This window comes from Methylomonas rosea (genome assembly GCF_024505055.1).
GTDB classification, from domain to species: domain Bacteria; phylum Pseudomonadota; class Gammaproteobacteria; order Methylococcales; family Methylomonadaceae; genus Methylomonas; species Methylomonas rosea.
Genome location: NZ_JANIBL010000005.1, coordinates 57,672 through 104,527, shown reverse-complemented (window position 1 = coordinate 104,527; position 46,856 = coordinate 57,672). Strand labels below are relative to the sequence as shown.

Genomic DNA, 46,856 nt, shown 5'->3' with positions numbered 1-46,856 from the left:
TCCCTGGCCCTCCGAAAACGAGCGGCATCCCTGCCGCTCCCCTATCGGGCTAATCTCGCCAAAAGCTGCGATGCTCGGGGCGGAATAACGGGAGAAAAACCTACCCGACCTCAAAGGAAAAATCCAAAAAAAAGGGTGGGCATAGGCTGTTCGTAATTCACCTGAATGGCTATCCCCTATAATTCATCATTGGTTAGCCCCAAACTAATTCCAGTAAGATGTCCAACATGAAAAAAAGGGATGTCAACGCCCATTTCAGAAGTGTGTGAGTCTTTTACAATAACAATATTTATATTACTACTCGAAGCAGTATTTTTTAATATGTCCGCATATTCAGCTCGATCCCCACAAAAAACAATGTTTTTAAAGTCAAACATGTTTTGATTTTTGTCTTGGCAAATATAATTAATAATATTGTCAATTCCCTTAATCATTTCCGATAAATTCGGCATTTTCATAACGTGAAATTGAAGAGTCAGGTTGCCGCTAAGTAAATTCTGTTTATCGAAGCATTTAACGTCTTGCCCGAAATGATTAGTGCCGTCAAGTTCGTAATAGAATACATAAAATAAAAAAATCCTATTATATTCTATTGTTCTTGTATTGGTTAATATGTGATAACAAATCAGTTCTGGCTTTATTTTTTGAAAACTCTTATCTGGATAGATTTCTCTGTAAATCTGTGAATATTTACCTATATGTTCACTTAGCCAGTGACTATCTACCACAACTATAGATTTGGCACATGCTTCCTCCTCACTTGGTTGTTCGTTTTTCTCAGCACGCCTCTTTTTTTGCACTCTGAATTTATCTATCTCTATCCATGGATTATTGTAATAATCTATTAGATCGTTAATGCAGCGACGAAGATAACTCTGTAGTTTGTCGATCAAATATTCTCGTTCCAGTGGATTCGGAACTAAATCAAATTCTTCCAATGCCTTTCCATTGTGAATTATTTCAGTTCTTAGCCTGCTATATTCTACAAATTCCTCTCGAATTCTTAGAATATCTGTCTTGTTTTTTGCAATATGAGACAGTATTTGCTCTTTAACTTTTTCAAAGCGTTTATATTCTGAAGGGAACGCAATAAATTCAAAAATTCTCATTATTTGAATAAACTTATTGGTATCCGAGTTTTCCTCTAAAGCAGCCGAATAAAGTTTTAAGGCGTGTTTTGCAATGTGTCCAACTTCTGCAATATCCGCCTTAGAAAAGTTGAATCCTTCAAGAATTGTATTTTCTTGTATTTTTAGGCCATTTCCGACAGTTAAAACATTGCAAGACACTGTTTTATTGATGATTCTAGTATATGGCATGTGAATCATCAAAAGTAGTGTTTCACCTGTTGAAATTTGGCCTACTCTACCAGGAAGTTTTTTAGGGTTTGAAAAATCGCAATATTTGAACTTTAGAAAGTCAATTACGCACTCTACTTTCTGAAATGATCTTCTTATTATCTGCTCATCACTTGCGACACTTCCAGGGTAATCATGGAATGCAGAATCAGAAAACGCTATAAGCGTGCTATCTTTAAAGTATTTTAATTGGCCATTAATCTTTTCATTTTCTTCAGAATCGAGATACACTATATTATTTAATAATTCATCAACATCCAAGTATCCAGCGGGATATATAGTCATGTTTTCAATGCTATGCTTGGTTGTTATTTTTATTCTCTCAATTGGAAATATATACAAATAGAATTTTTTATCATAATCATCAAATATTGAATTCATTTCTATAAATATCCAAAAAATATTTTATACGCTGGTAGGATGTGCTGAAAGGAGTGAAGAGCATCGGTCGCGAACGATGCGCCTCCTTTCGTCGGCAGCATCCTACAACACCATTACAAACCAGACTTTCAAAATCATCTAATAACCTTTCATCTCGCCACGGGGTTTTTCCCGTTATTTCGCCCCGAGCATCGCAGCTTTTGGCGAGAGCAGCCCGCAGGGGAGCGGCAGGGATGCCGCTCGTTTTCGGAGGGGCAGGGAAGCCCCTTCCGAAAACCCTCGCCAAAAGCGAGACGCGCAGGAAAATGGCGGAATGTCGGGTGGCCTTTTCTTTGGATACTTTCTTTTGGCCACGCAAAAGAAAGTATCTCGGCTGTCGGGCCGAGACCCGACTTCAAAACACACGTCGCGACAGCGACACATTTAATCAACAAAACTCGAAGCTAGAGCTTCCAAGGCAACGGTTCCCAACCTGGAGGTTGGGAACCGGAAAGTCCATCAAACATCAAATTTAATCTTCCCATTCGCATATTGATGTATCAACGAACTAATCAACACCTGATATGGCAGGCCCTGCCTAACCGACTGCGCCTTCAACCGTTCAAGATCGCTTTCCAACAACCGAATGCTGACCGTTTTCTTTTTGCCTATTTGGTCGCGAGCGATTTGGCTATAGCGACTTTTTTCGCCATCCAAGTTATCGACACTGACAGCCGCGCCGCCTTCGACATAATCGACAACCTCTTGTTCTTCAACCGATAGTTCAGTCGCCATGATGAGCCTCTTTAAAATATTGCTTGTGATACTTACGGCTTGGAATGATATTTTTCAGAAATATCGTTTCGTTGTCTTCCACGAAGGGCACGTAATAGATGTAGTCTCTGATACGAACGATAAAAATCGTCTGATGCGGATATTTGTCAACATTATGATGCGGCAATACATCAAGCAATCTTTCTTCACCAATCGCCACTAAGACATCCTCGAAACAGACGCCACGAGTATTTTTGAGCAGTTGGTTCTTATACTCGTCCCAGTCAAAACGCATATTTAGCTCATCGAGTTATTTACATAAATACGAGCAACGTTAAAAAGATCGCCATTCGTCCAGAGGCAAGCCTTCTTGTTCAATCGTTTTGTTGTAGGCAGAGGTAAAGTCAGCCAGTCGACGCGCCGACTCCTCTCCCCACAACCGCTCGAACTCCGATTCGGACATTTCCTCGAGGCTCAATAGCAGGCGTTGCGCCAAAGCCGCCCGGTCTTGAAGCGGTAAGGCCAAAATTTCGACATCCAATTGTGTGAGATTCATATCAGCGCCCCCCATTAAACAGAAAACTCATTCACACCATTACAGGCACGACGGCAATAGTATACGTCCAACCTCATTTCTGCCGCGATAGCGACACCAAATTGTTAAAGAGCCAGTGAGGTTTAGATTCCCCTCACCCTAGCCCTCTCCCGCAGGGAGAGGGAATTAGACCGACAAATTCTTTAAAGCCTGCGAACGCCGACAGCAAGCACCGTCCAAAACAAACTAAGCATGCCCAACACCACAAACCTTACCCAGATCAAACCCCGGTGGCTGCCCCGGCTCGGCGGCCAAAATCCTGGCAAACTCCTGACCGTATTCCGCCCAATCCTTAATCCCGGTAATCACGCCCAGATACTCACCGCCGCGCAAAAACACCAGGGACGGCCAACTGGTAAATCTAAATCGGGCTTGCAATTCACGTTCGATGGACTTGTCGATCAGTGCGCCGTGTAAACGACCAGCAAAAGCTTTTAACAACTCCGGCAAAATCACCGCCACGTCATGGCTTTCCGGAAACATCACTGGATCGTTGGCAAAGAACAGCACAACGGTGTCATGGCCGTGTACGAATAGATCGTAACTGTCGGCATCCAGCAGCGGCAGGCCGTGGCGGGTTTGCAATTGTTGCAGTAACGCTGTACTCATGTTCTTAAAAACTCCGGCAATTCGGGTTCGCGGTCGACCAGATCTGCGAATAAATGATCGAAGTTGGTTTCGCCTTGCATCGCCAGGCGCATGGCTTCGAGGGCATCGGCGATTTGTGCGGCTCTTTCGGCAGAGATCACTTCCCGCGCCGCATCCAAAAACACCAGCAACCAGGTGCCGGCCACTTGTTCGCCGACCAGCATCATGTCGATCAGGGTGGTCTGGCCGCGATATTCGCACAGCGCCAGATCACCCCGCGGCTCGATGACTTGCATGGGGATGCCGATGCACATCAGTACTTACCCCGATAATCGACATCGACTTGCAGGCTGGGCATATCGGAAGCGGAAGGCGGTTTTACTTCGAATGCAGCGGATAACACGATGCGCTCGTCACCCAAGCGACAGGCTTGTTCCGGCGAGGGGCGTTCTTGTTCGTAACGCTGGATGTTCAAGATCGGATCGGCTAACTCGCCGGGCAGGTCAACACACTCGGCACTCACGCCGAAATCTTGTAGATACGCTAAAGCCATATCGATAACCGGTTGAATCTGCGCTTTAACGGCTGGCCGCAGACTGCCGCCGTAATCTTCCAGTTCTTCCGGCTGCACACCGATCAGCAACAGATGCTGCGGATATTGCCCCAGCATTTGCGCCAGCGCCAACACTTCCTGAAAGCCGGTTTGATGCAGACTCATTTTCTTGGCACCCAGAAAATTGGGTACCTCGTCGTTTTCTACCCGCTTGATAGAGGCCGGCGGCAGGCCGTAATCGACCGCATCGAACACCACCAAAACATCCGCCGCCTGCACATGCTCGATCAGATACACGCCCTGCGTCCCGCCGTCCACCACTTGCACGTTATCCGGGAAACGGTAGTGTTTTTGCAGATGTTCGACCACGCGCACACCAAAGCCTTCGTCGGCCCACAGCAGGTTACCGATGCCGAGTAGCAGGATTTTTGGTAGCTCAATCATGCATTAAAACCAAAGCGGTCATACCCGCCGGGATGCGGGTATCCAGTGCCACGGATGGCGAGCTTCGGAACATCCTTGTAGGCTGGATTTCGGCAATCCCTGCCGAAATGACGGTTTTTGTGAGGCTTAGTCATATTCAATGCGCATCATCGACCGGCTTGTCGTCTTTAAAAGTGCGCCACCCGTTCACTATGGTGGACAGCATGCTTTGCCCGGACAATTTATCCTCGCGCACCGCGACGTAGATATGAATCAGCACGAAGCAGACGATGAACCACATTACCAGATGATGCCAGGTGTGCACGGTTTGGCTATCCCCAAACAAAGGCAATAGCCAACTGCTGAACAGCGTGTATTGCCAACTGCCCTGCCCCTCGCCTTCGCCGTACAAGGCAAAGCCGGTGAAGATCATGAACAAAGTGCCCCACACCAACACAAAATGCATCGCCAAAATTGCCAACGGGTTATGGCCGATGTAGTGGCGCGGTGACTTGGTCAAAAACGCATACCACAGCACTTCTTGTAACACGCCGTCCCAAAAATGCGCTTGCAGCAAGGGCGGCAGAAAAATTTGCCGCGCATGTTCGTTACCGGCAAATGCCCAATACAAACGCCCCAGCAAACCAATCGCCAATACATAGCCCGCGGCAAAATGCGCGAAGCGGATATAGCCCATCAGAAAATGCTCGCTGGCCTCGCCGACCGGCGAGGGTAGCGGCGACGCGATCAAATAGCCGCTGATCGCCAGTACTGTGATTGCCAACGCGTTGATGCCATGCCAAAGTCTGACCGGCAGTTCGTAAACATAAACCGGAGCCAGCGGCGCGCTCATAAGGGTCTCCGCCACCGGCTAGCCCACCATACCGCAGCCACCGCCAACACCAGCAGCAACAAACTGGCGCCCAGCGCGTAGGGCATGGATAGGCCTTGGATCAAAAACAGATGTTCCAAGGCATGCGTCAGGCTGTCGACACCGGGGTGACTGTGCGCTTGGGCGTTGCCGGCCAGCGCCAGCAGGAACAGAATCGAACACAATTTTTTCATGGCTATTCCTTATCTGACTTGGACGCGGGTTAATTCGGTACCGTCGGGGCTGATGACGTGAGTCGAGCAAGCCAGACACGGGTCGAAACTATGCAGCGTGCGCAAAATTTCCACTGGCTCGTCTGGCACCTCGACTTTGGTATTCATCAACGAGGCTTCGAAAGCACCGATATTGCCCTGCTCGTCGCGCGGCGAGCCGTTCCAGGTGGTTGGCACTACGCATTGGTAATTGGCGATTTTGGTATCTTCGATTTTTAGCCAATGGCCCAGCGCACCGCGCGGCGCCTCGGTAAAACCCACGCCTTTGACGCTGCTGGGCCAGGTTTCCGGGTCCCAGCGCTCGACGTTGGCTGTGCTTAGATCACCGGCTTTTAGATTTGTCATCAGCTTGTCCATGAAATAACGCATCTTACCGGCGGCCCATTGCGCTTCCAGACCACGCGCGGCAGTTCTGCCCAAGGTGGAGAATAAGGCGCTGACCGGCACGTCCAGGGTTTTCAGCACAAAATTGATCTGCTCGGTAATTTCTTTATTGCCTTGCGCATAACCGATCACATAGCGCGCCAGAGGCCCGACTTCCATCGCATGGCCACGCCAGCGCGGCGCTTTGATCCAGGAGTATTTGGCGCTTTCATCCAGCTCTTGAATATTGGTGCGGTCGCCCTTGGTTTTGGAGCCGATTTTGTAGTTCGGTTCGGTGATACCGTCCCAAGGATGCAATCCCAGCGCTTCGTCAGGATATTTGTACCAGGAGTGCGGCACGAATTCCTTGATCTGCTCGGGGTCGGTCAAATCCACTTCGTGGACTTTGGTCAGATCGCCGTTGATGATCGCGCCGCGCGGCATCAGCAGATTCGCGGCAGAATAATCGTTGGCCTGGTCGGGAATATCGCCGTAAGACAGCATGCTAGCACCGGACAAGCCGCCGCCGTACAACCAGCCTTTATAGAATTGGGCGATGGCCAGCAGATCAGGAATGTAAACCTGGTCGATAAAGGTGATGGTGCGGTCGATGATCGAAGAAATCAGATTCAACCGCTCCATGTTCACCGCGCCAACCGCGCCGACGCCGTCCAGGTTGATCGCGCACGGCACGCCGCCGACCAGCCAGTTCGGATGCGGATCTTTGCCGCCAAAGATGGTGCGAATTTTCATGATGTCTTTTTGAAAATCCAGCGCTTCCAGATAATGCGTGACCGCCAGCAAATCAGCTTCCGGCGGGAGCAAATAGGCCGGATTGGTCCAATAGCCGTTTTTGAATGGGCCAAGTTGGCCGGATTCGACGAATTTTTTCAGGCGGTTTTGCGTATCGCGGAAATAGCCCGGCGAGGACTTGGGATTGCTCGGCGAAATCTGTTGCTGCAAGGCTGAGGTCGCCACCGGATCGGCCTTCAAGGCATTGACCGGATTCACCCAATCCAAAGCATGCAGATGATAGAAATGCACCAAGTGATCGTGAGCCTGCAAACTAAGCTGCATGATGTTGCGGATCGAGTTGGCGTTTTCCGGGATCTTGATTTTCAAGGCATCTTCGACCGCCCGCACCGAGGTCAGCGCGTGGGTACCGGTGCAGACGCCGCAGATGCGCTGCACGAAGGCCCAGGCGTCGCGCGGGTCGCGGCCTTTTAATATCACTTCCAGCCCGCGCCACATGGTGCCGCTGGAGATGGCGTTGCGGATGATGTTATCGTCGTCGATATTGACTTCGCAGCGCATGTGACCTTCGATGCGGGTCACCGGATCGACCACCACGCGGCGGCCGGCGTCGTTTAAATTAAAACCGTTGGGGGTGTTTCGGACTGTCATTATTGCTGCGCTCCTGGTTGTTTATCCCCGGCTTGTTTGGCGCGACTCAAGGCCGTTAATCCAGCGTGCGCGGCAACGCCGGCACCCACAATTGCCGCGGCTGTGCCGCCGACCACGTCGGCGTTGGCTTCGATACCAAATTGGTTGATGCCGGTCAGACGGTCGTAAAAACTGCCTTTATCCCAGAAACCGTCTTCGGAGCAACCGATACAACCGTGGCCGGATTGAATCGGAAATGAGGTCCCTTCGTTCCATTTCACCGTGGAGCAGGCGTTATAGGTAGTCGGCCCTTTGCAACCCATTTTGTACAGGCAATGGCCTTGGCGGGCGGCTTCATCGTCCCATTGTTCGACGAACTGGCCGGCGTCGAAATGCGGCCGTCTGTAGCATTTGTCGTGGATGCGCTGGCTATAGAACATTTGCGGCCGGCCTTGTTTGTCCAGAGTCGGCAATTTGTCGAAGGTCAACAGGTAGGCCACGACAGCGGTCATTACTTCGGCAATCGGCGGACAACCAGGGACTTTGATGATCGGTTTGTCGGCCAAGCCCGGCACTTTGTGTACCGGCGTGGCACGAGTTGGATTGGGTTTGGCGGCTTGTACGCAACCCCAAGAAGCGCAAGAACCCCAGGAGATGATGGCTTTGCAGCTTTCCGCGGCGTATTTCAATTGCTCGACAAACGGTTTGCCGCCAATGATGCAATACATGCCGTCTTCGGCTAATGGCGGATTGCCTTCCACGGCCAGGATGTAATTGCCTTTGTATTTTTCGACGATCTCGGTGACGATGGCTTCGGCGTTATGGCCGGCGGCAGCCATGATGGTGTCGTCGTAATCCAGCGACAGCATGGATAAAATCACGTCTTTGGCCAGCGGATGACCGGAGCGGATGAAGGATTCCGAACAGCAGGTGCACTCCAAACCATGCAACCAAAGTACCGGGATGCGCGGTTTGGTTTCCATAGCATGGGCAATTTTCGGCGCGAAAGCCGGCGATAGGCCCAGCGAGGCGGCGGTCAAGCTGCAAAATTTCAGAAAACTGCGGCGGGTGATGCCTTGCCTACGCATCACATCGTAAAAGGTTTCGATCATGGACACTCCAGTCGTCGTTTGTGGCTGATCAAAGTGACTGGCTTGACGACATGGCGCGATGCTAAGCGCTGCTTGTTGTTATCCAGTATCTTCATCAGCAAGTTTTCAAAGCCGCCCCCGCAGCTATGCCGCCCGCAATTAACGCGAACGGTTGAAAACATTTGATTGTTATTATTTAGGAGACAACACCAAGAACTTTCTGCTACCTGCGTTGCCCCGCCTAGCCTGAGCAACATCCATGCCGGCCATCAGGCAATGCTAAAACCTTTGCAAACGTGGGATTATTAGTGTTTAACGCGGCGGCCTTTCTGTCTGCAAAACAACAAACTCAACAAAACCTCACAAAGTTTGCCGGAAATACGACATAAACCTATAACGGGTAATGGTTGCCGGAAAACCTGCCCATACTTGGTTGACAGGTCTGCGGAGGGACGGCTACATTGACTAATCGGGTCCGTCTCAGCCTATGGAGCGGATTTGACTCAGAATAATTCTTACAGAGATCGGCGAGCATCCGCTAAGCCGACCCACCAACTCATCCCCAGGAGAGCCCTTATGAACCGCATTATCACGATCATGTTCTTGATTGCATTTAACAGCACCGCTTGGGCGGATTGGGATCCGGAAATGGAGGCTCAAGAACAAGCACAGCGCGAGGCCGCACAGCGCGCCGAACAAGCCAGAAACCGCGAGGCGCAAAAAATGGTCGACGAGGCCAACGCCAAAGCCAATCGGGAAATGCTGGACAGCAAGCGCAAAAACCTGGGTGCGGCAGCCAAGGGCAAATCGGATGCGGAAGTGAATCGTCTGTACGACGCCAAGATCAAACAAACTACGGAAGAGGCTAATCGCTTGGCTCAGGAAGCTCGCAGTGCGTTTAGTCAAGGCCAAGGCGCAGTGGCGGTAAAACAAGTAACCGGTAAAAGCCTGCAAGAATTGGAAAATATGTCCGACGAGGAAGCCGAAGCACTATCGCGGGAATTGGAAAAGAAATACGGGCAATGATCAATACTGCCCAATACCCTTACTATACGGAAAAATCAAACAGGCAAACTTGAATTAAGCTGGATATTAAGTCCAATCCAGCTCATGCTCTAGGCCAACGAAGCCCTGGCACTTGCTTATTCGCTGTCTATCTCTTGTTCCAGCAAAGTCCGCAGGCCGGCCGGCATTTCCAGGGTTTCCGGATCCCAGCCCTCCAGCTCCAGCACATCTTTCAGGCATTCTTCCATGATCAAATGGGCTTTCTGGGTAGCATCGGCAATACGCTGGTGTACCCTGGTTTGCACCTCGCTGCCGCTGCGCTCTGAACAATTGGCTTGGTAATCGAACAACTTACGCAAACTATCGATTTGTCCGCCAACCTGCGACGGGCAGGAACACATATACAAAATACCCTGAACGTTGATACGTTTGAGTTGCTGAATGCTAAATTGGGTTTCCAGTTTCATGATGCGAGCTCTCGATTTTCTCGTTTATTATAATTATCGGGTTGGCGCCAACCCTGGCTCTAATTCTTTTCGGCCAAATATTTCACTAAGCTTCGGCCGGCGGCATAGGCTATCAAGGCCACGGCCAGTTATCAACCTTCGGCAAGTTCGTTGCACTCGAAGAGGCGAATTTCGGCAATCAATTCAACCTCAAGCCGGCGCAAACCCGCCGCTGATCAATTGCCGGGTACGGGCATAGGTTTCCTGAATGATTAAGGCATCGGTACTGGCGCGGTGGCGCATCAAGGCCAAATCTTGAATAACTTGCCGCTTGGTTTGGCTCCAGATATCCATTTGCGCCTCTTTCAATATCATTTCCAGCGCACTGAGATAAAAACCCGGCTCTACACCACACCGAAAAAACAAGCGAGATAACCACGGTTTATCCACCACCCAGCCGTCGCTATACACAGTTTTGCCCGCTAAAAAATCATTCAATTCACTGACTACCAGAGCGATAGGCTTTCCATAACTGACTAAGGTTTCTCGACTGAGGCCATGCACCCGCTCAGCCTGCGCGTCCCAATACGTCCAGTCACTGGCAGGCTTGATCAGCGCGCAATATTTTTGCCCGTTACCCAACACCACGCCCACTTCAATGGGATAACTGTCGAAGCCAAAACCGGAGGCTTCGAAATCTATTACATTTGGTCTGATTGTTTGCAACTGAGCATCCCTTTGCAAAGCGTAAAAGCTATAAGCCTAGCTTAAACCGCCGAATATGAACGACTTAAACGCGCGGCTTTGACCCTATAAAACCAGCGCAAAGCCAGTAGCAAAACCAGTATCCCGGCAAACAGCAAAGGCCGGCTTAAATCTTTTTTTACCAGCCAGGCAAAATGCACCACGCCGGCACCGGCGATCAGGTAGACCAAACGGTGCAAGCGCTTCCAATTTTTGCCGCCTAGTCGGCGCTGCATCGCATTGGTGGAGGTTACGGCCAGCGGGATCAACAACACAAACGCCGCAAAACCCACGGTGATATAGGGACGCTTCAGAATGTCTTTGGCTATTGCCGACCAATCGAAAAACTGATCCAAAACCAGATAAGTCAGAAAGTGCAGACAGGCGTAGAAAAAGGCGAACAATCCCAACATACGTCTAAGCCGGACCAACCAGCTTGCGCCGCTCAGTTGCCGCAACGGCGTGACGCCGAGACTGATCAGCAAAAACGTCAGTGTCCAGTAGCCGGTGTTATGGGTGATTTTTTCGATGGGGTTGGCACCCAAATTGTCTTGCCAGGCCGCCGTCAGCAATAGCGCCAAGGGTAGCAAAGCCGCCAAAAACGCCAGCACTTTTAGACGGCGAAGGTTTTGATCGTCGAGAGTTTTCCAGTTCACTGTTCAAAAGTTTTTAGTCAAATCCATCCCGGCGTACAAGCCGGCGACTTGCTCAGCGTAGCCGTTGAACGGCAAGGTCGGACGTTTTAGAAACTCTCCCAGGCGGCGCTCCTTGGCCTGGCTCCAACGGGGATGATCGACCTCCGGATTGACGTTGGCATAAAAACCGTATTCGCTGGGGCCTGCCTGCATCCAACTGGTCATCGGCTGCTGCTTGAGCAAGCGAATCTTCACAATCGATTTAGCACTTTTGAAACCGTATTTCCAGGGCACCACTATTCGGATTGGCGCGCCGTTTTGATTGGGTAATACTTCGCCGTATAAGCCAAAGGTCAGCAGAGCCAGGGGATGCATGGCTTCGTCGATGCGCAGGCCTTCGCGATATGGCCATTCCAATACCGCCCGCCGCTGGCCAGGCAGTTGTTCGGGGTCGTGCAGGCTGACGAATTCGACAAAACGGGCATCACTGGTTGGCTCCACTTGTTTCAGTAGTTCCGCTAACGGATAACCCAGCCAGGGGATCACCATCGACCAAGCTTCCACGCACCGCAGGCGATAAATGCGTTCCTGCATCGGCGCCAGCTTCAGTAAATCCTCTATGGCGAATTGCTTGGGTTTCCGGACTTCGCCTTCCACACTGACCGTCCACGGCCGAGTTTTCAGACGGCCGGCCATTTTGGCCGGCCCTTCCTTGCTGGTATCGAATTCGTAGAAATTATTGTATTGACTGACATCTTCCAGAGGCGTCAATTTATCGGTGAGGCCGTAAGCCTCGGAGAGACTGCTTGCCAGTTTTTCCCCGCCAACCGCAGCTCCCGCCAACAACGCAGCAGAGCCGCCCAATGCCAGTTGCATAAAATGCCGGCGCTGGTAAAACAGCTCGCGTGGCGTGATTTCGGAAGCGGGAATTGCGGGGATGCCGGGAAGTTTCATGGGGACGCCTCTTGAAAAGTTTAGACCTACTCGACCATAAACCGGGCCGGCAGTTCCGCTTGCGCCTAAGCCAGAGGTCGCGGGCATGGCCCGCTCCTACAAAGTACGTTTAACCTAAGCCCCTATTTACGCGGTTTTTTCTTGCTGTCCGGCTTTTTGGCAGCAGTCTTTTTTGCGGACTTACTGGGCTTGGCTGCTTTTTTATGCACGGATTTCTGAGGTTTTTCCTCCGCAGCAACTTTCGCAGCATCAGTTTGCGCGGATTGTTCGGCCAGATCCGCGCTATCCGGCGGCAAATCAGGCATCGGCAATAAGGCGGTTTCGTTGCCGTCATCAACGGCAGACCGGTCGCAATCGGGCAAGTCTTGATCGTCAGGCGAGCAAATGACTCGATAGATGATTTTCCGGTCGTCGTTTTTGCTGGCTTTGGGTTCGAGCGACTTGGTAACCGGCGCGGTTTCATCGGAGATTGTTCCCAATAATTCGGCCGTAGCGCTTGCGCTATATACCCAAATGCTGAAAAGCACACTCAAACAGCACGCTTTGTAACTCAAGGGGTTGAAGCCACCCTTGCGCGAATCAGCCATTTGTCTGCAATTGCTTTAAGTGACGTTTGGCTTCGTTCCATAAGCCATCCAGTTCCGCCAATTCGCAATCGCGCAACTCGCGTCCGGACGCTTCCACTTGCTTTTCGATGTAATTAAACCGGCGGGTGAATTTTCTAGTGGCCTCGCGCAAGGCGATTTCCGGATTGACTTTCAGGTGCCGGGCCAGATTGACGACTACCAGCAGCAAATCGCCGATTTCTTCCTGGATGTGCGGCTGATCCCCGGATTGCCAGGCTTCGTGGACTTCCTGCAATTCTTCGCGCACTTTGTCGAATACCGGCTCGGCCTCCGGCCAATCGAAACCATGGCTGGCGGCGCGATTTTGAATTTTTTCGCACTGCACCAAAGCCGGCAGACTTTGTGCGACGCCGGCCAACACACTTTCAGTTTGTTGCGCCGGCTGTTTCAGGCGGCGTTCTTGCGCTTTGGCTGCGTCCCAGGCTTGCTGGCGCTGTTCGTCAGTGTCGAACTTCACGTCGGCAAACACGTGCGGATGCCGGCTAACCAGCTTTTCGCTAATTGCCGCCGCCACCTGCTCGAAGTCGAACAAGCCGCGCTCTTCGGCAATCCGCGAGTGGAACACCACTTGTAGCAACAGGTCGCCCAATTCGCCGCGCAAATCGTCGAAATCATTCCGTTCGATGGCGTCAGCCACCTCGTAAGCTTCTTCGATGGTATAGGGAATCAGGCTATGGAAATCCTGCTTGACGTCCCAGGCGCAACCCGCTTCCGGGTCGCGCAAGCGGGCCATCAAAGCCAGCAATTCCTGGGTTTTAGTCAAACTCAAAATGTCGAACCGAAGGTATCCTGATAACGCTTTTTGAATTCCGCCATCGTAAAGGTGTGGTTCTGCGTACCGTTATGCTCGATTTTGATCGCGCCTAGCAGCGAAGCAATCCGACCGATCACGTCCCAATCGTAATCGTTGATCAAACCGTACAGCAGACCGGCACGATAAGCGTCGCCGCAGCCGGTGGGGTCCAGCAATTGTTTGGGCTTGGCTGGCGGAATGTCGATGCATTCGCCGCGCGTATACACTTTGGAACCGTTGCCGCCCAAGGTGATGATCAGCGCATCGACTTTTTCCGCGATTTGCTCCAGCGTCAAGCCGGTGCGTTGCTGCATCAGTTCCGACTCGTAGTCGTTAAAGGTAGCGTAATTGGCCAGTTCCAGAAACGCCAGCAACTCATCGCCATCGAACATCGGCATGCCTTGGCCGGGATCGAAAATAAACGGAATGCCTTGCTCGACAAATTGCTGAGCGTGTTCCTGCATGCCTTGTTTACCGTCCGGCGAGACTATACCAATGGTTATGCCGGAGTCAGTGGGTACGGTGTTTAAATGCGAGAAGCTCATCGCTCCCGGATGGAAGGCGGTGATTTGGTTATCGTCCACGTCTGTGGTGATATAGGCTTGGCCGGTGTAATGATCGTCCAGCACCTTGATATAACGGCTGGAAATACCGCATTGGCTCAACCACTGCGCGTAAGGTTCGAAATCGTGACCGACCGTCGCCATAATTGATGGCTCTTCCTGCAACAATTTCAAGTTATAAGCAATGTTACCGGCACAGCCACCGTATTCTCGGCGCAGAGCCGGCACCAGGAAAGACACGTTAAGCATATGTACTTTCTCTGGGAGGATGTGATGTTTAAATTTGTCGTGAAACACCATGATGGTGTCGTAGGCCATGGAGCCACAGATCAATGCACTCATTATTATCCTTGTTTAACGATTTCAGCGGCCCTAAGGTAACGGATGTTGGAAATAGGCACAAGACGAAAGCGATAAAATCAACCGCTCTTCTTCGTCTTTCCCGCCTATAACAGTATCAACGCCCAAGTCACGCCGGCCCAAATCAAGGACAGCATGACCGCCGCCGAGCCTATATCCTTGGCGCGTCCGGATAGTTCGTGATGCTCGAAACCTACCCTATCCACTACCGCTTCCACCGCGGAATTCAACAACTCCACCAGCAACACCAATACCACGCTGCCGATTAACAGGACTTTTTCGATGGCGGATTGGCCCAACCAGATTGCCAGCGGCGTCGTCACCACGAACAGCGCTACTTCCTGGCGAAACGCTTCCTCATGTTGCCAGGTGGCCTTGAAACCGGCGACCGAAAAAAAACAGGCGTTGATCAGCCGCTTAAATCCCTTTGCATTTTGATTTGCCATTGGCTAATCCTACTCCTCGATCAGGGTCCGATAAGCATCGGCATCCATTAATTGTTCCAGCTCCGCTGGGTTATCGGCTTTGATACAAAACAGCCAGATTTGATAAGCGCCGTCGTTAACCAACTCCGGTTCGTCAGTCACTGCTTCGTTGACCTCAGCCACAATGCCGCTGACCGGACTGAACAGATCGGAAGCGGTTTTCACTGATTCCACCACTGCCAGTTGTTCGCCGGCTTTCACGACCCGGCCCACATCGGGCAAGCCGATAAACACTATGTCGCCCAATTCGGATTGCGCGAAGTCGGTGATACCGACGCGCACGACATTGCCGTCTTCCAGCTTGGCCCATTCATGGGTCTCGGCATATTTCAAATTTTCAGGTGTTTCACTCATTTGCATTTCCCTCAAGCCGTAACAGTAATCCAAAAGGATAACCGGCTATTTTTTTAACACAACAAAAAATTACAGCCCTCGCCAGCCCAAACTTTATAATCTTAGGCCATGCGGAGAGTACCTAACTTAAGTCCGGCCATTAAGGCGTCAAACTTCATTCAATAAAATTCATGCGAACAGCACTTTTCCTCGCCGGCTGGCTGGGCGTTCTTAATCTGATTCCGGCCGCCGCGTTGGCGGACGATGACGACGCCCCTCCCTCAAGCACCGCCCAAACCAAACAGACCAGCCCGAATGCCGACCCCAATGCATTACATTTGGACCGGGCGGCTCAAAAGTTGGCCGGCATTCAAACCCAAACACTCGTAGCGGTTAGGCAAACGCCCGAATTTGCTGCTTACGGTACGGTGCTCAATCCGGAACCGCTACTGGGCATCCGCCAGCAATTCCTGGCCGCCAGCGCCCAGCAAGACAGCGCACAAGCCCGCTACAGCGAGGCGGCGCAAAACTTGAATCGCACCCGCGACCTGCATCAACAAGACATCGTTTCCACCCGCCGCCTGCAGGAACAGCAAGCGATCTGGCAGGCGGACAAAGCTAATCTGGCCGCCAATAGCTACCAGCAACAACTGATCGCCGCCAATAGCCGCCTAGTCTGGGGCGACACCTTGAGCAGCTGGTTTACCAAAGCTCAGGATAAAAACGCCGCGCAATTGCTGGAACATCGCGCCCAGTTACTGCAAATTACCCTGCCCGCCAATAGCCGGCTCGATCCGGGCGTCAATATTATTCATATTCATGAGCGTGGCCAGCGTCAGGCCGCTTTGCCCGCCGAGTTAATTTCCGCAGCACCACAGGTCGATCCGGTGTCGCAAGGCCCGCGTTATTTCTTCAAATGCGCAGACTGCCGCCTGCCGTTCGGCACCCATATCACCGTCTGGATTCCGCAGGGCGGCCAAGCCAATACTGGCGTCACCGTCCCGCAGCCGGCCTTGGTCTGGCATTTGGGCCAGGCGTTTGTGTTTATCAAAACCGATACGGAGCATTTCAATCGCCGGGCGCTCAGGCAATACAGCAACACTAGCCAAGGCTATTTCGTGGCCAGCGGTTTGCAGCCTGGCGAGGAAATCGTGACTACCGGCGCGCAAACGCTGTTATCGCAACAATTGAAAGGGCTGATACCCGACGAAGATAAGGATTAAGCCTGCTTAGTATTTTATCGGCAACACCTGGACCGACTCCCAAACCCGCTCGGTGAATTCCGCGTCCATCTCCGGCATGCCATCCTTGAGCCATTGCACGATAACTTTAGCGATATTGGGATAGGTAACATGCACCGCATGCGGATTGTGCAGCCAGTCCTCGATCACCGCGTCATCCAGATCGAACATCGTGTGACCGTAGCCCAATTGCTTTAAAGCCTCGGCGTTGGAAATCTGCTCCATTTGCGCGTGCAGAGGCTTGACGAGTATCTTCTTGCCCAATTGCAAGGACTCGCTGGCCAATTCGAACCCGGCATTGCTGATGATGCCTGCGCAATCATATAAGTCGCGCTGAAAGCCTGCTCTGGACAGTTGCTTACAGACGATATGCGGATATTTCGACACCGCCGGTTCCGGCGAATAAACATGAAATTCGAAGTTTTCGAACGGACACAACAGTTTAACCACCGCTTGCGGGTCTTCGAAGGGCAAATACACCACAATCTTATTGGCTTGGCTATTTTGCGGAAACGCCGGCGTTTCGATGATTGGCGGCAAGATCGGCTGACCGAAATGATGCCAGTGCAAACCGATGCCGATGTCGGCCGGCGCAAAATACTTCATCACCTGCTCGGCAATCGGATCGCCGCCGGCGCGGGGAATTTTGTGTCTAAATGCATACTGATGACCAATACCCAGCACTTTTTTCTTTTGCCGTTTCGCGGCCCAGGCGGTGACCGGCTCGAAATCGCTGATCACCAAATCGTAAGCGCTTAAATCCAGGCTGTTGATGTCTCTGACAAAACGGATGGGGCTGGCATCCAACGCGGTTTTCACATAACTGACTTGGCCGTTGTGGGTATTAAAGGTCAAACCGGTTTTGACTTGATAGCCGTTAAACACTTCCATATCGAAGTATTTGTCAGCCGGCCGGCCGGTAAATTGGAAGGTGACATCAAAACCGGCCGCATACAGTTCTTTCGCCATCACTCTTGCGCGGGTAATGTGACCATTGCCCGTGCCTTGCACACCGTAAAAAATTTTCATCATAAAATGTAATCGAGACTAAAAATTGCTGTACTAACACCCAAGACCACGCCCATCAGCGTATCGGTGGGAAAATGCACGCCCAAAACCACTCTGGAAAAGCCGACCAGCGCCGCCCAAACATAAAGCGCCGGCATCAACGACGGCGCGAAATAGCCCAGCAAGGTGGCTACCATGAATGCCGCTGAGGTATGTCCGGAGGGAAAACTGAATTGGTCCGATGGGGTAATTACGCTCTTAAAATCCGCCAACGCTTGCTGCGGGCGGTTGCGCTTAAAGCCTTTTTTCAGCAGCGTATAAACCGGTCTTTCGATCAAAAACGCCAAGATCATGGCCCGCAACAACGCATCGTTGATCCCTTGATCCCAATAGAGCCAGGCCGCGAGAATGACGTACAAAAAACCGTCGGCGGTTCGGGAAATCATGCGGCAAAAGCGCACTAGATAGGCATGAATGGCAACGCCGTTTAGCCAGGTAAACATCGTCACGTCGTACTTATGAATAGAGTAAATCAGCTTCATGGTCTGCTCCTCGTTGTTTGCCGCACGCGTCGACCGCGACCTTCATGCAGCAGTTGGAAATCGTCGATTTTCCGTTTCACGTTTATCCCTGATAACGAGGCCAGCTTAGAGCTGCTTTGTGACAACAATATGAAGCTTTGTTTAAGCTTATGTGACAGGCCCATTTCGGCGATTGTTTGTTACAATTGCCGGCTGCGACGCGCTCGGCTGTTTAGCGCGTTCGAGACCGGCGATCTATAACAACACGGCAAAACCTTTTCGGTTTTAATCAGGGCACTATGCAACGTTTTTGCACTTTAGGGTTTGTACTCGGCCTGATCTTAATGGTCTTCGGCGTCACCTATGCGTTACCGATAGCCACTTCGCTGTATTTTGAGGATGGCATGGTCGATCACTTCTTAAACGGCATGTCCTTGAATATTGGGGTCGGCAGCCTGCTATCCGGCTTAACCATGCGCTTTCGCGGCGATGTAAAAACGCGGGACGGCTATTTGTTGGTCGCCTCGTTCTGGATCTTGATGTCTTCAGCGGCCACACTGCCGTTGATGTGGGGTATACCCGGCCTGAGTTTCACGGACGCTTTTTTCGAATGCGTCTCCGGATTTACCACCACCGGCGCCACTGTATTGGTCGGTCTGGACAATTTGGCGCCGTCACTCAACCTCTGGCGACACGAGCTGAACTGGATAGGCGGACTGGGGATCATCGTCCTGGCAGTGGCGATTCTGCCTTTGCTGGGCGTCGGGGGGATGCAGTTGTACAAAGCTGAAATCGCCGGCCCGGTTAAGGACAGCAAGATCACCCCGCGCATCGCCGAAACCGCCCGCTTGCTCTGGCTGGTCTACGCCGGCGCCACGTTAGCCTGTATCCTGGCATTAAATTTGGCCGGCATGGGTTGGTTCGATGCCATTTGCCACTCCTTTGCCACGCTGGGCTTGGGTGGATTTTCGACGCACGACGCCAGCATCAGCTTTTATGATTCGCCAGCCATTGAATTGGTACTGACTATTTTCATGTTGATCGCGGCGATGAATTTCGCCACGCACTACACGGTACTGCATCATCGCAGCCTGAAACCCTATCTATCGGACCCGGAAGCAATACCGATGCTGGGTGTCGTAGCCGGCAGCATTTTGCTTTGCAGCGGCTATCTATGGCATTTCGATACCTACCCGGACTTCTTTACCAGCTTGCGCCATGTGACTTTCAACCTGGTATCGATAGCCACCGACTGCGGCTTCATGAGCGCGGATTTCGACAAATGGCCGCCGTTTGTGCCGTGGTGGATGCTATATCTGAGCTGCATTACCGTCTGCACCGGCTCCACCGGCGGCGGCATCAAAATGTTCCGTACTTTATTGCTATGGAAACAAGCAGGCCGGGAAATGTTCAGCCTGCTGCATCCGCGCGCGGTCAACCCAATTCGGATCGGCAACACCCCCATCGCCAACAAAATCATTTTCGCGGTCCTGGCGTTTATTTTCCTGTACTTCATTTCCATCGTGGTGCTGACCTTTTCCTTGATTTTCTCTGGCTTGGATCCAATCTCCGCCTTAAGCGCAGTGATTGCATGCATCAATAATGCCGGCCCCGGATTGAATCAAGTCGGACCTGCCGGCAATTACCAAAGCCTCAGCGATTTTCAAACCTGGATTTGTTCTGTCGCCATGCTATTGGGACGGTTGGAAGTATTCACGCTGATCGTGCTTTTTACACCCACTTTCTGGAGAAAATAGTACAATTCCCCGCCTTATCGTCCGCAAGCTTTCTATTTGACACCTTGGATTCAGCGCGACCGGAACGCAACACTTACCATTTATCAGGAACATTGGCATGACTTCCGCTACACATATTGATTTTCTTAGCAAAAGAAAACTGGCCTTTTATTTTTCCGGCACCCTGCTATTAATTTCCATTGTTTCGTTTTTCGTCAAGGGTCTGGATCTGGGCATAGACTTTACCGGCGGCAGCCTCTACGAATTGCATTACAACCAAGCGGCGGATCTGGACAAGATGCGTAGTACGCTGGAACAACAGGGCTTTGCCGATGCCAATCTGCAACATTTCGGCAGCGCGGCCGACGTGTTAATTCGTTTGAAGCCGGTAGAAAACATCAGCCAAAAAGAACTTAGCGAAAAAGTGCTAAGCGTCGCCAACAGCAGCCAAAGCCAACCGGGCGAGCTACGCCGCGTCGAATTCGTCGGCCCGCAAGTGGGTGATGACTTGGTCAACGATGGCGGTCTGGCACTGTTCTTCGCCTTTGTTGGCATCATGGTTTACGTCAGCATTCGCTTTGAGTGGAAATTATCGTTGAGCGCCATCGCCGCTTTATTCCACGACAGCATCATCACGATGGGGTTTTTCTCGGTATTTGGCTGGGAATTCGACATGACCGTGTTATCGGCGATTTTGGCCTTGATCGGTTATTCCATCAACGACACCATCGTGGTCTACGACCGGATTCGCGAAACAGTCCGCACCAGCCGTATCAAGGAATCTATTAACGAAATCGTCAACACCGCGTTGAACGACACCCTGAGCCGGACGATCCTGACCTCATTGACCGTATTTTTAACGCTGTTGGCCCTGGCCTTCCTCGGTGGTAAAACCATCCACGGCTTTGCCATTGCGATGCTGATCGGCGTCGTTAAAGGCACCTACTCGTCAATTTACATCGCCAGCTCACTCGCGCTGAGCCTGGGCTTGAGCCGCGACGACCTGATGCCGCCCGCCAAGGACAGCGTCGTCGACGACATGCCTTAAACCGAATTTTCATTTATCACTTCAAGCGAACGCTCACGGAATAACTTGATGACACAAAAGCTTAATACTCGCGACCTTACCCAACTCACCCTCGGCATCCCCGGCTTTGAATATAAAGACTTATACGATGCCAAACGTCTGTCTGATTTGTTGACAGTATTCGATCAGTCGGTACAGCAACACGATGCAGCCTTGTTTGCGGAAATTACCGCTTACCGCGCCTGTGGCGGCGAAGGCATGAAGCCGGAGGACATTTCCGAGTTATTGGTAAAGATGGCACCGCTGGTCGGGACCTTCGTCGCGCGTTTGTTCAATGTCAGCGATGTCCGCGACCAACAAATCGGCACTATTCGCGGCGAATTCGACGCGATATTTGTTTATCGCACCGAAATCGTCGGCAATTTAAGCAAGCTGTTCAAAGGCCAAACCATAGAAGGCTGGGATATTGGCGCACTGCGCAGCCAATTGGCCGGTCTGCTAACAGCCACCGACAGACAAGATTTATTCCAGGCCGACCCGGAATTGGCCGTGAGCCAGCTGGGCGCCGACTTATGGCGGGCATCGCAACAGGAAAATGCCAGCGCGGCAGACATTGCGGCCTACGACACCGTCTGCCGCTGGAGTTTTGCCGCCAAGCAAGATCCTGAATTGCAAGCCTATGTCGCCAAATGGGTGAGCTTCAAAATTCCGGAAAAAACCAATCTGGACAATCTGGTCGAACACGACACCGTGTCGCCAAACGGCTTTGATGTTTGGGCGTGCAACGATCACCATCAGCGCCGCCGCGACGGCTTTGCCTTGACCGACAAACGCTTCAAACAACGCCAGGTGTTGTACGAAGTCGATCATTGCATTTACTGCCACGACCGCGATAACGACTCCTGCTCCAAAGGCATCAAGAACAAAAAAGATGGCACGTTCAAAACCAATCATTTGAGCGCGTTGATGACAGGTTGCCCGCTGGAAGAAAAAATTTCCGAAATGCACGTCGTCAAACGTCAGGGCGACAATATCGGCGCATTGGCGATGATCATCATCGACAACCCGATGTGCCCCGGCACCGGCCACCGGATATGCAACGACTGCATGCGCGGTTGTATTTACCAAAAAACTGAGTCGGTAAATATTCCGCAAATCGAAACCAACGTGTTGACTGATGTGCTGTTCATGCCGTGGGGTTTTGAAATTTACAGCCTGTTGACTCGCTGGAACCCACTGAACATCAAGCGCGCCACCGCGTTGCCTTACAATGGCAAAAATGTGCTGGTGGCGGGCATGGGTCCAGCCGGTTACACCTTGTCGCATTATTTGCTAAATGAAGGCTTTGGTGTGGTGGGTATCGATGCCTTGAAAATCGAGCCGCTACCCCTGCATCTGACCGGCGACCGCGATAATCTGCCGATGCCGATTATGGACTTCCAAAGCCTGTACGAAGACCTGGATAAGCGCGTGCTACTGGGCTTTGGCGGCGTGGCCGAATACGGCATTACCGTGCGATGGGATAAGAACTTTTTGAAAGTCATTTACTTAACCTTGCTACGTCGCAGTGCGTTTAAGTGTTATGGCGGCGTACGCTTCGGCGGCACCATCACGATCGATGAAGCCTGGGAGATGGGTTTCGATCATATCGCCATCGCCAGCGGCGCCGGCAAACCAACCGTGATCGATCTGAAAAATAACTTGATCCGCGGCATCCGCAAGGCATCCGACTTTCTGATGGGTCTGCAATTGACCGGTGCGGCCAAAGAATCCTCGCTGGCTAATTTGCAAGTGCGCTTGCCAGCCGGCGTCATCGGCGGCGGCTTGACCGCTATCGACACCACCACCGAGCTGCTGGCCTACTACCCCGTGCAAGTCAGCAAGATTTTGCATCGCTACGACAAATTAGTCGCCAAGTACGGTGAAGCAGCAGTGCGCAGCCGGTACGACGGCGAAGAACTGGAAATTCTGGAAGAGTTCCTGGCGCATGGCCGCGTGATCGAGCAGGAGCGGGAACGCGCCGCTGCCGTTGGCGAAATGCCTAACTTTTTACCATTCTTGAAACAATGGGGCGGCGTGACGCTGTTCTATCGTAAAGGCATCAAGGATTCACCGGCTTATCGGCAGAATCACGAAGAGATCCGCGAAGCACTGTCGGAAGGTATTTACCTGGCCGAGGGCATGAGCCCTCTGGAAGCCATAGAAGATCAATACGGCCATTTGCAAGCCGTACGCTTTGAGAAACTGGCCGAAGAGGACGGCAAATGGCGCAAAACCGATGAAGTTGAAGTGAAACTGCGCGGCCTGTTCATCGCCGCCGGCACCGCACCGAATACCATCTATCAATCCGAACATCCCGGCACCTTTGTGATGGATCGGAAATTCTACAAACGCCACGAGCCGGAATGGTTGCAAGGCCAAGCAGAGTTGGTTGCAAGCACTGACGAAACGCAAGTCAAAGTCGGCAAACCGGCGCCATTTACCTCTTACCACAGCAACGGTCGTTACATTACATTTTACGGCGACAACCACCCGGTTTACGCCGGCAACGTGGTGAAAGCGATGGCCAGCGCGAAAGACGGTTATCCGTACATTGTTAAGTTATTCGCCAACGAACTGGCTGGCTTGGACGCTGCGCAACAGCCGCAACGCGATGCACAGTTGCGCGATTTGCAAAACAAACTGGATGCGACTTTCCTGGCGCATGTCGTTGAAGTGAATCGTCTGACGCCAACCATCATCGAAGTGGTCATCAAAGCACCGGCTGCCGCGAAACATTTCGAACCAGGCCAGTTTTACCGCGTGCAAAACTACGAGTCACTGGCTCCCGTAGTGGAAGGTACTACATTGGCCGCCGAGGGCCTGGCGCTGACCGGCGCCTGGGTAGACAAAGAAAAAGGCCTGGTGTCCTTGATTGCTCTGGAAATGGGTAGCTCCAGCCGTTTGTGCGCGACCTGGAAAGTGGGCGATCCGCTGGTATTAATGGGGGTTACCGGTGCGCCGACCGAAATTCCAACCGGCAAAACCGTTTTGCTGTTGGGCGGCGGTTTGGGTAACGCGGTATTGTTCTCAATCGGTAAAGCCATGCGCAATGCCGGGAACAAGGTGCTGTACTTCGCCGGTTACCGTAACAGCGAAGACTTGTTCAAGGTGCCGGAAATCGAAGAAGCGTCCGACGTGATCGTTTGGGCTGTCGATGACAGACCCGGTAACGACGCTATTCCTGTCACCCGGCCGCAGGATAAAACCTTCGTCGGCAATATCGTCGAAGCCATGGTGTCCTATGCCACCGGAAAATTGGGCGAAACCAGCTTGCGCCTGCAAGACGTCGATCACCTGATCGTGATCGGTTCCGACCGGATGATGGCAGCCGTAAAAGCAGCACGTTTTGCCGCCTTGAAACCGTACTTGAAGGAAGGCCACGAAGCGGTCGGCTCGATCAACTCGCCGATGCAATGCATGATGAAAGGCGTCTGCGCCCAATGCTTATGCAAACACGTGGATCCGGAAAGCGGCGAAGAGAGCTTTATGTACTCCTGTTACAACCAGGATCAGGCGCTGGACTATGTGGATTTCCCAAATCTGGCTGCCCGTCTGCGGCAAAACACGGTACAGGAAAAACTGTCCTCACTCTGGCTGACGTATTTACTCGAAGCCCAATGATAACAAGATAGGCAGACTTTAAGCCTATCCCCGGTAGACTAGCAAAAAGCATCTAAAACCGGGGCATTCCTAGCCGGACGCCCCGCACTTTAGCAATGCTAAACTACACTCGCTGTAAAGTTACAAACTTTGTAATATCGTGATAGCCAAGCCCGTAGTTAAGCGGGCACGGCAAAAGCAGTCACGGTCGAGGAACTCACTCCCTACCGTGACTGTCCAGCACCCAGTTATTGAAAGGAGTTCACCCGTGTTTTCGCGCATCCTTCTACTCATTTTACTCACCTGCTCACCACTGATAGCTTGGGCAGACGCAGAACAAGCAACACAAGCCCTTAATCTGACTAAGCATTGGGTCGGCTATCTGGCTATCGGCATTTTTGCGGTAGCCTATTTGCTGGCGATGACCGAAGAAGTCACCGAATTAAACAAATCCAAACCCATGGTGTTAGCGGCGAGCTTGATCTGGGCTTTTATCGCCGGCATTTACATGAACAATGGCATGAGCGAGCAGGCCGGACACGCGTTCCGCGCCTGCCTGGAAGGCTATGCGGAATTGTTTTTGTTCATCATGGTGTCGATGGCCTATCTCAATGCGATGGAAGATCGCGGCGTCTTTGATAATTTGCGGGTTTGGTTGCTCAGTAAAGGTTTCAGCTACCGTAAGCTGTTCTGGATTACCGGCATCATGTCGTTCTTTATGTCCTCGGTTTGCAACAACTTGACCACGGCCTTGCTAATGGGGGCAGTAATCGCGGCAATGGGCAAGGAAAACCGCAAGTTCGTTACACTCGCTTGCATCAACGTGGTAGTCGCGACCAATGCCGGCGGTTCGTTCAGTCCGTTCGGCGACATCACCACGCTGCTGGTATGGCAAAGCGGGGTAGTACCCTTTAAAGACTTCTACTCGCTATTCATTCCTGCCGTGGTCAATTTCGCACTGCCGGCGATAATCATGCATTTCTGGATACCCAAACAACAACCGGCGGCTGTGGGTAAAGCCCCAAAAATGAAACGCGGCGCAATGACTATGATCGTGCTGTTCTTGCTGACCATTATTACCGCGGTCTGCTTCGAAAACATGCTGAAACTGCCGCCGGCGGCAGGCATGCTGGCGGGTCTGACCTATCTAAAATTCCTGGGCTTTTATCTGCAAAAAACCGCCGATAAAGACAACGGCAAAATCAGCGATTTCGCCCACGTGTATAAATTATTTAACGTTGCGGTTCCCGACGCGAGACCAAGCCAAAAATTCGACGTATTTAAAAGCGTTGCGACGCTGGAATGGGACACCCTGCTGTTTTTTTACGGCGTCATGATCAGCGTCGGCGGCTTGAGTTTCATCGGTTATTTGACCATGGCCTCGGATGTATTGTACGTGGGCATGGACCCGACCATTGCCAACATTGTAGTCGGCGTCCTGTCGGCGTTCATCGATAACGGTACCATCATGTTTGCGGTACTGACCATGCATCCCGACATCTCGCAAGGCCAATGGTTGTTAGTGACATTAACCGCCGGCGTGGGCGGCAGCTTACTGGCAATCGGCTCCGCGGCAGGCGTGGGCTTGATGGGCCAAATGAAAGGCCTTTACTCCTTTAGCGCACATTTGAAATGGATGCCGGTCATTTTGATCGGCTTTTTCGGTAGCATTGCTACCCATTTTCTGATTAACGGCAGCTATTTTTGACGCGACAAGCTTTATTGGGCAGTCTTTTTTCATGGCCTGCCCAATAGGTCAATTGCAAAATCCAGTATTTTTTTTGCTTTTTTTGCGACGATCACTTTCGCATTTGCAAGCGCCCAAAGCGGATTTAAGCAAAGCAACCATCCACAAAAGCCTACTAAAAAACCACTTCATTTCAATATCTTAGCCAGCCAATAGCCACCCGCAACCTGCGTTAGCCTGACATAAGCATCCAACAATGACCGCTGACACACTATTGTCACAAGCATTTAACACGCAAAATCTAGCTAGTTTTTGTGGATACCCGCCGATTGCGATGTATAATGGAGTTGATTTAGCTCGGTATCGTTGTCGCTTTTCAAGTCTGCAATCGGATCAACAAACATTGTTTTCCACTACCTGCTTTATTCACCAACCCTAGTTACAAACCAGCGAATAGCACTTTATTAGCAAGAGAGATTTATGTCAGTTCAAGTAGAAGGCAAAGTAAAATGGTTCAATGATGAAAAAGGCTTCGGCTTCATTGAGCAAGAAGGCGGCAAAGATGTATTCGTACATTTCAGCGCCATCAACGGCAACGGCCGCAAAACCTTGAAAGAAGGCCAAAAAGTCACTATGGAAGTGACCAACGGCCAAAAAGGCCCACAAGCGGAAAACGTAACACCGCTGTAAATTGAACTGAAAAAGCCGCCTAACCAGCGGCTTTTTCGTTAGATCAGTTTAGCCCACAAGTCGTACTCGTCGGCTTCCTCGATTTCAACCTCGACGAAATCGCCGACTTGTAAATGGCTTGCGCCGTCGATAAATACCTGACCGTCAATTTCAGGTGCGTCACTGCGGCTGCGCGCGACTGCACCCTCTTCGACCACTTCATCGACCAATACTGTCTCGACTCTGCCGACCCGGCGCTGCAAGCGCTCGGCACTGATTGCCGACTGATGCTCCATAAATCTCGCCAAGCGCTCTTGCTTGACTTCTTCCGGTACGGCATCCGGCAAATCGTTGGCTACCGCGCCCTTCACCGGCGAATAGGCAAAACAACCTACCCTATCCATTTGCGCTTCGCTCAGGAATTGCAGCAACTCTGCAAAGTCTTGCTCGGTTTCACCGGGAAAGCCAACAATAAACGTACTGCGTATCGTCAAGTCCGGGCAAATCTTCCGCCAGGCGCGGATGCGCTCCAGATTATTTTCCGCTGCCGCCGGACGTTTCATCAGCTTTAAAATTCGGCTGTTGGCGTGCTGAAACGGAATATCCAGATACGGCAGGATCTTTCCTTCCGCCATCAACGGTACGACGTGATCGACATGCGGATACGGATAGACATAATGCATCCGTGCCCAGATACCCAACCCACCCAATGCTTCGGCCAAATCGTAAAACCGGGTCTGTACTTCCCGGCCGCGCCAGCGCCGGCTTTCGTATTTCAAATCCAAACCGTAAGCGCTGGTATCTTGCGAGACGATCAGCAATTCCTTAACACCCGCATCGGCTAGCCGCTCTGCTTCCAACATCACATCATCAATGGGCCTGCTGACTAAATCCCCACGCATCGACGGGATGATGCAAAACGTACATCTGTGATTGCAGCCTTCGGAGATTTTCAGATAAGCATAATGCTTGGGTGTTAGCTTGATACCTTGCGGCGGCACTATGTCGGTAAATGGATTATGCGCTGGCGGCAAGTATTCGTGCACCGCAGACACCACTTCGTCAGTCGCGTGGGCGCCGGTGATTTTTAAAACCTGCGGATGACGCGCCAAAATCTCATCCTGGCGCGCACCTAGACAACCGGTGACAATCACCTTACCGTTTTCCGCCAACGCTTCACCGATGCTATCTAGTGACTCTTCAACCGCCGCATCGATAAAGCCGCAGGTATTGACGATGACCAAATCCGAATCCTTGTAGTTCGGCGAGACTTGATAGCCTTCGCTGCGCAGCCTGGTCAGAATCTGCTCGCTATCGACCAGCGCTTTCGGGCAACCTAAACTGATAAATCCAACACGGGGGTTACTCATGAAACTCTCTTGAAAACATTTTTATAAACAGGTGGGTGGCTTGGGCAAGCCGGCGATTTTACAGGCGTATTTCAACGGCCCTTGTGGAAACAGCTTTTGCAGATAACGGCTATTGCCCTTGTCTTCACCAAATTGCTTGCGGATAGCCGCCACAAACATTCGGGCATTGGGCAAGTGCTGGAATTGTTGATAGTAATCGCGAATGTACAGCAGGATCTCCCAGTGCGCATCGCTAATTTCGATAGATTCAAGCCGGGCCAACTCATCCGCGACCTGTCGATTCCATTGCCCGGCATCGCGCAGAAAACCATCGTCACTGGTTGGCAACGCAACGCCATCAACCATCAACACCACGAATGAATCACCGGATTCTTCACGGTCAGCTCGACCAAGCCCGCGTAATCGACCGATTCCACACCGGCCAATACGCGCTGCTGATCAATACCGTGAACAAGCAACATCTCTTGCAATGCATAAACCCGACACGACTGACTCAACAATTGCCGCAACAAGGCATTACCACTATGTCCGGCCAGCGCGGCACACACCGCGCCATCCATCAAGACAACATCATCACCGTTACCAATGCGCTCGATAACCGCCGCTTGCAACGGCAATTGCGACAACAAATGCAGCATTATTCCACATGCGTCAGCTTCAAACCGACGATGCCGACGATGATTAACAGAATCGACGCCAAGCGGAACCAGTCCGCCGATTCCTTAAACAGAAAAATCCCGATTATCGCGACGCCGACCGCACCCATGCCGGTCCACACCGCATACGCCGTACCCAAAGGCAGGGTTCTGATGGCCAGCATTAACAGGTAAAAACTGCCCGCCCCAGACACGCCGGTCACTACGCTCGGCCATAGCTTGGAAAACCCGTCGTTGTATTTAAGACTTATCGCAAACACGATTTCCGAGCAACCCGCGGCGAACAATAGCAACCAACCCATCAAAACTCCTTTCCTATGCACTATAATCTGCGGTATTTTACAGCAGTGCTCTCACCTATCCGCAAAATTTAGCAATTTAATGGAAAAAGAATCCGACTATCTCGTTAGAAGCGCCAAACTGATTTTTAGTCACTTAAGCGATCTGATAAAAAAGAAGTGCATCATCTCCGCGCACTTTGGCGAACATAACCAATCGTTTTTGACCACCATTATCGATCTCGATCAAAAAGCCAACCTGATCACGCTGGATGTTGCTCCGACGGAATTGCTGAATAAACAGCTACTCGGCTCCGCAAAAGTGCTGTTCCGTACCGAATACGAAGGCATTAAAGTATCGTTCCGCGGCAAAGCGATCAAAAAATCGCAAAGCGACGGCCATCCAGTGTTTGCGATGCCTATTCCGGACGCAATTTTCTGGATGCAACGCCGCCAGTATTATCGCGTTAAAGTGCCGCTATCGCATAAAAACAGCACCTGCGAACTCAACTTGACACTAGAAAATGAAGCCGGCGAAATGGATACGCAAACCAAAGTGTTCGGCATGGCCGACATCAGCCTTTCCGGATTTTCGTTTTTGAATGCCGACACTAAGATTGCCGACTTTTTAGTGCCCGATACTGTCATAGACGAATGCGCCTTGTATTTACACGATGGCAGCCGGGCTCACGTCGGCTTTGTAATTAAAAGCGTGACCAATGTGCGAGCCAATGCCACCACCTATCAACATCGCATAGGCTGTAAATTCACTCACATGCCACAAGTGTTCGAAAATAACATTCAGCGTTATATGCAGGAAATTGAATTACAGCAAAAAAACTTGAGTATTTAAGACCAAATCCGCTGAGCATAGGCTTTAGGCGGCAAGCTGTAGTCAAAATACCGTCCCAGGCGTGACTCCTGCGCCGCCAACCCGCAAAGCAGTTACGTTTGGCCGATGCTCAGACATAGCGGTTATAATCAAACACTTCAAAAATTCGATTTCAACCTCATGTCCTTACCGCCAATTCCCGCCACAGCATTGCCGCAGCAACCCACCATGGCATTCTGGAGCGGCCTGAGCGGCTGCGGCGACTCGTTGACGTTGGCCCAAGCCATTACCCAGGAAAAACGCCTGCTGGTCATCGTCACGCCGGACACCCAAACCGCGTTGCGACTGGAACACGAGCTGGCATTTTTCTTAGCCAACAGCCTGCCGATTCTGCATTTTCCAGATTGGGAAACCCTGCCCTACGACGTATTCTCGCCCTTGCCGGAGATCATTTCCGAACGCTTGCGCACTTTGGCGTTGCTGCCCGACACCAAACGCGGCGCGTTGATTTTATCGGTAGCCACGCTGATGCACCGGCTGGCGCCGCGCGAGCATATTCTGGCCCACAGTTTTGCCATCGAAGTCGGCGGCACTTTAAGCCTGGAAGTCACCCGCGCCAAACTCGAAGCAGTGGGCTACCAATGCGTGTCGCAAGTGTATCAACACGGCGAATTTGCGGTGCGTGGCTCGATTTTGGATTTGTTTCCGATGGGCTCCAAACAGCCTTATCGCATCGAACTGTTCGACGACGACGTGGAATCGATTCGCAGCTTCGACCCCGATACGCAAATGTCGCAAGACAAAATGCAAAAAATCGAGCTATTCCCCGCCCGCGAATTTCCGTTTACCGACGAAGCCATCAAACGCTTCCGGCAGGCCTTCCGCGAGCAATTCCCGGACGCGTCGCCCAAGAACAATTTGTATATCGACGTTTCCAAGCAAATCGCCCCGGCCGGCATCGAATACTACTTGCCGCTGTTCGTCGAACGCACCGAATCGTTGTTTGCCTATTTGCCAAAAACTGCCTTATTTGTGCTGCCGGCCCACTTTGCCGAAAACGCCCAGCGCTTTTACAGCGAAGCCGACGAACGCTATCAGCAACGCAAATACGACACTGATCGACCCTTATTGCCGCCGACCCGCCTGTTTCTGTCGGCCGAGGAAATCCAGCAACACACTGACAGCTTCAGCCGCGTGGTGCTGGACAATCAGGCGGAAGCCGCCCACACGTTTGACTGCAAACTGCTGCCGGATGTGGCGATAGACAGTCGTTTAAAAGAACCCGCGCAACGGCTGCGCCAGTTCATCGAAGGTTTTGACGGCAAGATCCTGTTCGTCGCCGAAACCGCCGGCCACCGCGAAGGCCTGATCGACAAACTGAAAATCGCCAAACTCGCCGCCAAACAAGTACAGAGCTGGCCGGAGTTTTTACAAACCGATCATTCGCCCTGCATCGTCGTCGCGCCGATGGATCATGGGCTTTGGCTGGCCGATACTAAAGTCGCCATCATCACCGAAAGCCAGCTCAGCGGTGAAAAAGTCCAACAGCGCCGCCGCAGGGCCAAATCGGCTGCGCGGGCACTGGAAAACATCTTCAACAATCTGGACGAGCTGAGCATCGGTTCGCCGGTGGTGCATCAGGAACATGGCGTTGGCCGCTACCTGGGCTTGCAGATCCTCAACGTCGGCGGCATCGACGCCGAGTTTTTAATGTTGGAATACGCCAACCACGACAAAATTTACGTGCCGGTATCGTCCTTGCACATGATCGGTCGTTACAGCGGCGTCAGCGCCGAAAACGCGCCGCTGCATCGTTTGGGCACCGACCAATGGAGCAAAGCCAAGAAAAAGGCCATGGAACGCGCCCGCGACGTGGCCGCCGAATTGCTGGACATCCACGCCAAACGCGCTGCCCGCGAGGGCTTTGCGTTTAACGTCGACAACAGCGATTACGACGCCTTCGCCGCCGCATTTCCGTTCGAGGAAACCCCGGATCAGCTCAGCGCCATCGAAGCTATATTGCAGGACATGGCCGCCACCCAGCCCATGGATCGTGTGGTCTGCGGCGATGTCGGTTTCGGCAAAACCGAAGTCGCGATGCGCGCGGCCTTTGTCGCAGTGCAAAGCGGCAAACAAGTCGCGGTACTGGTGCCCACCACCCTGCTGGCTCAGCAGCATTATCAAAACTTTAGAGACCGTTTCGCCGACTGGCCGGTGCGCATCGAAGTGACCTCGCGCTTCGTGACCCCCAAACAGCAAAAAGCCATCGCCGATGATTTGGCAGACGGCAAAGTGGATATCGTGATTGGGACGCACAAATTATTGTCCAAGGAGATGAAATACAAAGCCTTGGGCTTGGTGGTCATCGACGAAGAACACCGTTTTGGCGTCACCCAAAAAGAGCATTTCAAAAAGCTACGCCACGAGCTGGACTTATTGACATTGACCGCGACACCGATTCCTCGCACCTTGAACATGGCTATGGCCGGCCTACGCGATATTTCCATCATCGCCACCCCGCCGCCGAACCGCCACGCCATCAAAACCTTCGTCACCGAATGGATAGACTCGCAAGTACAGGAGGCCTGCCAGCGGGAAATCAAACGTGGCGGCCAGGTATTTTTCCTGCACAACGACGTGAAGAGCATGGAAAAAATGATGCGCGAACTAAGCGAATTAGTGCCGGAAGCGCGCATCCAGATCGCCCACGGCCAGATGGCCGAGCGCGAGCTGGAGCAAATCATGCTGGATTTTTATCACCAGCGTTTCAATCTGCTGATTGCCAGCACCATCATCGAAAGCGGCATCGACATTCCCAGCGCCAATACCATCGTCATCAATCGCGCCGACAAGCTGGGTCTGGCCCAGTTGCATCAATTACGCGGCCGGGTCGGTCGGTCGCATCACCGCGCCTATGCTTATTGCATCGTGCCGCCGAAAACCTTGATGACCAAGGACGCCGTCAAACGCCTGGAAGCCTTCGAAACTTCCGGCGAACTGGGTGCCGGCTTCATGCTGTCCTCGCACGACATGGAAATCCGCGGTGCCGGCGAATTGCTAGGCGACGAACAAAGCGGGCAGATTCAGGAAATCGGCTTTACCCTGTATACCGAGTTGCTGGAACGCGCGGTCAAAGCCTTGAAATCCGGTAAACAACCGGAACTGGACGCACCGCTGGATACCGGTCCCGAAGTGGACTTGCAAATCGCCGCGTTGATCCCGGAAGACTATCTACCGGACATCCACGCCCGCCTGGTGCTCTACAAACGTATCGCCAGCGCCGAAACCGAAGACGATTTGCGTAAATTAAAAATCGAAATGATCGACCGCTTCGGTCTATTGCCGGATCAGGTTAAGGCGCTGTTCGCGATCACCGAACTGAAACAACAAGCCGCGCATCTGGGCATCAAGAAAATCGAAGCCCACGCCACCGGTGGCCGCATCGTCTTCACCGCCACACCGCAAATCGACACCGGCGAGTTGATCCTGATGATCCAGAGCCAGTCGCAGGTTTATAAATTCGACGGCGCGGATAAATTACGCTTTACCCAGACTTTTAAGGATATGGAGGATAAGGTGGCGTTTTTGGAGAAGTTGTTAGCGAGGCTGGGGGCGAAAGGTAGCTCCGATTAGCGATAGCGTAATCGGAGGTTATGTTGATTAGCCACTTGCGTATGATTACGCAGTCGCTAATCTTACGCGGGCTACGAAAGCTTTACCTTAGATTCAGAAATGCAAATAACGAATAAACAATCAGGTTATATGGATGGGCCAGAATTCGTAAGTCGAACCCTATTTAATCATGCAAAGAAGTTTTATGATTCATACAAAATTCTCGAAAATCATGAAGAAACTAATTTACCTTCGTTAGTTTGCTTGGCTCTTTCAATAGAGATTTTCTTGAAGTCGCTCAGAACAAGAGTAATTTACACGAGAGTTGAAACCTTCACAGAGGATAGTGTGAAAGAAGAATACCGGGATAAATCAATATTAAATGGAGGGCACAATTTATCAATACTTTTCGGCGGTTTAAATGAAAAAATGAAAAGCGAAATTAGCACTCTCTATAAAGAACAATTCGATCGTTCTATTGATAAAGACCTTTCAAATATAAGCCATGGCTTTGTCGATTGGCGATACATGTATGAAGGGAAAACAAATATCATTCATTTAGGGACGGCTCAAGCTGTGGGGGCATTTTTATTTTCATACGTCAATGAAAAGCTTGATGAAGAAAAATCTGCAAAACAGCCATAGGCAAACTTACCAGAGAGTCAACTTAACTCAAGACTGTAAAGCGGAACTAGTTTACCGGGACAGTATTTTCCTGACTGAGCAGCAAAAAATACAAACTGCCGGACAGGAAATGACCGTTAACGATACCTCGCCGATCAAACGACTTTCGCGACACACCGCCAACTCACCCCGAAACACTCCCATCCGGCAACACAAATTTAATATCCAAACTGCGCAAGTAAGTCTGCAAGCCGGCATCCTGTAGCGGAACCAAATGCGCTTCTTGATCCGACTCGTTGAAATGCGCATGCCAGTAGCCGGGCGGGGTGATGAAGGCTGAATAGGGTTGCCAATCGACGCGGGCGGGATTGGCGATTTGGCCGCTTGCCGCAATCTGCGGCCCAACCAGGGTGTAACAACCCGGCTTGCAATCCAGAATCAAATCCAAGGCCACGGATTGGTGCCGATGCGGCAATTGCACCGCGCCCTTGGGCAACACGCCCAGCATCGCCCACCGCGTGTGAGTCACGGTCAAGGTTTGATCCATGGCTTTGTTGGCCAGCAAGACGCTGATACGGTTGCGATTCACCACCTCTGCCGCTTTTTGCACCGCCGCCAATTCGCGCAGCGAATCTTCCGCGGTATACAGCGTCGGTTTAAAGCATGGTCTGTCGGCTTTGACGCCCAGGTAAGTCAACAGCGGCTGGTCGTGCACCAGATAAAAAGCCGCATCGCTGTCGGCAAAATGCCGGGTGTCCTTGCCTATGGGTAGCACCACAAAATCGCCGGTTTGCCAGGGGATAGTCAGTTCATCGAATTCGGTACGGCCACTGCCGTACATCACGTAAAACAACTGCGAGGTGGCATTGAAATTGGTCGCCAGCGACTCGTTGGCCAGAATTCTGACAAAATTCGCACACAATGCCGGGCTGGTCGCCGGACCGGGACAATTTAAGTGCTCGCTGACGTCGAGTGGGATAATCCGGGTGCCACCGGTTTGATGCAACTCGCTGCCGAAATTGGCGAACGGTAGCTTGGAGATTGCGCCGGAACCGATAGGATCGGCCGCTTGGGTATATTCGAAATAGCGGCAATTTTCCTGCAACTGCTCTAGCGGGTTTTGCGAATCGGCTATGGTCATGACGGCACCTTTGAAAAGTTATGTTAGCCATACAAATTGTGTGATGGCTAAAATTTTACACGCAGTATTTTTTTAAAGGGTGATTTGTTGAGACGGATAGTCGGCCCAACAACATCGGCGCTTTCTTGATCCTCACGCCGGATGAAATACTTGGCTCAAGGGTTCCACATTTAACCGGCAAACGTTAGAATCGTCCTAATATCCAAGACAAATCGGCTATGGCTCTGGCAGAGAAATTAAAATTAAGCGCGGACGACTACCTGCAAGGCGAGGCGTCCGCTCAGATCAAACACGAATATCTCGACGGCGACGTCTGGGCCATGATCGGCGCCAGCGATGCGCATGTTTCAATTGCCGGCAATTTATTCTTTCTGCTTAAACAACATCTGAAAGACTCACCCTGCCGCGCCTATATTTCCGACATGAAAGTCAATGTCGCCAAAGCCAATGCGTTTTTTTACCCCGACGTGCTGGTGACCTGCGAACCTAAAGACCGCGACAACCGCCTGTTCAAACAACATCCGCTATTCATCGCTGAAGTGTTGTCGCCATCGACCGAAGGTTTTGATCGTGGCGCAAAGTTTGCCGCCTACCGCCAACTCGACAGCCTGCAAAATTATTGGCTGATCGACAGCCAAAGCCAAGCTATCGATTGCTTTGAACGCACCGAGCAAGGCTGGTTGCTACACAGTTTTTCCGCAGCGGCCGATCGTCTGCCGCTAGGGACTTTGGACATCAATCTGGATTTAAGCGCGATCTACGAGGACGTGCTGCTGGACGTCGCCGATCAGGTATTATGATGTTCCGCGTTACGACCGCGCAATAATTCGCCCTGACTTGCTTAGCGCTTTCGCCCTAACCCTTTTTCTTTTAACTGCCCAAGTAGCACCCATTGAGTACCACCATGAAATTAGCAAAATCTTCCCGTTTTCCTGCCTGCCCCGGCCCTGTCGTCACCATCGTGCTGGATGGTGTGGGCATATCACCGCGCGAAGACGGCGATGCGGTGAAAGCCGCGCGCACACCCAACCTGGACCGTTACATGGCCAGCTATCCGATGACCAAACTGCTGGCGCACGGCACCGCCGTCGGCATGCCCAGCGACGAAGACATGGGCAATAGCGAAGTCGGCCACAATGCCTTCGGCGCCGGCCGGGTGTTTGCCCAAGGCGCCAAATTGGTCGCCGAATCCATCAGCAGCAGCCATCTCTGGCAAGGTCACGCCTGGCATGAGGTGATCGCCACCTCCAACCAAGGCGGCACTTTACATTTCCTGGGCTTGTTCTCTGACGGTAACGTGCATTCGCATATCGATCATCTGAAAGCGATGATCGAACAAGCCAAGCAAGAAGGCGTCGCTAAAGTCCGGATTCATATTTTGCTGGATGGCCGCGACGTTGGCGAAACGTCCGCATTGGATTATGTCGATCCGTTCCAAGTCTATCTCGACGGCTTGCGCAGCGCGGAATTCGACGTAGCCATCGCTTCCGGCGGTGGCCGCATGCAAATCACCATGGACCGCTACGAAGCGGACTGGAGCATGGTCAAGCGCGGCTGGGACATCCACGTGCTGGGCTTGGGCCGGCAATTTGCCAGCGCCCATGAAGCGATTGAAACCTTCCGTAGCGAAGCCAATGTGATCGATCAGGATTTGCCCGGTTTCGTAATTGCCAAAGACGGCAAACCGCTGGGTACGATCGTCGATGGCGATGCCGTGGTATTTTTTAACTTCCGCGGCGACCGCGCGATAGAAATTTCCCGCGCCTTCACTGAAGAACAATTCAGTCCGTTCGAGCGCGGCCCGTTGCCGAAAGTGACTTACGCCGGCATGATGCAATACGACGGTGATACCAAATTGCCGCCGCGTTTTTTGGTCGAGCCACCGACCATCGATCGCACTCTCGGTGAATATTTGGCAAAAAACGGCATCAGCCAATACGCCATCAGCGAAACCCAAAAATTCGGTCATGTGACCTACTTCTGGAACGGCAACCGCTCTGGTAAGTTCGACGAGGCGTCCGAAACCTATGTGGAAATCCCCAGCGATGTGGTGCCGTTTGAACAACGGCCGTGGATGAAATGTGCTGAAATCACCGATGCGCTGATCGAGGCGGTGCGCAGCGGCCAATATAAATACCTGCGGGTCAACTATGCCAACGGCGACATGGTCGGCCACACCGGCAATTTCGAAGCGGCAGTTACCGCGATGCAGGGTTTGGATTTGCAATTGGCGCGTTTGATTCCGGTTATTCTGGAAATGAACGGCACAGCGATCATCACCGCTGACCACGGCAACGCCGACGAAATGTACGAGCTGGATAAAAAAGGCAATGTCACCCGCAATGCTGAAGGCCGGGCCAAAGCCAAAACCTCGCACACCTTGAATCCGGTGCCGTTTGTGTTGGTCTCCGGGGAAAACCCAGGTTACACATTGCGCCAGGATTTACCGAAAGCCGGTTTATCGAACGTAGCGGCCACCGTATTAAATCTGCTGGGTTTTGATGCGCCGGAAGATTACGATCCTAGCTTGATCGAAGCCGACTAAGCTTAAACAGCTCCTGGCTCACTAAACCGCCTACCGGCTTGGCCGCTGGCGGTTTTTATTGCGGGTTGCAAACAAGTTTTACCCTGCTGACGACACAATTTGGACACCCCAATGGCTTACCCCGAACGCATCATTTGTCTAACTGACGAAACCACCGAAACCTTGTATTTGTTGGGCGAGCAAGCGCGTATCGTCGGCATCTCCGGCTACACGGTCAGGCCGGTGCGGGCTCGTAAAGAAAAGCCAAAGGTCTCGGCGTTTACCAGCGCCAAAATCGATAAAATCCTGGCGCTAAAGCCGGATTTGGTGCTGGGCTTTTCCAATTTGCAAGCCGACATCGCCGCGGACCTGATCCGGGCCGGCGTGGAGGTGCATGTATTCAACCAACGCTCGGTGGACGGTATTTTGCAAATGATCGGCTTGCTGGGGGCGATGGTCGGGGTTCCGGAAAAAGCTGCCTCGCTGGTGGCGCAATACCGGCAACAACTGGAAACCGTTCGCCAAAACAGTCTTAAGTTTGCCAAGCGCCCTAAAGTGTATTTTGAAGAGTGGGACGAGCCGATGATTTCCGGCATCCGCTGGGTGTCAGAGTTGATCAGCATCGCCGGTGGCGACGACTGCTTTGCCGAGCTATCCACCGAACATTCCGCCAAAGAGCGCATCATTGCCGATCCGCAAGAAGTGGTGCGCCGCGCGCCGGATATTATCATCGGCTCCTGGTGCGGCAAAAAATTCCGCCCAGATCATTTGGCGGCCCGTCCGGGCTGGGATAGCATCCCCGCCTTGCAACAGCAGCGGGTTTACGAGATTAAATCCTGCGATATTTTACAGCCAGGCCCGGCCGCTCTCAGCGACGGTTTGTCCCAGTTGTGCCGTATCATCGATGACTGGCGGCGAGATTTTGCCTAGCCTGACAGGTACGCAAACCCGTTCAATAGGCAAAAAATAGCTGTTAATTAATCACGCCGGATCAGATGGAATAGTTCATATAAAAATCCGCGCCTAAATCTTAATCTCCTCTTCGAAAGGGATTATTCATGCCACCCCACATCCCAGGGAGCTTGATCCATTACATCATCGAAGAGGTATCACATGAAAACGCTAAAATTATTTGTCGTAACCGCCGTTTTGTTCGGCGCCAGCGCCATTGCCCACGCCCAGCCAACGGGTGGCGGCACAACACCCAAACCGGTATGCAAAACTTTTGACATTCCCACGATTATTTGTCCCGCCGGCTGGACTATAGCCGACGACCTGAGCAACGGCACCAGTAAATGTACAACCGGCTTTATCAAAAGAACATTCTGCAAAAATGTCGCTGCGCGTAGCGGTTTTACCGGTAACGTAGAAGTCATCAACGCCGGTTCCAAATTGTTTGAGTTTGTGCAGCCGGTCGATGAATCAGGCGAACCTATAGCCATAGAAGCCGAATAAACTGATCTTGCCGGCCAAAACAATCATCAAACCTGTATTGGGCTAAGGTAATTCGCCCAATACAGCGCCATAAACACAGAAGGCAACTTCAAATAAGTAGTGAATTCGCTCTAATTTTTCTGCTGAGTTGGCCCGTGGTTATATAAACCGCTGGGGATCCACCCCACACTTCGCGGGCACTTCAAACGAGGCGATGCGGTCATTACAACCGGGTTTGGACAGATCAAAATCCGCGGGAGGTGTGTAACGGCGAGTCCGGCTATTGAATACCACCCTCACCCTAGGGTGCAGCAAATTTTCATGATGTTGTTCGACCACGACGGCCAGATAGCCGCTCTCCAACCGCACCAGGGTGCCCACCGGGTAAATGCCTATGCTGCGAATAAATTGATGCACCAGTGTCAAATTGAAATGGTGATCACTCCATTCCAACAATTTTCTTAACACTTCCGTGGGTTCGATGCCGGCGTGATAGATACGCGTGGAAGTCAGCGCATCGTAGACATCCACCACCGATGCCATCTGCCCGTAAAGACTGATTTCATCGCCCTTCAAACCCAATGGATAACCGCTGCCGTCAAAACACTCGTGATGCTCTGCCGCAACGTTGAGCGTGACCGGTGAAATATTCGGCGTTTTTTCCAAAAACTGACAGCCGTAGCGCACATGATTTTTCATGATCTCGAATTCGCTTTCCGTCAGTTTCCCAGGCTTGTTGAGAATGTTAGTCGGTACCTGCATTTTGCCGATGTCGTGCAACAAACCGCCCAGCCCAACCTGTTCAATCAGTTTGCGATCGATATCCAAGGCTCTGCAAAAACTGATCAGCAAGGTGCCGACCGCCACGGAATGCTGAAAAGTATATTTATCGGCCTGCTTGATTCTGAGCAGACTGACAATGGCATCGGGGTTACGGAAAATCGAATCGATGATGCCGGAGACCACGGGCTCAACCTGCTCCAACTCAACCTGCTTTCCCAGCCGGCAATCCTGCAGGACGTTATGTACGATGCGATTGGCTTCGCGGCAGACTTGCTTGGCTTTAACCCGTTCCTTTTCGACACTAAGCAGCGGTGGTGGCACACGCTTGAGCGTTCGCCCCAAGTGCTGCATATGTGCGTCAAGCTGCCGGTTTATGTCATGAACGGTTGGCGCCTCCGGCATGTCCGGCCCGAGTGCGGTGTCGATGTAGACCTGGCGAATGCCGTAGGCGGCGATTCTTTCGATGTCTTGCGCGGATTCGATGAAAAAACTGTTACGCAAGAACGGGTGGTCTATCCAGGGACAGTTGATGTCGTGGATAAACATTTTGGGCTTCAGGTTGGCTACATCGATTTTTTTGATCATCGTTCATTTTGCTTGCCGGATTGCGACTGACTTGCGGTACGTTAACCCACTTATCGGGTTGGTGGTAAGTGTATCAGCAGCGGTCAAGGTCATTGCCGCAACTGCTAAAACCATACCTAATCTTGCGAGTCGGTAAAGTTATCACATGGGCCCGAGCATTATCCAAATCGTACCGAAACATTCAAAAAACACACAAAAATTGGCAATCGCCAGCCACTGAGCTACCCTAGACGATCCCGTTAACTGCAAATTTAGGGAATACACAGAACCATGCTGCGTTACGACCGCTCTCGATATATAGCTTTAGGGCTGCCTGCTTTGTTGAATGCTTTGGCGCTACCCTTGTATGCGCTTCAGATCACGACCAGCGGGTCGTCCGACGAGTATGCCGTGCCGTTTTATTTGGTCATTGCCCTTGCCTGCGGCCTGTTTGGGGTATCGGCGATGATCAAACGCAGCCGCGACATTGGTTCTTCGGCCTGGGGAATATTACTGGGGTTTTTATTCGCACCGCCGCTGATGCTATTGGTCGCTTTGGTATTAATATTCGCCCCTAGCAATCCGTCCGCAGACCAACTCGAAGCCCCGGCCTTGCGCCCTACCTTCGATATCTGGTTTACCGGCTTTCTGTTGCTGGTGAGCCCCTGGATGCCGGTGTTATTGGTAAGGGCTTTGTAAGCGCTTATGCAAGCCGACAGTTTGGCAATTTTTCAAAGTTATTAACCAGGCCTTTAAGCTCCCTTGAGCCGTGATTCCCGCGAAGGCAAGAACCTATCAACCCGACCCTAAATTATCGTCGCTCCTGCGCAGGCGGGAGCCCAATAATAATCCTGGCTTCCCGCATGACCGGGACCTATGGGGTTAATAACAGTATTCGTAAGTTGCCGGCGGAACACCGGATGGCGTCCGCCAGCGGTTGAACTCATTTGGTATTTCTGGGATAGCTATAAATAGCTTGGCCATAGGCTTTGTCGATATAAATTATATCTTTTTCAGCCACCACAACCGGCGCAAGCGGATTGGGATAACTATGCATGCCCCGGTTATACGCCGGATTATCGTAAACCACTTCAGCAACCCAATTATCAAAAAAACTGCCGGAAGTGATGCGATCACCATGCGCTTGGGCACTTGTCGAGGCAAGAACGGCAGTAAGGACAACAGCAACTTGGATGGTGTTTAAGGTTTTCATGAAAAGTCTCCTGGTAATAATTGTTATGAACCCAGTCCCATTTGTTACGGACATTCCGTTTCGACTGAACGGTATTGACGGACCGGGTTAATAAATCGCCGGAAATCTGATTGAGAACTCAACCGATCCAGCTTGGGGACTATTCTGAACAAACCTTTATAACAAATAAAATTGATTGTTTTTATAGCTTCAATAGATTTTACATATAGAAAATTCCTTTCCGCCCTGTCGAATGTGACGACGTTTCAAGCATGGCAAGCAGCCGTGATTACCGCCCCTAGTCACCGCACCAAAACCTGTCGATTACTTTACATTTCCCCCGCAAAACAACTAATTTGTGGGAAACGAACAAGATCACCGCGTTAAGACCGGCGACTATATCGCCGTCTTGAAATCAATTTCCAGATAATAATCAGTTAGTTGTCGGGATAATCTGCTCCAGAAATCCGGCGCCAAGGCTGGTGGCATTAAAATTGATAGGGTTTAACGGTAATTTGGAAATATCCGGCGTGCGCTGACTTTTAGGTCATAGCCAACCGTTTATTCAGACAGTGCTTTAGAATTTAAATACCTATGACTACCTATGCCATCGGCAGCGTAAACGGCGATTACCGGACACTGATGCAACTGCTGACAACCATCGGCTTCGATCCGTTGGCAGACCGGCTGTGGTTTGCCGGCAATCTCGTCAATCAGGGGCCGGACTCTTTGCAAGTGCTGCGTTACGTTAAAAGCCTGGGCAAGGCGGCGGTCGTGGTATTGGGCAAACAAGAACTCCATCTCCTCAGCGTTGCGCTCGGCTACGCCCAATTGGGTCCGGACGATACGTTGGCTGAAATTCTTAACGCACCGGACCGGGACGAGTTATTGAAATGGCTGCGGCTGCGCAGCCTGATTCATCACGATTCCAAACTTAATTTCACCTTGGTAAATGCCGGTCTTCCTGCCGAATGGACTTTCAGCCAAGCCTTGACCTTTGCGTATGAAGTGGAATCGGTTTTATCAGGAAGCAATTACGCGGCGTTTCTGGAAAACCGCAAGCAAGACCAATCGCGCTGGCATGCCAAACTGCGCGGCTGGAAACGGCTGAATTTTATTGCCAATGCTTACACGCAAATGGCGTATTGCAACGAGCAAGGCAAGCTGGATTTCAAAGCAACAGGCCCAATCGATTCTCAACCGGCCGGCTTAATGCCCTGGTATCGAGTACCCAACCGGCTAACATCGCAATTGAACGTGGTTTTTGCCGATGACGCGCACTTTGCCGACAGTGTTTACGCCGGCTTCCACCCTTTGGCCGCGCTGTCGGCGCTACAATTATCGACGCCCACCGCAACAATCGCGGTAACACCTTAAGATCTTCAGGCCGTAGCGCTGACAAGCAGGCTTAAGCTTACTTTTTAAAGCCCAGGGCCGTATCGGCCCCTTTTACGTTGTCCACCTTTGCGTCATCAAACTTGGCACTCCTAAAATCCGCCCCGGCAATAGTCGCACCGTCTAAATTGGCGCCGGACAAGTCCGTCCAGATAAACTGACCGCCGCTTAAGTCTGCGTTGCGGAGCGAGGCGTTGACCATCAGCGCATAATTAAAATTAGCGCCACTCAAATCCGCATCATTCAGTAACGCATTGTTCATTTCCAATTTATCGAGTCGTTGTCGTGGACTTGCGGAATTGGGACCTAAATTGGCCTGTTTTAATTTAGCGCCGGTTAAGTTGACATTGTTCAGCGATCCCGTCACGCGGCTGCGACTCAGGTCGGCGCCGGACAAGTCGGCATAGTCCATCGTTACACCGTATAGGCTCGCGGCAGATAAATCGGCATTCTGCAAATTCGCATTCCCCATGCGCGCAAGATTGAGATTAGCCCCGATTAATCTGGCCGCCTTGAGATTGACACCGTCCAGATTGGCGGAAAACAAGTCGGCTTTATTAAAATCTATCCCGGATAAATCCAAGCCCGACAGGTCTTTTTTAGCTAGCTTGGGCCGCTGCGCGCCAGCTTCGGCAATAAGCGCGATAACGTCTTCTCGAGTGAGCTCCGCGGAGGAGCAAGGCAATAGCCAAAAACACAGACTGAACGTTATCAATGCTCGGCAATTACCGGAATCGTATGGCATAACTACTCCCCAAAGTGAGCTAGGCTTTATCAAAACAACAGCGATTTGTGAATTTTAGCGAATCACAATCCAACAGATTAGACTTTTTCCGGTTAACGGCTTACTACCAAGTTGGATATATGTTTCTCGATAACCCCACAACAAACTTTAAGCCATGAACAAGCTCAGTCACAAGTTATTGATTTTTGCCCTGATAATAGCGCTGCCAAGTTTAGGCTGTTTCAGCTATTACACTTTTGAAGCGACCAACGCCGGCGCTATCGCTAAGCTATCGGAATTGGCGGTCCTGTTGGCCTATCCGACCTTATTGCTATCCTTGACAACTTTTATTGTACTGCGGACATCCAAATCACCCCATCGCATTCGATCATGGCTGGTAGGAAGCTGCCTGATTGTTTCCGCGGCGATTCTACTGATCGCCCGACTTTAGACCGCCTTAACGGGTTGCCCCGAATTAAGCAGCAGATTAAATTCACTAGAGGCTTACACCAAAACACATAAAGCTACTATAGTTGCCGACACACTCGCCCCCCCGCACAACACCGCTAGGATCTTGGCTATGAATTTTCTAATTTCACCTGCAATCGCTTTGATGGATAGACTTCGCTATCCGGCGAAATTCGCTTTATTGTTCACTGTCGTGCTAATCCCTATGCTGTTCATGGCCGGCACCTTGATCAAGCAGTTTAGGACGGAAACCAACTCTTTGGAACAAGAACGCTACGGTTTGCGCTACATCGCAGCCCTGAGGACGCCAATAGAACATATACAGCAGCATCGGGGCATGACCAACGCGTTTCGAAACGGCGCTACACAATTCAAGGAACGGATCTTTAACAAACGCGAAGAGATAGATGGTGATTTTGCCGAACTTGAAAGAGTGGACCGCGAGTTGAAGGGCACATTGCACACCGACGGCATGCTCGCCAAGCTCAACCAACAATGGAACGACATCAAAATACACGCCATGGATCAAGAGTTAAGTGCGACGATAGCAGCACATAATTTGTTGGTGGCCGATGGTTTAAAGCTGCTAAACCATATTTCGAACACCTCCGGAATCATTCTCGACCCGCAGCTCGATAGTTTTCATATGGGTTTCGCGCTGACAGCCGACTTACCCGAATTGATAGAAGTAATGGGGCAAGCGCGGGCGCTGGCATCCGGAATTGCAGCCAAAGGCAGCTACACTCCGCAACTATTGACCAAATTATTGATCTTGATCGCCAACATAGAAACGCATGCCAGCAAAGTGGATGAAGGCCTTGAGGTGGCATTTGCAGAAAACCCAGAGGTTGGCCGAAGTGTGCGCGGAACCAACGAAAGCTATCAAAAAGCTTTGCAATCCATGCTCTCTCTATTACGGCAGCAATTGATCGAAAGCGAAACCATTTCCGTTGATAGCAACACCGTATTCGACATCTCCACTCAAGCGATTACCCAGTCATACCAGCTCTATAACGAGCTGATAGATAAGCTTGACGTTATTTTCCAAAGCCGTAGCGCCTCAGCCGACCGCTTTCTACAACTGACGTTGGCCGGCTTGCTGGGGGTTTTACTCGTGGTAATTTTGCTGTTGCTGGGCTTAACTCAGTCGATCAGCCGCAACATTATGGCAATAAATACCGCGACTAAACTCGTTGCCCAAAACGACCTAAGCGCCAGAGTACACATTGATTCGAACGATGAAATGCGGGAAATTGCGGAAAACTTCAATGCCATGATAGACACCAGCTCGGCTTTACTCAAAGAAATCATTCATACCAGCGCCGAATTGCATACTTCGGCGCAAAAGGTCTATACCGTTGCCGGCCAGAGCGCCATTCATCTTGATCGGCAACGCGAAGAGACCACTTCGGTCGCTACCGCAGTGAATGAAATGAGTGCCACCATCCAGAATGTGGCCAGTACCACTAATACCGCGGCCCAGGCCGCCAGCAATGCTAACGAACAGGCGAAAAACGGCAAACACGTCGTAGCGAGCGCCACCTTATCGATCAGCCAATTGGCTAGAGACGTTGAAGCCGCTGCCAATGTGATTCAGAGTTTGGAAAAAAGCAGCGAGTCAATAGGCTCTTTAGTTGACGTGATTAAAAGTATCGCCGAACAAACTAACTTATTGGCATTGAACGCCGCGATTGAAGCCGCCCGTGCCGGCGAACACGGCCGCGGTTTTGCGGTGGTGGCGGATGAAGTCCGCAACCTGGCAAGCCGTACTCAGGAATCGACGGCGGTGATCGAAAACATGATAGTCACATTACAGACTGGATCGCGCGAAGCCGTCACCGTCATGCAACAAAGCCGTTCGCAAGCGCATGAAGGGGTGGAAAAGTCTCGGGAAGCAATGCAATCCCTGGAAGCGATTAGCCAATCGGTGGAAACCATCGATGCGATGAACTTGCAAATTGCCAGCTCGGCCGAAGAACAAACGGCGGTGACGGAGGAAATCAATCGAAATATCGTCCACATCACCAGTCTCTCGGAACAGACAAGTAACGGAGCGAATCAAACTACCGCCGAAGCGCGCCAGCTAAATCAGCTAGCGGAAAACTTACAGAAACTAACCAAACAATTCAAACTATAGATCTAGCCAAGAGAATCCGCCACCTTGTTAGGTTTGTATCGCTCTAACAGGGTAG

47 protein-coding genes are annotated in these 46,856 nt (G+C 51.6%); 17 read left to right on the top strand and 30 right to left on the bottom strand.

Annotated features, from left to right (window positions below; genetic code table 11):
• Window positions 1-176 precede the first annotated feature (176 nt).
• The 11 genes from NP589_RS03030 to NP589_RS02980 all read right to left on the bottom strand — a co-directional run bounded on the left by NP589_RS03030 (window position 177) and on the right by NP589_RS02980 (window position 8,613).
• Window positions 177-1,739: a hypothetical protein gene (locus NP589_RS03030; protein WP_256605627.1), complete on the bottom strand. Its 1,563-nt coding sequence runs from the start codon at window positions 1,737-1,739 to the stop codon at window positions 177-179.
• 498 nt (window positions 1,740-2,237) lie between these two features.
• The gene (locus NP589_RS03025) at window positions 2,238-2,513 is read right to left on the bottom strand and encodes an antitoxin (RefSeq protein ID WP_256605626.1); all 276 of its coding nucleotides are present in this window, start codon (window positions 2,511-2,513) and stop codon (window positions 2,238-2,240) included.
• A complete protein-coding gene (locus tag NP589_RS03020; protein ID WP_256605625.1) occupies window positions 2,503-2,787 on the bottom strand; it encodes a toxin in 285 nt (94 codons plus the stop codon). Before NP589_RS03020 ends, NP589_RS03025 begins: the two co-directional genes overlap by 11 nt.
• Before the next feature lie 39 nt (window positions 2,788-2,826).
• A complete protein-coding gene (locus tag NP589_RS03015) occupies window positions 2,827-3,048 on the bottom strand; it encodes an addiction module protein (protein WP_256605624.1) in 222 nt (73 codons plus the stop codon).
• Window positions 3,049-3,273: 225 nt separating this feature from the next.
• Entirely contained in the window at window positions 3,274-3,696 is a 423-nt protein-coding gene (locus NP589_RS03010) for a thioredoxin domain-containing protein (RefSeq protein ID WP_256605623.1), read from the bottom strand.
• Window positions 3,693-3,989, bottom strand: a complete 297-nt coding sequence (locus NP589_RS03005) for a HypC/HybG/HupF family hydrogenase formation chaperone (RefSeq protein ID WP_256605622.1) — start codon at window positions 3,987-3,989, stop codon at window positions 3,693-3,695. Before NP589_RS03005 ends, NP589_RS03010 begins: the two co-directional genes overlap by 4 nt.
• On the bottom strand, window positions 3,989-4,672 hold the full coding sequence (locus tag NP589_RS03000; protein WP_256605621.1) for a HyaD/HybD family hydrogenase maturation endopeptidase: 684 nt from the start codon (window positions 4,670-4,672) through the stop codon (window positions 3,989-3,991). The genes NP589_RS03005 and NP589_RS03000 overlap by 1 nt, the downstream gene beginning before the upstream one ends.
• Before the next feature lie 136 nt (window positions 4,673-4,808).
• Window positions 4,809-5,504, bottom strand: a complete 696-nt coding sequence (gene cybH / locus NP589_RS02995) for a Ni/Fe-hydrogenase, b-type cytochrome subunit (RefSeq protein ID WP_256605620.1) — start codon at window positions 5,502-5,504, stop codon at window positions 4,809-4,811.
• Window positions 5,501-5,716, bottom strand: a complete 216-nt coding sequence (locus NP589_RS02990) for a hypothetical protein (protein ID WP_256605619.1) — start codon at window positions 5,714-5,716, stop codon at window positions 5,501-5,503. Before NP589_RS02990 ends, cybH begins: the two co-directional genes overlap by 4 nt.
• Before the next feature lie 9 nt (window positions 5,717-5,725).
• Window positions 5,726-7,522 (bottom strand): nickel-dependent hydrogenase large subunit, encoded by a 1,797-nt coding sequence (locus NP589_RS02985; RefSeq protein WP_256605618.1) that lies wholly within the window; start codon window positions 7,520-7,522, stop codon window positions 5,726-5,728.
• A complete protein-coding gene (locus tag NP589_RS02980; protein WP_197491375.1) occupies window positions 7,522-8,613 on the bottom strand; it encodes a hydrogenase small subunit in 1,092 nt (363 codons plus the stop codon). Before NP589_RS02980 ends, NP589_RS02985 begins: the two co-directional genes overlap by 1 nt.
• 555 nt (window positions 8,614-9,168) lie before the next feature.
• Here NP589_RS02980 and NP589_RS02975 point away from each other — a divergent pair.
• Window positions 9,169-9,618, top strand: coding sequence for a hypothetical protein (locus tag NP589_RS02975; RefSeq protein ID WP_256605616.1), 450 nt, complete (start codon window positions 9,169-9,171; stop codon window positions 9,616-9,618).
• Between the two features lie 116 nt (window positions 9,619-9,734).
• Here NP589_RS02975 and NP589_RS02970 read toward each other — a convergent pair whose 3' ends face one another.
• The 9 genes from NP589_RS02970 to gcvH all read right to left on the bottom strand — a co-directional run bounded on the left by NP589_RS02970 (window position 9,735) and on the right by gcvH (window position 15,557).
• A complete protein-coding gene (locus tag NP589_RS02970; RefSeq protein ID WP_197491376.1) occupies window positions 9,735-10,064 on the bottom strand; it encodes a hypothetical protein in 330 nt (109 codons plus the stop codon).
• Between the two features lie 189 nt (window positions 10,065-10,253).
• A complete protein-coding gene (locus NP589_RS02965) occupies window positions 10,254-10,769 on the bottom strand; it encodes a 3'-5' exonuclease family protein (protein ID WP_256605615.1) in 516 nt (171 codons plus the stop codon).
• A 41-nt stretch (window positions 10,770-10,810) separates the two neighbouring features.
• A complete protein-coding gene (gene msrQ / locus NP589_RS02960; protein ID WP_256605614.1) occupies window positions 10,811-11,443 on the bottom strand; it encodes a protein-methionine-sulfoxide reductase heme-binding subunit MsrQ in 633 nt (210 codons plus the stop codon).
• Between the two features lie 3 nt (window positions 11,444-11,446).
• Complete coding sequence (msrP, locus tag NP589_RS02955; protein ID WP_256605613.1) at window positions 11,447-12,376, bottom strand: protein-methionine-sulfoxide reductase catalytic subunit MsrP; 930 nt, start codon at window positions 12,374-12,376, stop codon at window positions 11,447-11,449.
• Between the two features lie 122 nt (window positions 12,377-12,498).
• A complete protein-coding gene (locus tag NP589_RS02950; protein ID WP_256605612.1) occupies window positions 12,499-12,963 on the bottom strand; it encodes a hypothetical protein in 465 nt (154 codons plus the stop codon).
• Window positions 12,956-13,771, bottom strand: coding sequence for a nucleoside triphosphate pyrophosphohydrolase (gene mazG, locus NP589_RS02945; protein WP_256605611.1), 816 nt, complete (start codon window positions 13,769-13,771; stop codon window positions 12,956-12,958). Before mazG ends, NP589_RS02950 begins: the two co-directional genes overlap by 8 nt.
• Window positions 13,768-14,700: a carbohydrate kinase family protein gene (locus NP589_RS02940; RefSeq protein ID WP_256605610.1), complete on the bottom strand. Its 933-nt coding sequence runs from the start codon at window positions 14,698-14,700 to the stop codon at window positions 13,768-13,770. The genes mazG and NP589_RS02940 overlap by 4 nt, the downstream gene beginning before the upstream one ends.
• Window positions 14,701-14,804: 104 nt before the next feature.
• Entirely contained in the window at window positions 14,805-15,164 is a 360-nt protein-coding gene (locus NP589_RS02935) for a diacylglycerol kinase (RefSeq protein WP_064036744.1), read from the bottom strand.
• A 9-nt stretch (window positions 15,165-15,173) separates the two neighbouring features.
• Window positions 15,174-15,557 carry a glycine cleavage system protein GcvH gene (gene gcvH / locus NP589_RS02930; protein WP_256605609.1) on the bottom strand — a complete coding sequence of 128 codons (384 nt, stop codon included), beginning with the start codon at window positions 15,555-15,557 and terminating at the stop codon, window positions 15,174-15,176.
• Between the two features lie 170 nt (window positions 15,558-15,727).
• Here gcvH and NP589_RS02925 point away from each other — a divergent pair, with 170 nt between their 5' ends.
• Complete coding sequence (locus tag NP589_RS02925) at window positions 15,728-16,759, top strand: efflux RND transporter periplasmic adaptor subunit (protein WP_256605608.1); 1,032 nt, start codon at window positions 15,728-15,730, stop codon at window positions 16,757-16,759.
• A gap of 6 nt (window positions 16,760-16,765) precedes the next feature.
• On the opposite strand, the gene NP589_RS02920 is transcribed toward NP589_RS02925, so the two are convergent.
• Both NP589_RS02920 and NP589_RS02915 read right to left on the bottom strand, forming a co-directional pair.
• Window positions 16,766-17,806, bottom strand: coding sequence for an MJ1255/VC2487 family glycosyltransferase (locus NP589_RS02920; protein WP_256605631.1), 1,041 nt, complete (start codon window positions 17,804-17,806; stop codon window positions 16,766-16,768).
• Window positions 17,806-18,327 (bottom strand): phosphatase PAP2 family protein, encoded by a 522-nt coding sequence (locus NP589_RS02915; RefSeq protein WP_256605607.1) that lies wholly within the window; start codon window positions 18,325-18,327, stop codon window positions 17,806-17,808. The genes NP589_RS02920 and NP589_RS02915 overlap by 1 nt, the downstream gene beginning before the upstream one ends.
• Window positions 18,328-18,605: 278 nt before the next feature.
• Between NP589_RS02915 and NP589_RS02910 the strand changes: the two genes are divergently transcribed.
• From NP589_RS02910 to NP589_RS02890, 5 genes are all read left to right on the top strand, one after another.
• Window positions 18,606-20,063: a TrkH family potassium uptake protein gene (locus NP589_RS02910; protein WP_256605606.1), complete on the top strand. Its 1,458-nt coding sequence runs from the start codon at window positions 18,606-18,608 to the stop codon at window positions 20,061-20,063.
• Window positions 20,064-20,160: 97 nt separating this feature from the next.
• Window positions 20,161-21,090 (top strand): protein translocase subunit SecF, encoded by a 930-nt coding sequence (secF, locus tag NP589_RS02905; RefSeq protein WP_064007059.1) that lies wholly within the window; start codon window positions 20,161-20,163, stop codon window positions 21,088-21,090.
• A 48-nt stretch (window positions 21,091-21,138) separates the two neighbouring features.
• Window positions 21,139-24,732: a pyridine nucleotide-disulfide oxidoreductase gene (locus NP589_RS02900; protein WP_256605605.1), complete on the top strand. Its 3,594-nt coding sequence runs from the start codon at window positions 21,139-21,141 to the stop codon at window positions 24,730-24,732.
• A gap of 400 nt (window positions 24,733-25,132) precedes the next feature.
• Window positions 25,133-26,419 (top strand): sodium:proton antiporter NhaD, encoded by a 1,287-nt coding sequence (nhaD, locus tag NP589_RS02895; RefSeq protein ID WP_371929639.1) that lies wholly within the window; start codon window positions 25,133-25,135, stop codon window positions 26,417-26,419.
• Between the two features lie 459 nt (window positions 26,420-26,878).
• A complete protein-coding gene (locus NP589_RS02890) occupies window positions 26,879-27,088 on the top strand; it encodes a cold-shock protein (RefSeq protein ID WP_020483452.1) in 210 nt (69 codons plus the stop codon).
• Between the two features lie 38 nt (window positions 27,089-27,126).
• Here the strand turns inward: NP589_RS02890 and rimO are convergent, their stop codons facing one another.
• The 4 genes from rimO to NP589_RS02870 are packed head-to-tail and all read right to left on the bottom strand — an operon-like array spanning window position 27,127 to window position 29,395.
• A complete protein-coding gene (rimO, locus tag NP589_RS02885; protein ID WP_256605604.1) occupies window positions 27,127-28,437 on the bottom strand; it encodes a 30S ribosomal protein S12 methylthiotransferase RimO in 1,311 nt (436 codons plus the stop codon).
• A 21-nt stretch (window positions 28,438-28,458) separates the two neighbouring features.
• Window positions 28,459-28,791, bottom strand: a complete 333-nt coding sequence (locus tag NP589_RS02880) for a TusE/DsrC/DsvC family sulfur relay protein (RefSeq protein ID WP_256605603.1) — start codon at window positions 28,789-28,791, stop codon at window positions 28,459-28,461.
• Window positions 28,782-29,075, bottom strand: coding sequence for a sulfurtransferase complex subunit TusB (gene tusB, locus NP589_RS02875; RefSeq protein WP_256605602.1), 294 nt, complete (start codon window positions 29,073-29,075; stop codon window positions 28,782-28,784). The genes NP589_RS02880 and tusB overlap by 10 nt, the downstream gene beginning before the upstream one ends.
• Window positions 29,075-29,395 carry a DMT family transporter gene (locus NP589_RS02870; protein ID WP_064007064.1) on the bottom strand — a complete coding sequence of 107 codons (321 nt, stop codon included), beginning with the start codon at window positions 29,393-29,395 and terminating at the stop codon, window positions 29,075-29,077. Before NP589_RS02870 ends, tusB begins: the two co-directional genes overlap by 1 nt.
• Window positions 29,396-29,474: 79 nt before the next feature.
• Here NP589_RS02870 and NP589_RS02865 point away from each other — a divergent pair, with 79 nt between their 5' ends.
• The 3 genes from NP589_RS02865 to NP589_RS02855 all read left to right on the top strand — a co-directional run bounded on the left by NP589_RS02865 (window position 29,475) and on the right by NP589_RS02855 (window position 34,460).
• Complete coding sequence (locus NP589_RS02865) at window positions 29,475-30,224, top strand: flagellar brake protein (protein ID WP_256605601.1); 750 nt, start codon at window positions 29,475-29,477, stop codon at window positions 30,222-30,224.
• A 159-nt stretch (window positions 30,225-30,383) separates the two neighbouring features.
• A complete protein-coding gene (mfd, locus tag NP589_RS02860; protein ID WP_256605600.1) occupies window positions 30,384-33,836 on the top strand; it encodes a transcription-repair coupling factor in 3,453 nt (1,150 codons plus the stop codon).
• 99 nt (window positions 33,837-33,935) lie between these two features.
• Complete coding sequence (locus NP589_RS02855; protein ID WP_256605599.1) at window positions 33,936-34,460, top strand: hypothetical protein; 525 nt, start codon at window positions 33,936-33,938, stop codon at window positions 34,458-34,460.
• A 163-nt stretch (window positions 34,461-34,623) separates the two neighbouring features.
• On the opposite strand, the gene NP589_RS02850 is transcribed toward NP589_RS02855, so the two are convergent.
• Window positions 34,624-35,580 carry a cupin domain-containing protein gene (locus tag NP589_RS02850; RefSeq protein WP_256605598.1) on the bottom strand — a complete coding sequence of 319 codons (957 nt, stop codon included), beginning with the start codon at window positions 35,578-35,580 and terminating at the stop codon, window positions 34,624-34,626.
• A 218-nt stretch (window positions 35,581-35,798) separates the two neighbouring features.
• Here NP589_RS02850 and NP589_RS02845 point away from each other — a divergent pair, with 218 nt between their 5' ends.
• The 4 genes from NP589_RS02845 (at window position 35,799) to NP589_RS02830 (ending at window position 39,559) form a co-directional block, all read left to right on the top strand.
• The gene (locus NP589_RS02845) at window positions 35,799-36,380 is read left to right on the top strand and encodes a Uma2 family endonuclease (protein ID WP_256605597.1); all 582 of its coding nucleotides are present in this window, start codon (window positions 35,799-35,801) and stop codon (window positions 36,378-36,380) included.
• A gap of 104 nt (window positions 36,381-36,484) precedes the next feature.
• Window positions 36,485-38,125 carry a 2,3-bisphosphoglycerate-independent phosphoglycerate mutase gene (gene gpmI, locus NP589_RS02840; RefSeq protein ID WP_256605596.1) on the top strand — a complete coding sequence of 547 codons (1,641 nt, stop codon included), beginning with the start codon at window positions 36,485-36,487 and terminating at the stop codon, window positions 38,123-38,125.
• A gap of 111 nt (window positions 38,126-38,236) precedes the next feature.
• On the top strand, window positions 38,237-39,034 hold the full coding sequence (locus NP589_RS02835) for a cobalamin-binding protein (protein WP_256605595.1): 798 nt from the start codon (window positions 38,237-38,239) through the stop codon (window positions 39,032-39,034).
• 183 nt (window positions 39,035-39,217) lie between these two features.
• The gene (locus NP589_RS02830) at window positions 39,218-39,559 is read left to right on the top strand and encodes a hypothetical protein (RefSeq protein ID WP_256605594.1); all 342 of its coding nucleotides are present in this window, start codon (window positions 39,218-39,220) and stop codon (window positions 39,557-39,559) included.
• A 138-nt stretch (window positions 39,560-39,697) separates the two neighbouring features.
• Here the strand turns inward: NP589_RS02830 and NP589_RS02825 are convergent, their stop codons facing one another.
• Entirely contained in the window at window positions 39,698-40,906 is a 1,209-nt protein-coding gene (locus NP589_RS02825) for a cyclic di-GMP phosphodiesterase (protein WP_256605593.1), read from the bottom strand.
• A gap of 270 nt (window positions 40,907-41,176) precedes the next feature.
• Here NP589_RS02825 and NP589_RS02820 point away from each other — a divergent pair, with 270 nt between their 5' ends.
• Entirely contained in the window at window positions 41,177-41,584 is a 408-nt protein-coding gene (locus NP589_RS02820; protein ID WP_064010905.1) for a DUF805 domain-containing protein, read from the top strand.
• 244 nt (window positions 41,585-41,828) lie between these two features.
• On the opposite strand, the gene NP589_RS02815 is transcribed toward NP589_RS02820, so the two are convergent.
• Window positions 41,829-42,098, bottom strand: coding sequence for a hypothetical protein (locus NP589_RS02815; RefSeq protein WP_256605592.1), 270 nt, complete (start codon window positions 42,096-42,098; stop codon window positions 41,829-41,831).
• Window positions 42,099-42,671: 573 nt separating this feature from the next.
• On the opposite strand from NP589_RS02815, the gene NP589_RS02810 reads away from it, so the two are divergent.
• Complete coding sequence (locus NP589_RS02810; protein ID WP_256605591.1) at window positions 42,672-43,454, top strand: symmetrical bis(5'-nucleosyl)-tetraphosphatase; 783 nt, start codon at window positions 42,672-42,674, stop codon at window positions 43,452-43,454.
• 37 nt (window positions 43,455-43,491) lie between these two features.
• On the opposite strand, the gene NP589_RS02805 is transcribed toward NP589_RS02810, so the two are convergent.
• Window positions 43,492-44,217: a pentapeptide repeat-containing protein gene (locus NP589_RS02805; protein ID WP_256605590.1), complete on the bottom strand. Its 726-nt coding sequence runs from the start codon at window positions 44,215-44,217 to the stop codon at window positions 43,492-43,494.
• Window positions 44,218-44,776: 559 nt separating this feature from the next.
• On the opposite strand from NP589_RS02805, the gene NP589_RS02800 reads away from it, so the two are divergent.
• Window positions 44,777-46,801, top strand: coding sequence for a methyl-accepting chemotaxis protein (locus NP589_RS02800; protein ID WP_256605589.1), 2,025 nt, complete (start codon window positions 44,777-44,779; stop codon window positions 46,799-46,801).
• Window positions 46,802-46,856: the final 55 nt, after the last annotated feature.

Bases quoted from the DNA above. Each gene is read 5' to 3' on its own strand.
- NP589_RS02890 (WP_020483452.1), top strand. From the start codon at position 26,879: ATGTCAGTTCAAGTAGAAGGCAAAGTAAAATGGTTCAATGATGAAAAA.
- NP589_RS02980 (WP_197491375.1), bottom strand. From the start codon at position 8,613: ATGATCGAAACCTTTTACGATGTGATGCGTAGGCAAGGCATCACCCGC.
- NP589_RS02925 (WP_256605608.1), top strand. From the start codon at position 15,728: ATGCGAACAGCACTTTTCCTCGCCGGCTGGCTGGGCGTTCTTAATCTG.
- gcvH (WP_256605609.1), bottom strand. From the start codon at position 15,557: ATGAGTGAAACACCTGAAAATTTGAAATATGCCGAGACCCATGAATGG.
- rimO (WP_256605604.1), bottom strand. From the start codon at position 28,437: ATGAGTAACCCCCGTGTTGGATTTATCAGTTTAGGTTGCCCGAAAGCG.
- NP589_RS02920 (WP_256605631.1), bottom strand. From the start codon at position 17,806: ATGAAAATTTTTTACGGTGTGCAAGGCACGGGCAATGGTCACATTACC.
- NP589_RS03000 (WP_256605621.1), bottom strand. From the start codon at position 4,672: ATGATTGAGCTACCAAAAATCCTGCTACTCGGCATCGGTAACCTGCTG.
- NP589_RS02810 (WP_256605591.1), top strand. From the start codon at position 42,672: ATGACTACCTATGCCATCGGCAGCGTAAACGGCGATTACCGGACACTG.
- NP589_RS03010 (WP_256605623.1), bottom strand. From the start codon at position 3,696: ATGAGTACAGCGTTACTGCAACAATTGCAAACCCGCCACGGCCTGCCG.
- NP589_RS02805 (WP_256605590.1), bottom strand. From the start codon at position 44,217: ATGCCATACGATTCCGGTAATTGCCGAGCATTGATAACGTTCAGTCTG.
- NP589_RS02985 (WP_256605618.1), bottom strand. From the start codon at position 7,522: ATGACAGTCCGAAACACCCCCAACGGTTTTAATTTAAACGACGCCGGC.
- msrP (WP_256605613.1), bottom strand. From the start codon at position 12,376: ATGAAACTTCCCGGCATCCCCGCAATTCCCGCTTCCGAAATCACGCCA.
- NP589_RS02815 (WP_256605592.1), bottom strand. From the start codon at position 42,098: ATGAAAACCTTAAACACCATCCAAGTTGCTGTTGTCCTTACTGCCGTT.
- NP589_RS03025 (WP_256605626.1), bottom strand. From the start codon at position 2,513: ATGGCGACTGAACTATCGGTTGAAGAACAAGAGGTTGTCGATTATGTC.
- NP589_RS02870 (WP_064007064.1), bottom strand. From the start codon at position 29,395: ATGGGTTGGTTGCTATTGTTCGCCGCGGGTTGCTCGGAAATCGTGTTT.
- cybH (WP_256605620.1), bottom strand. From the start codon at position 5,504: ATGAGCGCGCCGCTGGCTCCGGTTTATGTTTACGAACTGCCGGTCAGA.
- NP589_RS03015 (WP_256605624.1), bottom strand. From the start codon at position 3,048: ATGAATCTCACACAATTGGATGTCGAAATTTTGGCCTTACCGCTTCAA.
- NP589_RS02910 (WP_256605606.1), top strand. From the start codon at position 18,606: ATGCAACGTTTTTGCACTTTAGGGTTTGTACTCGGCCTGATCTTAATG.
- NP589_RS02835 (WP_256605595.1), top strand. From the start codon at position 38,237: ATGGCTTACCCCGAACGCATCATTTGTCTAACTGACGAAACCACCGAA.
- NP589_RS02865 (WP_256605601.1), top strand. From the start codon at position 29,475: ATGGAAAAAGAATCCGACTATCTCGTTAGAAGCGCCAAACTGATTTTT.
- NP589_RS02845 (WP_256605597.1), top strand. From the start codon at position 35,799: ATGGCTCTGGCAGAGAAATTAAAATTAAGCGCGGACGACTACCTGCAA.
- NP589_RS02855 (WP_256605599.1), top strand. From the start codon at position 33,936: ATGCAAATAACGAATAAACAATCAGGTTATATGGATGGGCCAGAATTC.
- NP589_RS02825 (WP_256605593.1), bottom strand. From the start codon at position 40,906: ATGATCAAAAAAATCGATGTAGCCAACCTGAAGCCCAAAATGTTTATC.
- NP589_RS02975 (WP_256605616.1), top strand. From the start codon at position 9,169: ATGAACCGCATTATCACGATCATGTTCTTGATTGCATTTAACAGCACC.
- nhaD (WP_371929639.1), top strand. From the start codon at position 25,133: ATGACCGAAGAAGTCACCGAATTAAACAAATCCAAACCCATGGTGTTA.
- NP589_RS02940 (WP_256605610.1), bottom strand. From the start codon at position 14,700: ATGAGTGCATTGATCTGTGGCTCCATGGCCTACGACACCATCATGGTG.
- tusB (WP_256605602.1), bottom strand. From the start codon at position 29,075: ATGCTGCATTTGTTGTCGCAATTGCCGTTGCAAGCGGCGGTTATCGAG.
- NP589_RS02820 (WP_064010905.1), top strand. From the start codon at position 41,177: ATGCTGCGTTACGACCGCTCTCGATATATAGCTTTAGGGCTGCCTGCT.
- NP589_RS02830 (WP_256605594.1), top strand. From the start codon at position 39,218: ATGAAAACGCTAAAATTATTTGTCGTAACCGCCGTTTTGTTCGGCGCC.
- NP589_RS02990 (WP_256605619.1), bottom strand. From the start codon at position 5,716: ATGAAAAAATTGTGTTCGATTCTGTTCCTGCTGGCGCTGGCCGGCAAC.
- NP589_RS03005 (WP_256605622.1), bottom strand. From the start codon at position 3,989: ATGTGCATCGGCATCCCCATGCAAGTCATCGAGCCGCGGGGTGATCTG.
- NP589_RS02950 (WP_256605612.1), bottom strand. From the start codon at position 12,963: ATGGCTGATTCGCGCAAGGGTGGCTTCAACCCCTTGAGTTACAAAGCG.
- NP589_RS03030 (WP_256605627.1), bottom strand. From the start codon at position 1,739: ATGAATTCAATATTTGATGATTATGATAAAAAATTCTATTTGTATATA.
- NP589_RS02970 (WP_197491376.1), bottom strand. From the start codon at position 10,064: ATGAAACTGGAAACCCAATTTAGCATTCAGCAACTCAAACGTATCAAC.
- NP589_RS03020 (WP_256605625.1), bottom strand. From the start codon at position 2,787: ATGCGTTTTGACTGGGACGAGTATAAGAACCAACTGCTCAAAAATACT.
- NP589_RS02935 (WP_064036744.1), bottom strand. From the start codon at position 15,164: ATGGCAAATCAAAATGCAAAGGGATTTAAGCGGCTGATCAACGCCTGT.
- NP589_RS02915 (WP_256605607.1), bottom strand. From the start codon at position 18,327: ATGAAGCTGATTTACTCTATTCATAAGTACGACGTGACGATGTTTACC.
- mfd (WP_256605600.1), top strand. From the start codon at position 30,384: ATGTCCTTACCGCCAATTCCCGCCACAGCATTGCCGCAGCAACCCACC.
- gpmI (WP_256605596.1), top strand. From the start codon at position 36,485: ATGAAATTAGCAAAATCTTCCCGTTTTCCTGCCTGCCCCGGCCCTGTC.
- NP589_RS02900 (WP_256605605.1), top strand. From the start codon at position 21,139: ATGACACAAAAGCTTAATACTCGCGACCTTACCCAACTCACCCTCGGC.
- NP589_RS02800 (WP_256605589.1), top strand. From the start codon at position 44,777: ATGAATTTTCTAATTTCACCTGCAATCGCTTTGATGGATAGACTTCGC.
- NP589_RS02850 (WP_256605598.1), bottom strand. From the start codon at position 35,580: ATGACCATAGCCGATTCGCAAAACCCGCTAGAGCAGTTGCAGGAAAAT.
- secF (WP_064007059.1), top strand. From the start codon at position 20,161: ATGACTTCCGCTACACATATTGATTTTCTTAGCAAAAGAAAACTGGCC.